Here is a 57,671-nt window from a genome sequence, read left to right as displayed (position 1 = left end):
TTCGGAATCGTAATATCTATTTTAATAGGATCACAGTTGTAGCTATCCTTTACATATACACTTATTTCGCCTCTCGCCAAATCTGTGAATACATTGGAGTCCTGCCAGTTGATATTGTCAATAGAATATTGATAAGGCGCTGTCCCTCCTATGGCATAAACAGTTATCGTATTAGCTGATATATCAACATTGGTAACAACGGGTTGCTCGGAAGGATATACTTTAACCGTTTGAGTAGTGATACATTCTCCGGTTTTTAATTTTACCCAATAAGTTCCTACCCCTACGTTATTAATTACCTGTGTTGTTGCTCCGGTATTCCACTCATAGCTTTTGAATCCTGGTCCCGCATCAAGGCTTGTTTTGCCTTCCATACAGATGATTTTGTCAACCAGAACACTGGATTTTACAGGAGGCATTACCACTAAGGTTATTTGTGCAACTCTGTAACAGCCATTTGCATTAATTACTTTTACATAAGCAACTCCATTAGGAGCTATATAATTAGCCGGGGTTAAAATTTCATGCGTTCCTGCATGGGCATCTGTAAGTGACGGGTAATATTTTTTGGTAACTCCCACAACTGTTGTTACACTGGCGTTGGTAAGATTAAATAATCCTGTAGCAATATTGCTTTCTAAGAAGCAGGTTCTTAATAATGCGTCATTCACTATTGGACTTTCAGATACTGTTAAATTTAAAGTGATTTCTTCACAATCTGTAAAATCAGCATTGTTTCCACAGAATTTGTAAACGAAGGTATCAGGACCAAAGTAATTGAAAGTAGGGGCGTAGCTTATTACACCGGTGGTAGGATCAATGACTGCATTACCATGAGCAGGTGGCGTGATGATGGTTACTGTTCCCGGAACAACAGTCTGGGTAGAACTTGAAAATGTTGGAACAAACTGTTTTACGCCATCACATACCGTATCATTAATAGTCGTTTTTTTAAGGCAGGTGTATACTTTATATACCGGAGTAATTACCGGAGGACATGAGCCTACCGTTATTTTTACCGTATAATTTCCTGATTGTGTCGGGGTGTATGAATTAGAATTCGCGCCTACGATGGGAGTGGTATCTCTATACCATTGATAGGTATCAAAACTATCACCTACTTCAAGTACCAGCCCCGGGATGCATTCTCCGTTTTGTTTGGCAATAACCGGGATAGAAGAGAATCCGGCAAAGTAACCGCCATAACCAACCACACCACTTCCTCCCGAAATACCAGCGGTTACCGCTTTTGTAGAGGTAATGGTAACGTTTCCTGTAATGTCAGGTACCGAATAAGAAACCCAGTTAGCGGTTCCTGTAACGGGGTAGGGGCCTTGTGCTGCCGGTGGGGCTACTCCGTTGATGGTGACAGCAGCTCCGGCTTCCGTCAGAATGTTTAGCTTAACAATGTGACCAGAAAGAGTTCCCTGATAAGGAAGATCTTTGATTTTTCCTATCTCATCAATCTTTCTCGGAAGGTAACAGTTCAATGGCGGGATATAGTTGAATCCCAATGTAGCGTTACTTGCGGCTACTCCAGCCATTAACTGGTATACATAAACATTTTTTGTCGTTCGGATATACATATTATAATGACCATTTCCCTGATTGATATAATTGGTATTATTAACTTTATTAACTCTGTAGCTTTCCCCTTCAGCTAAGGTCGCTACAGGGGTTGTTCCTGCATTCACATATACTTGTGTGCCTCCTTCTGTAGCAACGATCAGGGCATCCTCCATATATCTGGCGATATCACCATTTCCTTTAACCACTACAAATTCATTTCCTAATCGGTCAACAGGTACAGACTGGTCCATAATAATATCAGAACCCTGATAAGATCCACCGGCTGACATAGCAAACTGACCATTAAAGTTTCCGTTGGTAACGGATACCGGTTTGTCAGATTCTATTTTTGCTCCTATAAAGGCTTCCTTATTTAATGTTTTATCTCCCATCCCCTCAATAATGTAAGATTGTCCTTTATTCAAAGTGAATGTAAGAGAGGGATTGGTGGCTCCCGTCCATCCATTGGTAAATATAATGTTGGGAGAGTAGTTGGAAACAGTAACTGTTGTATTGTCTTCTGTTGCTAAAATTCCGGCTGTAAAATTGTACTCATTATTAAGCTCTTCAATGGGAGCCGTGACAGCGTAGAACTTTGTTCCAATTCCTGCTTTTCCTTTGGATGTTAAAATCTCACCATGCTGGCTTACTGAGAATCGGTACGTTACAAAATAAGGTTTGGTACCTTTTGTATATAATCCTTTATTTCCAACAGCGAAAAGCTCTCCATTAGTGCTGGCAACCATTCTGTTGATGGGAATATCAAATGTTTGTGGTGATCCTTTGCTGATGGTAACAGTTCCCAACAAAGTATTGTTGCTATAGATATCTACATCAAATGGTATGACTGAATCTGTTGAAAAATAAAGTGCTTGTTTGGGGGTGACTACCTTCCCCGATCTGGCTGCCATAGGGGCAAACCAGTGTTCTGTGTCTCTTTGGGCAAACAACATGTTGAATGCCACAAAAAACAACAGAATAACTGATAGAATTTTTTTCATAGATAATATATTATAGTTTCTACAAAAATAACAGAATAAATGGTTTGAATTTAAAATATTTTACAATTCCTATTAATAAATTAACAAAATAAGCCGCGAATATTTATTCGCGGCTTATTTTAGTGAAGATGGCTTATTGATTATTCTCTATTTTTTACGAGAATCCATCCTGTGTATTTTATTGGAGTTTTGGCTTTATTAGATTCATTCCAGGTAATGTGATACCAATAAGTTCCGGTAACAATTTTTTTATCAAAATGTTTTCCGTCCCATTTATAATTATTGAATTTATTCCCTGTAAATATTGTGTTTCCATATCGGTCATAGATTGAGAAAGTAAGGTTCTCTTTATAGGCTAACTCACTGTAGTCTATAAAATCATTTACGTTATCTCCGTTAGGGGTAATTGCATTTAATAAATTAGGAATCGTAATTTCTACCGCAACAGGAGTACAATTGTAAGCATCTTTTACATAGAAAGTATGCTGACCTCTGGTTAATCCTGTAAAGATGTTAGAGTCTTGCCAAGTACCTGTTCCGTCAACAGCATATTTATAAGGAGGTTTTCCACCTGCTGCGATTACTGTCGCGTTATTATTATTAATTTCAATTGTTTGAATTACCGGATCATCTGCTTTTTTCACTTTTACAGTTTGTGTCAGGAAGCATCCGTCTTTACCAAGTATTACTGTATACTCACCAACCCCTATATCTCTGATCCCTGAACTTGTAGCTCCTGTACTCCATTGATAAGAGTCATATCCCGGCCCTGCATCAAGATTTGTTCTGGCGTCCATACAAATGTACTGATCTACCAGGACAGGAGATTTTTTAATAGGAAGGGGAACAAGAGTGATTTTAGCAATTCCTGTACAGCCTTCAGCCGTAGTTACTTTTACATATACCACTCCACCTGTAGCTGGAAAATTATCAGGTGTTGTAATCTCATTGATTCCTGCATTAAGGTCCGTAAGAGTACGGTAGTATTTTTTTGTTACTGCTGTATAATCGGTCACTTTAGCCTTGGTAAGATCAAAGTAAGCGTAAGGAGCTACATCATACCAGCATGCTGTAATAGTAACATCTTTTACAACAAAAGGTACTACAGTAAGATTTAAAGTAATCTGTTCACAATCCGTAAATTCTGCATTGTCTCCACAGAATTTGTAAACAATAACATCCGCTCCCAGATACCCCGGGTTTGGCGTGTAGGTTATAGTGCCGTTAGGATTCAGAATAGCGGTCCCCTTTGTTGGAGGGGTAAGAATCTGTACTGTACTTGCAACAGGAGTTTGTGTTGACGATGTAAATGTTGGTGTGATGATTTTTGTAGAACAAGCATTAAGCGCCTGCGTTGTTAGTTTTAAACAGGTTTGTACTTTGTATATAGGTGTTGTAATAGGAGGGCATGTTCCCATTGTTATTTTTACCGTATAATTTCCTGATTGTGTTGGAGTGTAGGTATTTGCGGTTGCGCCTGCAACAGCAGTTCCGTTTCGGAACCATTGATAAGATTCATATCCATCATCTAATTCCAGAATAATTCCCGGAACACATTCTCCGGTTTTTTTAGCAATGAGAGGGATTGAAGAGAAACCTGCGAAATATCCTCCATACCCTGCAGAACTATATCCTCCGTTGATACCTGCAGTTACAGCTTTTGTAGAGGTGATATTTAGGTTTCCTGTAATGCTATTGATAGCATAGGTTACCCAGTTTGTATTTCCTGACAGTGGGTACGGGCCTTCTGCGGGTAATGGCGGGGTTCCATTGACCAGTACGGTAGCTCCTGCTTCTGTCAGGATATTTAATTTTACAATTAAGTCACCTTGAGTGGCACTGGCTCCTAATGGGCCAAGAGGCATTTCATTGATCTTTCCGATTTCATCAATTTTTCTTGGTAGGAAACAGTTCAATGGTGGGATGTAATTGAACCCGTTAGTCGCATCACTTGCTCCCACTCCGATAAACTGGTATAGATATACATTTTTGGTCGTTGAAATAAACATATTGGAGTGAGTACCGGCGGGACCGGTTTGAGTAGCATAGTTCGTTTCGTCAATCCTATAGTATTTTCCAGCATTTAAAGTTGCTGCCGGGGTTGTTGCCCCGTTTATGTATACTTCAGTATTATCTTCTGTGGCTATAATAAGCCCACCCTCCATATTCAAACTAGGAAGTGTGGATCTTGTTTTTACCATAGCAAATGTATTTCCAAGTCTGTCTACCGGCACAGATTGGTCAAGAACAGGGTCACTTCCGGATGCAAAGGCAATAAAAGAGAAATTAGCATTACAACTTCCGTTGGTAAGTGTTACCGGTTTATCAGCAACTACTTTGGCGCCAATAAAACCTTCCCGATTTCCCTCTAAACCGCCCGATCCTGCAAGAATAAAAGATTGTCCTTTTTGTAATGTAAAAGTTTGAGTATTACCGGTAGGTGTACCATTGATGAAAGATACTGGTGGAGTAGGTGAAGTAGGTGGATTCCATGAAACAGTGACATTGGTGTTGTTCTCTGTAGCCAGGATTCCAGCTGTAAAGTTATGGATACTGGTTAAATTTTTATTTGGGCTGGCAGCAACAAAGAATGTCTTTCCTATTCCTGCTCTTCCTTTACTGGTAATAATTTCCCCGTGAATACTCTGAGCAAGTCTTAAACTGCAATAAAAAGGTTTAGATGCATTTAAATAAAGCCCTTTGGTACCCACAACAAATGCCTCGGTCGATGTTCCTGTAGAAATAAGGTCATTAGCAACTTTATACGTTTGCGGATTGCCCTTGCTGATTGTAACTGTTGTGACAACCAGGCTGTTATTATATATGGTTACATCAAAAGGAGTTACTGAATCAGTGGAAAGATAAATCATATTGACATAGCCTCCGTAGCTGTCATAATACGGAGCTATCCAGTGCTCAGTATCCCTTTGTGCAAAAATTGTATTAATAGCCAGGAAAGTAAACACTAAACTGAGTAGAAATCTTTTCATGTGTATGGAATTAGGATTTCTACAAAATTAAAATAAAAAATGAAATACATTTAATAAATTATGAATAAAAGCGGAAAACTATTCTCGATTTTTAATTAAAAGCCATCCAGAATACGAAACTTGTAATTTCGTATCCGGTTCATTCCATTTGATCACATACCAATAAGTTCCGGTAGGAAGATTTCTTCCATTTGACTTTCCGTCCCAGATGTAATTTTTGTCCGTAGATTTATAGACTGAGGTTCCATATCGGTCTGCGACTTCAATAGCCACGTTTTGTTTTATTCTTAATTCAGAATAATTTAAAACATCATTGATGCCATCACCATTGGGAGTAATGGTATTAATGAGGTTAATCACCAAAAACTCTTTGGTAATATGACGACATCCATCGGAACCTAATACGTATACCGTGTGAATACCTCTTGATAATCCGGTAAAAACATTAGAGGTCTGATAATCGAAACCGTTTAATGAATATTTATAAGGAGGGGTTCCCCCAGTTACATAAATAGTTGCAGTAGTTCCTGTAACATCTATTCTGTTGATTACAGGAGATTGCGATGTTGTTACATTTACATACTGTCGGTATACACACCCGTTGAATCCAAGATCTACATAATAATTTCCGGCAGCAGCGGATATATTTTGTGTAGTAGCTCCATTGCTCCATAGATAAGACGAGAATCCCGGACCGGCATCCAATAGTATTTTTTCATCAGAACAGATAACCTGATCATGCAAGGTCGTAGATTTTTTTGGAGATTTTAAAGTAAGGGTTAAACTTCCTGTACTGGGACAAGCTGTACTGTTTTGGAATCTTATATAAAAAACACCTGTTGAGGTAAGAATCTGTGAAGCGGGAATAGGGTTGGTTCCTGTCTGTGCATTAGCAAGTGAAGTATAGAATGATAAAATAACACTTGGGTCTGTGGTAAATAATGCTTTGTAATCATTCAGATTTATTGCTTCAGAGCCATTAAGATCATTGTCGCAGATCTGTGCTTTGGCGGAACTGGTTATCAATACTATTTTATTTCCAATCGTAAAATTAATTTGCCCAAAAGCAGGAGGACATCCGCCGGTTGTAGAAGATACCCTTACATATACCGTTGTGTTGGCTGTAAATGTCCAGTTGTTAGGAAGCGTATTGCTATTTCCAGCATTGGCATCAGCCTGATTTAGGTAATATTGTACAGTGAAATTGGCAGAGTTGTTTACAATCTGTGGCGTTATATTGGCAAAATTTACATTCACAAGACCTTCAAAATGCTCATCACAAATATTGGCATTATAATTACTGGTATTGATATTAGGTGTAGGAAATGTATTTAATGTAATAGTAGCGATCTGCGAACATCCATATGTTGAAGTCACATTGGCATATACAGTTCCTGCAGGACCGGAATAAGATGTTGGCGTTGCTATTGGCCCCGTTAAGTTGGCATTAGTGAAATAAGTAATGGTAGCCGTAGGATCCGGACTAACGCTTGGGGTTGTAAGATTGAATGTTCCGTTCCCATTAGCCGCAGCACAAGAAGACATGGAAGTGTTGGTTGTTTGAAGGACGTGGCTGTTAATTATTATTTTAAAATATTCAAAAGCAGCAGGATTACCATTTCCCTGGATGTAATAAGTAAATGTATCAGTGGTATTTGTCGTAATTCCTGCATTTGGTGTATAAGTGATTTGACCGGTTGTAGGGTTTATAGCAACCGTTCCGTTGGTAGGCTGTACAATAATACTTGTGTTGGAAGGAACCGCGGGCTGAGTGGAGTTGGTAAAGACCGGATTAATGACTTTGGTACTGCATGATCCAATATCATAAGTTGTCGTTGTAATTGGCGGACATGCTGTATAATCATACTCTGCTGTAAGTCTGGATTCACAACTGTTTTTAGTAATATAACATGTATAGATTCCTGTTCCATATAAATCAGGATTGATAGAAGGTGTTGTAGCGCCTGGAATCTGAGTTCCGTTTAAGAACCATTGGTACCCATCGTGACCGGGATCTACTTCCAGAAGAACTCCATTATAACAATCACCGGTTTTAGAAATGACAGGAATAGAGGAGAATCCTGCAAAATATCCTCCATATCCTACTGCACCATTTCCTGCTGCAATTCCAGCTGTAACAGGTTTTGTAGAGGCTACTGTAATATTTCCGGTAACATAAGGTATGGAGTAGGTGACCCAATTGGAGTTTCCGCTTACAGCGCCGGGGTTGGCGATTGTATTTCCGTTAACCGTTACGATTGCTCCGGTTTGAGTGATAATATTAAGTTTAGTATCATAAGATGTAGAGCCAATCATATTAATGTATCCTATTTCATTGATTTCCTTAGGTAAAAAACAACTTAATGGCGGGATAAAATTCATTCCTCCGGTCTGGTATACTGTACTTCCGGAAGCTCCGGCAAGAAGCTGGTAGACATAGACGTTTTTATTTGAGGAAATACTCATGTTGTAGTTTCCGTTACCCTGGTTTATGTAGCTTGTGGCTTCAATCAGACGATAGTCTCCTGCATTAAGGCTGACACCGGCTAAAGGATTTCCGTTAACGGTAAGGGTAGTGCCATTTTCCGTAGCAATGACTAAGGCTTTTTCCATACCTACAGTGATAGGGCCATTTCCTTTTACCATGATAAAATCTTTTCCCAGTCTTTCGGTAGGAACAGCCTGATCCATCAGAATATCTACATTGGTGCTGTTTTGAGTGGTATAGAGTCCGTTGAAATTTCCGTTTGTTACGGTTACCGGTTTATTGGCAACAAGCTTTGCGCCTAGTAAGCCCCTTCTGTTATTCACTCCTCCCATGTCGCTATTGACATCAAGGATATAAGATTTTCCTTTATTGATGGTAAATGTCCGGCTAGCCATTACACTGCCGTCGGCGAAAACAATATTAGGACTATAACCGGATACTGTTACTGTGGTATTATCCTCTGTAGCTGTTACTCCTACCGTAGAATTTACATATTCTTTTGGAGAGGTGGTTGGTGCTGTTCCTATGAAAAAAGTTTTACCAACTCCGGCCATCCCTTTCGAAGTGATTATTTCTGCTTGTTGGGGAACTGAAAACCTGAAATTGGCAAAGAATTTTTTAGCTCCTTTTACATGAAGTCCCATTGTATTTTGGGTAAATAGATTGTTCATGGTAAAGGCAATCATATAATTACTCGGAACCGTAAGTTGTACAGGATTTCCTTTGCTTACCTGTACCGTAGAAAACACCGTGTTGTTATTAGAAACCTGCACGGAAAAGGGAGTAAGTTCGTTGGTAGATAAGTATAAGTAACATTGTGGAGTTCCTTGAAGTGAACTTGCGGACATAGGAGCAAACCAGTGCTCATTATCCAATTGTGCATGGATTAAACAATAAAGAAAAGCACAAATAGCTAGTAGAAATTTTTTCATTCGTTATTATAAGGGCCGCAAATTTAAACATTAATAGTTTGAATTTTATATAAAAAAAACTTTGAAATCGTATTTTTAATGTAATTATTTAATATTTAAAATTTGCGTCATATTAAGTTCATATTCATTAATATACCCCACAAAAAAATCCCGGTGAATTTCACCGGGATTTAATATTTTTTGAAGATGAGCTTATAAGCTTACTCTTACAAATCCTGTTACTTTAAGGTCTGCGTTTACAGATTTTACGTAGTCAGCAACTGAGATACTTCCGTCTTTAATGAAATCCTGGTGTACCAAAGTGTTGTCTTTGTAGAATCTCTGCATTTTACCTTTCAAGATATTGTCGATAATGTTTGCAGGCTTACCTTCTTCAGTAAGTTTGTGTCTTTCGATTTCTAATTCTTTATCGATAGTCTCCTGTGAAACTCTCGTTTCGTCCAAAGCGATTGGGTTCATAGCAGCAACCTGCATAGAAACAGCTTTAGCAGCTTCGTCAGCTCCATCTACTTTAGCAGAAAGAGAAGTGATTGCAGCAATTTTGTTTCCAGCGTGGATGTAAGCTCCTAAGAAATCTCCCTGGATTCTTTCGAAAGAACCGATCTCGATTTTCTCACCGATAACTCCTGTTTGCTCAACTAATTTTTCAGCAACAGTAAGTCCGTGGAAATCAGTTGCTAAAAGCTCTTCTTTAGTAGCAGCGAAGATAGCCATTTCAGCTAATTCGTAAGCTAGCTCGATGAAAGCTTCATTTTTAGCAACAAAGTCAGTTTCACAATTTAAAGAGATCACTACACCTAAAGTGTTGTCTTCGTTTACTCTTGCGATTACTGCACCTTCAGCAGATTCTCTGTCAGCTCTGTTAGCAGCAACTTTTTGTCCTTTTTTTCTAAGGATATCTACCGCTTTTTCGAAGTCTCCTTCAGCTTCAACTAGAGCTTTCTTGCAGTCCATCATACCTGCACCTGTTTGGTTTCTCAATTTTGCTACGTCTGCAGCAGCTGGTGTATAAGACATAATATCTATTATTTTTTTATTTAAGATTAGTTTTAATTTTTAGCTTAAATTTAGAGCAGTGCAAAGATAATGATTTTAATGATAAACTAAAAAATGACTTTTCACGTTATTAATATATTTAATACTATTTTAAAGATTTGATTAATGAAAAAAATCTTCCTTCTCCTTTTTATATGCATTTTTTCTCTTGGTTTTTCTCAAAAAAAGAAAAAATCAAAATCCAAAGCTGTTGTTGAAAAAGAAACGATTATTATTTATACGGAGCAGGAGGCTGAGGTATCAAAAGAGGCAAGGGTAATTGCCGGATTTCTAAAACAGAACCCGGGACACGCAAGAACCGATTTTTTTAAAAGAAGATTGATTGATATTATTATGGCAGATAATTCTCCCGAAGCCAAGCCTACTATCAGGCCAATCAGCAAAGAAAAAATTGAAAATATTGTTAAGAATAATGAACTGAACAGTGGTAAGGTTATTACAACAAATAAAGCAACCACCACTGCTAACAATACCAAGAATACTGATAAAGTAAACGATGCAATTAATGCTTTGAAGGAGGAGAGAAGGCAAAGTTATGCTTCGGTTGGATCATCAAAGACTTCTACAGCTTCCAAATCCGAACCTAGTGAAGCCAATAAAAAGACCGCAGCAATGCTTACTCACCTTTTTAATAATGATATCAATAAGAGTGAGGCCTATGTTAATATTAAAAACAGATCCGGTTGTAATCTGATCGTAAAAATAAGTGGAAAAAAGTACTATAATTTAAGTGTTCCTGCAAAAGGAGAAAACTTTATTCTGGTAGATAAAGGAGAATATGTGCTGACGACCATGGTGTGTGACGCGAAATATTCTTCACTGAAGAAAATTAGTCAGGATATTGAGATTGCTCTCAATGTTGCTGATTAGGAGAGAAGAAAACTAAAGTAAAAAAGGTTAAGAAATTTTCTTAACCTTTTTTGTTTTTTATCCTTTAAACTGACCCATTGCAATGAATTTGTCCTGTCTTTGGGTTTCAAGCTCCTGTCCTGTAAACTTGGAAAAAGCTTTGATATTTTGTAATATAGAACTTTTAAGGTTCAGATAAGTTGTTTCCGCGTCGTATTGAGCACCTCCAAGTGGTTCTTCAATAATTCCATCGATAAACTTTTCTCTTAAGGCATCTTGTGGAGTAAGGTTTAATGCATTTGCAGCATCTTCTTTGTGATCCCAGTTTCTCCATAAGATAGAAGAGCAGCTTTCCGGTGCAATCACGGTATACCATGTGTTTTCCAACATATATACTTTATTTCCTACCCCTATTCCCAGTGCTCCTCCGCTGGCTCCTTCTCCGATAATATAAGTGAAGATAGGCGTCTTAAGCTGAACCATTTCAAAAATATTTCTTGCAATAGCTTCACCTTGTCCTCTTTCTTCAGCTTCTAATCCCGGATAAGCTCCCGGTGTATCTACTAAAGTTACGATAGGAATATTGAATTTTTCAGCAAGCTTCATTAGTCTTAAAGCTTTTCTGTATCCTTCAGGATTTGGCATTCCAAATCTTCTGTACTGTCTTTCTTTAGTTGTTCTTCCTTTTTGAGTCCCTATGATCATCACTTTCTGACCATCAAGGGTAATCAATCCTCCAATCATTGCCGGATCATCAGCGAAATTTCTGTCTCCATGAAGTTCTAAGAAACTGCCTTTGTCTGCCATTCCGTTGATATAATCCAAAGTATAAGGACGATCCGGATGACGGGACAGTTGTACTCTTTGCCAAGGTGTAAGATTTTCGTAGATTTCTTTTTTCTTCTCTAAAATCTTATCCTCAATCTGGCTGCATGCTAATTTTACATCAACACCACTTTCTTCTCCTACTAAAGAACACGTCTGGTATTGATCCATCAATTCTTTGATAGGAAGTTCGAAACTTAAATATTCCATTTCTTGAAGTAAATTAAATCTTTCAAATGTATGAAAAATTATGGTAATTCTATTTAAAATTATTTATAGCATTGCTTATTCTGGAGGTACTTTCCTCTTTTCCAATGATTTCCAGAATGTCCGGAACATCAGGTCCTTTCAATTCTCCTACTAATGCTAAACGTAGGGGCATCATTACTTTACCCATTCCAAGACCTTTATTCTCTGCGAAATCATGCATCGCCTGTTTCAAGGTCTCCGCAGTAAAGTCTGTAGAATCAAGCGTTGTAGCCAATTCTCCTAAAATTGCAGAGGTCTCATCATTCCATGCTTTTTTTGAAGCTTTTTCATCATAAGACGTAGGTGCTTCAAAGAAGAATTTTCCGCTTTCATAGATGTCTTTCGGGAATGTTGCTCTTTCTTTCATCAGATGAATTACTTTTAATAGTTTTTCATCAGAAGCTGCTGAAAGATCAAGATCAGTATCCTTTAGAAGGTGAAGAAGTTCTTCATCAGTTTTCATTTGAATATACTGGTGATTGAACCATTCTGACTTTTCTTTACTGAATCTTGCACCTGCTTTATGTACTTTATGAAGGTCAAATTCCTTGATCATTTCCTCTAAAGGAAGAATTTCTTTGTCATCTGCAGGAGACCAGCCTAATAAAGCGACCATATTAATGAATGCATCAGGAAGATACCCGTTTTCTCTGTATCCTTTGGAGATAACTCCGGTTTCCGGATCTTTGAAATCAAGTGGGAATACCGGGAATCCGAATTTGTCCCCGTCTCTTTTGCTTAATTTCCCTTTTCCTTCAGGTTTTAAAATCAGTGACAGGTGGGCAAACTGTGGAGCCTCCCAACCCATTGCTTCATATAATAAGGTGTGTAGACCCAAAGATGGTAACCATTCCTCACCACGAATCACGTGAGATATTTCCATTTCGTGGTCATCCACGATGTTGGCAAAATGGTAAGTAGGCATTCCGTCATTTTTTACCAGAACTTTATCATCTAGCGTATTGGTATTCACAGAAGATTTTCCACGGATAATATCTTCAAGATTCAATATTCTGTCAACAGGCATTTTGAATCTTACGACGTACGGAGTTTTTTCATCCAATAACTTTTGAACTTCTTCCTCAGAAAGGGCAAGACTGTTTCTTAAACGGTTTCTCGTTTTATTATCATAGGAGAATACATCGCCTTTAGCTTCAAATTCTGCACGTATAGCGTCCAGTTCTTCCGTAGTGTCAAAAGCTAAATAGGCATAGTCGGTTTTTAAGATCTGCTCTGTATATCGATCATAGATATCTCTTCTTTCAGATTGTCGGTAAGGGGCAAATTTTCCTCCTTTTTTGGGACTTTCATCCGGGATAATTCCACACCATTCTAAGGCTTCTTCAATATAGTCTTCAGCTCCTTCTACGTATCTAGCAGTGTCTGTATCCTCAATTCTTAATACAAATTCTCCGCCTTGATTTTTAGCAAAAAGATAATCATATAATGCAGTTCTTACGCCTCCCAAATGTAAAGGTCCCGTAGGACTTGGAGCAAAACGTACTCTTACTTTGTCCATTTCAATTAAAATTTTGGTGCAAATTTACTTAAAATTATGGGGTTAGCTAATGATTTATGATAGGGATTGAGTTTTATGCTTATTAATTGAGTCACATTTTTAACTAATAAAATTGCCTTATCTTTTGATGAGGCAGTTTTTTTATACTTAAAGTTATTCTGTTTTTGCACGCTAAACGATCAGGTAAAAATGATTTATGACCAGAAGTTGGCTTTTTTGAACTTAATTTCTAAATTTGTAGCCATTAAGCCGGACAATAATCTGGAAATTAGTAATAGACACGAAGGGGAATATTTTATTGTCAGATGACTCTATCTACAAATTAAAAAATAATGAATGAATAATAATATTTCGCTTTTAATCGGACTGAAAAATAATCTTGAATATTCAAAAAGTTGTTATTATTCAATAAGAGAAAACTATCCTGAAACGGAAATCGTTTTTGTAAGCTACGGAAGTTCAGACGGAACTCATCTATGGCTCGATTCTTTGCAAGATGAGAATCTTATTTATTTTTATAATGAGGAAGAAAAAACTCTTTCAGATACTTATAATAAAGCAATAGAAATCTCTACCAAGGCTCATGTATGTTTTTTACATAATGATATGGTAATCGGTAGAAATTTTTTGTCTTCACTTGAGGAAGCCTTGTCTACCAATAATCTGGTATATTATAAGGTAATTGAACCCCCTATTTTTGCTTCGGACAAAAGATTATGGAAAGAAATTTGTGATTTTGGAAGTGATTTTGAAACTTTTCAATTTGACTTATTCTTTCAATTTGAAAAGGACCAGACTGCACAAAAGGGAGAATATACCAACGATGTCAGTTTCTTTCTGGCTGCTAAAAAAGAGGTGCTGGTAAAGATTAATGGTCTTGATCCTCTTTTTAAACCTATGTTTTGTGAGGATGATGATTTAATTTTGAGATTGCGCATGTCAGGCGAAAAAACTTTTGTGTGTCCTGATGCCATTGTATATCATTTTGTAAGCAAAACGTCCCGGTTTTCTGAAGAATTCCGGAATAAAACAAAAAAAATTGAAGAAAACTCATTGCGTAATTTTATACGAAAATGGAGTTTTACCAATCAATCTAAAGTGAAAAGAAAACTTCAGTACGGTTTGGTTTTAGATAACCCTACTGATAATGCTGTTAGAGAATTGGAAGTGTTTGTTGATCATATTTATTCCGATTATGATGCATCGAAATATATTGAGGATGAACAAAAGAATACGAGGTTTGATTTAACAGAGAAATTCAGACCCAAAAATGCAGAAGTGACTGATGATGTTGTCATAAAATTCAATGCAAAAAAGCTTTCTGAGAAAAATAGGCGTACTTTTAGAAGTCTTGCAGATTCTATTGAAGACGAAAAGACTTCAGAGAAAAATTTTTTTCAAAAGCTATTTGGAAAGCCTGATCATTTTAAAATTAATAATCTGAGCTTTGAATTACAACAGCATAAGTCTTACGAACAAGAACTAATAACCAGAAAAGATGTTTGATTTTTTTAAACCCATAACAATTACTTACGGAATCACGGTTTGTAATGAGTATACTGAGCTAAAGCTGCTTTTAGAGGTGCTATTGCCATTAATTGATAAAAATGATGAAGTACTTATCTTACGGGATGTGACAAATCCTGATCAGAAAGTAGGAGAGCTGCTGAATGACTATAGATCCAAAGTGAATGTTATTGAAGCTAAATTAAATGGAGATTTTGCAACCTTTAAAAATACTTTGATTAAACATGCAAAATCCAGATATCTCTTTCAGATAGACGCCGATGAATATCCAAAAGAAAAATTAATTACAAACCTGAAAAGTTTCCTATCTAAAAACAGAAAATATGATTGTTTTCTGATTCCAAGGATTAATATTGTAAACGGTATTACAGAGGAATATATAGAAAAATGGAACTGGAAAAAAAATCAGAATAATTATATTAACTTTCCGGATTTTCAAAACAGATTATTTAAACTAGGTAAAAATATTTATTGGCAGAATAAAATTCATGAGGTATTGGTGAATTATACCCGGGTAAAAGAATTGCCAACAGAAAATGACGAATATTGTCTGGTTCACATCAAAGAAATGGAAAGACAAAAGAAGCAAAATGCTTTTTATGACACGCTATAAATATATTTAATGAGGATAAAACTTATTTTTGACATTGAGGTTATTGGAAACGCCTATAAGAATAATCAAACTGGAATATTCAGAGTGGCTTATGAGCTGTTTAAGCGTTTTATATCCCGTGAGGAAATAGAACTTTCATATTCTAATTTTAATTTTAATAATCATAAGGAAACTCAATTCAAAATTGATCGGTTTCTTTCTGATCACCAACTTACGCTTAAGAATGCAAATAACTGTGAAAGAGTCAAATTTATTCCCTTCAGAAAAGAAAAGCCTTTCCGAAAGCTGTATAACAAATTAGGTATATTTGATTACAAAGTGAGTTATAATGAAGGTATTCAGGATGCTCAGATATATCACTCTTTATATTATCCCATTCATAAAAGTTTAGAGGAATTTCCTAATGTTAAAAAAGTCGTTACAATTCATGATTTGATTCCTATTTTATATCCGGAATACAATGATAATACGCAGTTGCTGGATAATACGATTAAAAGTATTGGTCCCAATAATTATGCGATATGTGTTTCTGAAAATACAAGGAAAGATCTGCTTGAATATGCACCGTATATAGACCCAAAGAAAGTTTTTGTGAGCAGGCTTGCTGCTTCTCCGGATATTTTTTATCAAAGTTCGGATGCAAAGGAAAACGCTTTAATAAGAGAGAAATATAATCTTCCGGAAAAATATATATTAAGTTTAAGTACGTTAGAACCACGTAAGAATATAGACCATTTAATCAGGTCCTTTATCAAAATGCTGGATACACATAGTGTTAGTGATCTAAGCTTGGTTTTGGTGGGTTCAAAAGGCTGGCAATACGACAAGATTTTTGAAGAATACGAAAATGCCAAAGATTTAAAAGGAAAAATTATTATTACGGGAAGAATACCTGACGAAGATTTAGCTTCGGTTTACAGCCAGGCCAATTCATTTTATTATATGTCACTGTATGAAGGATTCGGGCTTCCACCATTAGAAGCGATGCAATGCGGTATTCCGACTGTTACTTCAAATACTTCGTCACTGCCGGAGGTGGTAGGAGAAGCTGGCATACAACTTGATCCTACAGATGAAAATGCTTTGTCCGAAGTGATCTGGAAATTATACAACGATGAAGAATATCGTATGGAATATGCTCAAAAAGCGATTGAAAGAGCGAAAGAGTTTTCATGGGAAAAAGCAGTGGAAGAGCATATTAATATTTATAATGCAATATTAGAATAGAAAATTTTGAAAAAGAAACTTTTGTATTTTATGCCTGATAATCCGATGTCCGGAAAAGCAGGAAATACGACGAGACTCAATCAGATGCTTTCTTATTTTAATACCTTTGAAAGTGTTGAAATAACATTTGTGTCATTAAAAGATTGGGGACTTTGGAAAGAGGATGAGAAGATCTTGTTTTCTGAAAAATATCCTAATATTGAATTAATTCTTTTAGATAAAAAATATAAACATCATTTTTTTAAATATTTTTTTCTGTACAAATTGCCCTACCTTTTCAGGAAAAATCCAATTGATATGACAAGCTGGATTTTACGAAAAGAATTTGCGGAAATTGCTAATACCCGTCATTTTGATAACTTCATTATCAGCTATGCAACTTGGGGGGAGATTATCAACAAAGTAAAAACAAAATCTAATTTTATTATTGATACCCACGATTTCATTACAGCACAAAATAGCAACAAGTGCAAAAAAATTGGAAAGTTATTTCAGGGTGAAATTGATATTTTAAAAAAATTTGATGAAATATGGACTTACTCTGTGGAGGAAGAATATATATTCGGACAATTTACCAACAAGAAGGTAAAACATATGCCCGTTCCTTTTCCTCAAAAACAATTGATGCCGTTGCAACACAAGTATAAATACGATGTTGTGTATGTTGCCAGCAATAATCCTCACAATGTAAATAGTATTAACTGGTTCCTTGAAAAGGTATTGCCCCACTTAAAAGATACTATTAAAATTCATATTATTGGAAAAGTAGGGAAAGAGATAAAAAAAGAATATCCTGATGTTGTTATACATGGTATGGTTGATGACTTGAAGGAATTTTATGACAATGCAAGAATTACAATCTGTCCCATGTTGAGTGGAACAGGAGTTAAAATTAAAGTACTGGAATCTTTGAGTAATAATTTACCGGTTGTGACCAATACCCGTGGTGTAGATGGTCTTTCACAAAAAGTTGACAATGGTTGTCTGGTAACAGATGATGCCAAAGAATTTGCCGAATACATGGAAATTCTTTTGAAAAATGATGAGTTATATGATGCTTTAAGACACAAAGCCCATGAATTCATTAAAAATAATCATAGTCTTGAAAAAGAAATAGTTTTCTTTAAAAACAAATTTTCTTAAAAATTTTCCGTTATTATCGTATGGCAAAAATCTTAATTGATCTTGAGCGTCTCAGATACCCCAATTCAGGAATTGCAAATGTTTTTCGAAATCTCGCTAAGGGTCTTGAGGAAAATAATTCTAAGTTTGAAATATCTTATTTTGGAGATAAAGAGCAGCTTGAAAAGTTCGGACCTGCAACAAACCATGTTTCCTGGAGCAAACTTCACCGTTTTTACGAACGATTCAGTGGAGATTTTGATCTGATTCACGTAAGTCACCAGCTTTCTTCCTATTTTCATCGAAATTATAAGAAAACAATTAAAGTCGTAACCCTGCACGATCTGAATTTTTTACATGAAAACCTAAGTGAGTTTAAAAAAATAAAAATGCTGGGGAAGGTCAAAAACAATGTGAAAAATGCAGATTATATCGTCTGTATTTCAGAATATGCAAAGCAGAATTTAATTGAAAATAAGGCCCTTTTTCAGTTTAATAAGCTTAAAGATATAGTGGTGATCCATAATGGGATTCAGCTTCCTGAAAACAGAGAATATCACCTGGGAAAGTATAGCTTTTTAAAAGACAAAAAATATATCCTCAATATAGGGGTACTTTTCAATAAGAAGAATCAGATGACTTTGGTTGAAATGTTACCATATATTGAAGATGATCTGGTTCTTATCGCTTCAGATGAAAAGCAACCGTATGCAGATGAAGTTCGCGCAAGAATCAAAGAATTGAATATTGAAAAAAGAGTTCATTTTCTGAAGAATCTTTCCGAAGAAGAAAAATATGCTGTTATTCAACATGCTGATGCCATGTGTCACCCTTCCATTGCAGAAGGATTTGGTATTCCACCTATTGAAGCAATGGCTTTTGGAAAGCCTGTATTTCTTTCAAAATACACAAGTCTTCCGGAAATCGGAGGAGATAAAGCATTTTATTTTGATAGCTTTGATCCCAAAGAAATGGCTGATGTATTTAACGAAAAGATGGCATTATACAACAGTGAGAAAGAAGAAAGAAGTCAGGAAATAAAAAATTGGACAAAACAGTATAGTTATACCGAAATGTCCAATAATTATCTTAGATTTTATGAAAAAGTTCTTGGAAGAAATTAATTCTTATACTCCACGAACGTTTTCTCAATAATTTTTACACAATCAAGGAGTTGCTCTTCAGTGATAACCAATGGTGGTGCCAGTCTGATGATATTACCATGAGTTGGTTTTGCCAATAATCCGTTTTCTTTTAATTGTAAACAAAGATTCCATGCTGTAGAGCTTTCCGGTGTATCGTTAATGATGATTGCATTTAAAAGCCCTTTTCCTCTTACCTTGGTAATAAGGTCTGTTTTATCCATTAATTTTTCGATCTCAGCTCTGAATAACTGACCAAGTTCTTCAGCTCTTTCAGATAGTTTTTCCTCAGCAACCACATCCAAAGCAGCCACTGCCACAGCACATGCAATCGGGTTTCCTCCGAACGTAGAACCGTGCTGTCCCGGCTTGATGACATTCATAATGCTATCATTCGCCAAAACTGCCGACACAGGATACATTCCGCCTGAAAGTGCTTTTCCAAGGATCAGGATATCCGGTTGTACATCCTCATGATGACAAGCGATCAGTCTGCCTGTTCTTGCAATACCGGTTTGTACTTCATCAGCGATGAAAAGAACGTTGTATTTTTTGCATAGTTCAGAAGCATCTTTAAGGAAGTTTTCATCCGGAACATATACTCCTGCTTCCCCTTGAATAGGTTCAACTAGAAATGCTGCAATATTTTCTGCTTCTCTTCTCAGAACTTCTTCCAATGCTGCAATGTCATTGTATGGAATTTTAATAAATCCGGGAGTAAATGGCCCATAATTTTGATTAGCATCAGGATCATTGGAAAAAGAAACAATCGTTGTTGTTCTTCCATGGAAGTTATTTTCACAAACGATGATTTTAGCTGCGTTTTCTGAAATTCCTTTTACTTCATAACTCCATTTTCTGGCCAGCTTTACGGCTGTTTCCACAGCTTCAGCTCCGGAGTTCATCGGTAATACTTTATCGAATCCGAAAAGAGTCGTGATCTTTTGTTCATACTCTCCCAATTTAGAGTTGTAGAAAGCTCTTGAAGTCAAAGCTAATTTTTTAGCCTGCTCTACCAATGCTTCCACAATTTTAGGATGAGAGTGTCCCTGGTTTACAGCAGAATATGCTGAAAGAAAATCATAATACTTTTTGCCCTCTACATCCCAGACGAAAACACCTTCTCCACGATCCAGTACTACTGGAAGAGGGTGATAATTGTGTGCTCCATGTTTGTCTTCAAGGTCAATAAAATATTGTGAGTTTTTTGTTGTTTCTGCTGTTGACATATGTTTTGCTTTTTCACAAATTTACGCAATATTAATGAGATGCCTGAACCAAAACCTAATGAGGTTAACTGCTGGAATTGAAGTAGATTTTGAGCCGGAATAAAAATATATCAGCAAATATTTTCTTTATCAGCCAATTGTTGTAGGTATTCTATCTTTATAAGAACAGGATTTTTATTGATAGTCTCAAACCGATTTTTTTTGTTAACTTTTATTAATCCGGGATATATTTAACTTTTAGGAAATAAAAAAAACTGCCCCGAGAAGAGGCAGTTTATATCTTTATTTTAAAATAATCTTAGTGATTATCATATTTTCTATCCATTACAAAATCTTCCATGAATTTTGTAGTATAGTTTCCTGCAAGATAATCTTCATTATCCATCAGTTGTCTGTGGAAAGGAATGGTAGTTTTTACTCCTTCAATATAGAATTCCTCAAGGGCACGTCTCATTTTTGCAATTGCTTCCTCACGGGTTTGAGCCGTAGTAATAAGCTTAGCAATCATTGAGTCATAGTTAGAAGGAATTGAATATCCTGAATATACGTGAGTATCTACTCTGATTCCGTGTCCGCCAGGAATGTTTAATCCTGTGATTTTTCCCGGAGATGGTCTGAAATCTGCATAAGGATCTTCAGCATTGATTCTGCACTCGATTGAGTGTAATTTAGGATAATAATTGATTCCTGAAATAGGAGTTCCCGCAGCAAGAAGAATTTGTTCTCTGATCAGGTCATAATCAATTACCTGTTCAGTAATAGGGTGCTCTACCTGGATTCTTGTATTCATTTCCATGAAATAGAAATTTCTGTGTTTGTCTACAAGGAATTCGATAGTTCCCACACCTTCATATCCAATGAATTCTGCAGCTTTTACAGCAGCATCACCCATTTTCTCACGAAGCTCATCGGTCATGAAAGGAGATGGAGTTTCTTCAGTTAATTTCTGATTTCTTCTCTGTACAGAACAGTCTCTTTCAGAAAGGTGACAAGCTTTACCAAATTGATCACCGGCAACCTGAATCTCAATGTGTCTAGGCTCTTCGATCAGTTTTTCCATATACATTCCTCCGTTTCCAAAGGCTGCAACAGCTTCCTGAATCGCAGATTCCCAGTGTTCTTTAAGATCTTCAGCTTTCCAAACAGCTCTCATTCCTTTACCACCACCACCGGCAGTTGCTTTGATCATGACAGGGTATCCTGTTTCTTCAGCAACTTTTACAGCATGCTCATAAGATTCGATCAAACCGTCAGAGCCAGGTACACAAGGTACACCAGCTGCCTTCATGGTAGCTTTAGCATTTGCTTTGTCGCCCATTTTTTCGATCTGTTCAGGGGAAGCACCAATAAATTTGATCCCATTCTTCTGGCAGATTCTTGAGAAGTTAGCATTCTCAGATAAGAAACCGTAACCCGGATGAATAGCATCAGCATTGGTAATTTCCGCAGCAGCAATAATATTAGGGATTTTAAGGTATGAGTCTTTGCTCATCGCAGGACCAATACAAACCGCCTCATCAGCAAATCTTACGTGAAGACTGTCTTTATCTGCAGTAGAGTATACCGCAACAGTTTTGATCCCCATTTCTTTACAAGTACGTAAAATACGCATTGCAATTTCGCCACGATTGGCTATTAATATTTTTTTGAACATCTTAATACTATTTGAAATTTGAAAATTTGAAATTTGAAATTGATTTAATCAATTATCAATCATCATTAATCAATATTATAATTAAGATGGGTCAACTAAGAATAATGGTTGATCATATTCTACAGGTGTAGCATCATCTACTAAGATCTTAACGATTTTTCCGCTGATCTCAGATTCAATCTGGTTGAATAACTTCATTGCTTCAATTACACAAACCACTTTACCTACTGCTACTTCATCACCTACATTTACAAATACATCCTTATCCGGAGATGGTTTTCTATAGAAAGTACCGATCATTGGAGACTTAATCGTTACATATTTGCTGTCATCAGATGCAGCTTCAGCCTTGTCAGCAGGTGCCGCAGCCTGAGCTGCAACAGGTGCCGGAGCAGCTACTGCCTGAGGAGCAGTATGGTATACTGCAGGTTGTGCATAAACAGTATCGCTTCCAGCCAATGGAGTTTTAATAGTGATTTCGAAATCTTTAGTTTTGTACTTCACTTCTGAAACTTCAGCTTTAGATACAAACTTAATAAGATTTTGTATGTCTTTAATGTCCATAAAATTGATATTTGATTTTGGGTCAAAGATACCAAAAAAACATAAAAAACAATAAAAAACCGTCCAAATTTAACAAATTTGGACGGTTTTTGTATTAAAATGAGGTTTTTTTGAATAAAATCCTCTATTAGTTTTCTTCAGTAGTAGCTACTTCTTTTTCCAATACTACTTTACCTCTGTAGTAAAGTTTTCCTTCATGCCAGTGAGCTCTGTGGTAAAGGTGAAGTTCACCAGTTGCTGCATCTTTAGCTAATTGAGGAACTACAGCTTTATAGTGAGTTCTTCTCTTATCTCTTCTTGTGGACGACTGTCTTCTCTTAGGATGTGCCATTTTGTAATAACTTTTTTAATTGATGAGCGATGAGATTTATCATCTCATCATATTTAAATTATTTTATTTAATTATTGTCTTTTAATTTTCTTAAAGCATCCCATCTCGGGTCACTTTCGTGTTCTTTCTCTTCTTCTATCTCAATTTCTTTGGGACTGAACTGTTCAAGAATTTTCAGATCTTCATCACCTATATTCGGTGAAATCTTCTTCATCGGGATAGAAAGCATTACATTTTCGTAAATCAAATGTGCTACATTGAATGCGTGCTCTGTAGAAGGAATCGTAATAACATCTTCATTGCTGTCATCATATTCTTCCCCGAAATTCACAAGGATATTGATCTTATTTTCAATAGGATAGTCGAAATCTTCGTTTGTAATGTCACAAACCAGCTCTACCAATCCGTGTATTTTAATTTCAAATTCCAGAAAAGTAGTATGCTTATCTAGTAATACATCTACTCCTATTCTAGGATTTGTAAATTCCTGCTCAGTGTCAAATAATTGAAAGAACGTTTTATCTATCTCAAACTTGAACTCGTGTTTTCCGTTTTTAAGTCCGGAAAAGCTTACGTCATAGTTTCTTAACTTGTCCATAAAATGAGTGTGCAAAAATATGCATTTTTTTTATAATAACAAATAAAATCTAAAACAAATTAAATTAAAATTTGTTTTAATGATTTATGCTTCAGTTTCCTCTGGTAGATCTTCATCTATTCCATTGTCTACAACCATTTTTCTTGGCTGAAGGCGAGTGCTCATCAGTTCGTTGTATTCAATTCTGTTGTTGAACACTTTGATCGCCGTGAAAATAGCCTCTGTAAAACTCTGTTCGTCAGCAATATTTTTCCCCGCAATATCATAAGCGACTCCGTGATCGGGAGATGTTCTGATAAAAGGAAGTCCTGCTGTATAATTTACTCCCTCCTCATAAGCTAATGTCTTGAACGGGGCTAATCCCTGATCGTGATACATGGCCAAAACCGCATCAAAACTCTTGTATTTGCCTGGCTGGAAAAAGCTGTCAGCCGGAAAAGGGCCGAATGCTAATATTCCGTTATCGGAAAGTTCCTTGATAGCTGGAGAGATAATTTCAATTTCTTCACTACCAATCACTCCGCCGTCTCCGGCATGTGGATTTAATCCTAAAACTGCAATTTTCGGTTTTTGAATGCAGAAGTCTTCAATCAAAGTCTGATTCAGTGCTTTGATCTGTTTTTTGATTTTCTCTTTAGAAATATTTTCTGCAACCTGAGCAATAGGAATATGATGGGTAGAAACCGCAACTTTAAGATCTTCAGTTACCAGGAACATCAATCCTTTTTTGTCGAACTTCTCTTCAAAGTATCCCGTGTGTCCGGCATGCTTGAATCCCATTTTTACCATCTCATCTTTGTTGATAGGTGCGGTTACAAGAACGTCGATATCACCTCTTATTAAAGCTTCAGTAGCGGCTTCCAAAGAATCAATCGCCATTTTTGTTGATTCCTCAGTTGGAACTCCCAGTTCTACATTTACATTTTCCTTGGTAAGATTCACCATATTAAGTTTCCCGACCTGTGCCTGGGAAGCTTCATTAACATAGTTGAAATTAAGATTCAGCTTGAAAATATTTTTCTGATAAGTGAACAACTTTCCCGAACCAAAAATTACAGGAGTGAAAAAATCCGTAATAGTTTTGTCTTTCAGAGACTTCATAATGATCTCCGGACCGATGCCATTGAAATCACCTATTGAAATTCCTACTCGTACTTTATGGTTTTTTGGGCTCATTTTGATTATCTTTGAAGATTATAATTTACAAATTTAGCAAAAAATAATATGTTCACAGGAATTATTGAAGCAGTTGGTGTTATTAACAAGATTGAAGAAAAAGGAAGCAATATAGATTTTACCTTATCATGCCCCTTTACAAACGAACTGAAAATTGATCAGAGCCTGGCTCATAATGGTTGCTGCCTGACTGTTGTGGAGATTAAAGATGACCAATATGTGGTAACGGCAATCAATGAAACATTAGAAAAAACAAACCTTGGAAAATGGGAGCTGGGAACTGTTGTAAATCTTGAACGTTGTATGAAAATGGATGGAAGACTGGATGGGCATATCGTTCAGGGACACGTTGACAAGACCGGTGAAGTGGCAGACATTGAAAATAAAGACGGAAGTTATTTCATTACTATTAAGTACGATGCCGATGGGAATTTTGTGACGGTACCTCAGGGATCAATCACCGTAAACGGAATCAGTCTCACGGTAGCGAAAAGTGAAGATGCTCAGTTTTCGGTAGCCATTATTCCTTACACTTGGGAATTTACAAATATGCAACATTTAAAAATTGGTGATAAAGTGAACCTGGAATTTGACATCATTGGTAAGTATATTGCTAGGTTAATTAAAAAGTAGGATGTCAATTAATAAATATAAAGGATATAGCTTAAGAAACCGGGTCTTTTTTGGTTTCCTGTTGGTATGCTTTTTAAGTGTTGTGGCAACTTCGCTTGTTCCATACTTTGTGTTGAGAAATAATTCGATGCAGCAGAGCAATATCGATATGCAGGAGAAAACCAATGCCGTAATGAGGTATCTGGATTATGCTGTCAGTCGTACACTGGTGAGAACGGCAGATCTTCCGGCAGTTTTAGGCAATAAGATTTTTGAAATTGCAGATATCAACCAGCATGATATTGTTATTTATGATCTGAAAGGAAATTATTTGCTTTCCAATAAAGATGAAAGTCTGATCGATCAGAAAGCAATTCCTGTAGAGATTATCAACAGAATTCTGGCTACAGATGCCAGAGTTGATATGACCCGATTTGATGCTGCTAAAGATGCTAAGCTTACTTCTTCTTATCTTCTCCTGAAAAATAATGAGCTTGAGCCGATAGGAGTCGTTTATATTCCTTTATATCATAATGAATCTGCCTATCTGGAGGTTCTTCATCAATATGTTAAATACATTCTTTTAGTCGATATATTCCTTATTTTATTCAGTATCTGGATCAGCTGGGTAACCTCAAACAGTCTTGCAAAGACCATTACGAAGTTTTCTGATATGATTACACGTATTACATTATTTGAAAATGAAATGCGTCCTATCAGATATTATAAAAACGATGAATTGAATGCTTTGGCAAGAGCCTATAACAGAATGATTCTACAAATTCAGGATCAGAAGGAAAGGCTTAGGTTTAAAGCATCGGAAGAAGCGTGGAGAGAAATGGCTAAGCAGGTGGCTCATGAAGTAAAGAATCCATTGACGCCTATGAAACTCACGATTCAGAACTTCGAAAGGAAATTTGATCCTGAAGATCCGAATATCAAAGAAAGAGTAAAGCTCATGAGCAAAACGATGGTAGATCAGATTGACCTGATTGCCACAGTCGCATCAGCATTCTCTGAATTCGCCAAGCTTCCCGAAAAAAATAACGAAGTAATTAACCTGAATACTGAGGTTGAAGATATTCTTCGTGTCTTCAATGATGATAGTATTTTCATGCATGCCAACAAGACGAATATCATGATCAATATGGACAGGATTTATCTTTCCAGGATCATAACTAATCTTGTTACCAATGCCAAGCAGGCAGAAAGTGATGAAAGAAAACTAATCATCAATGTAGATGTAGAACAACATCAGAGAAGAGTAATTGTTTCCGTTCAGGATAATGGCATCGGGATTCCGGAAAATATGTACGAAAGAATCTTTGAACCGAATTTTACTTCTAAAAACAGCGGGATGGGGCTTGGTTTATCCATGGTGAGAAAGATTATTGAAGATTATAAGGGAGAAATTTCGGTGAAGTCGGAAGTCGGGAAGGGATCAACATTCATTATTACATTACCTACCAACTTATAGTGAAGCCTTTTACGTTTAAACAATTTGAAATTCAGCAGTCCAAAAACGTTTTCCGTGTCGGAACAGACGGTGTTCTTTTGGGTGCTTTGACTTGTATTAAAAATGCTTCCAATGTTTTGGAAGTGGGAACAGGAACAGGGTTAATTTCCCTAATGCTGGCTCAAAGGAATTCCCAGGCAGACTTTTTAGGAATCGATATTAATGATGAAGCTGTACATCTTACGAAACTTAATTTTGAAAACTCACCTTTTGCGGGTAGGTTGAAAAATATTCGTCAGGATTTTAAAGCTTTTAAGACAGATCATAAATTTGATCTGATTGTTTCAAATCCACCTTACTTTGAAGTGTCAGACTCAGATAAGGATAAAATTGCGAGGCAAACCGTTGAGTTAAATTTCAGTCAGTTAATTTCAAAATCATCAGAATTACTTTCCGAAAACGGAATTTTTTCTATAATTATTCCTGTAGAAGTTGAAGGTGATTTTATTGCTATTGCTCAGGAAAATCAATTATACATAATCCGAAAAGTCAACATCAGAGGAATTGAAAACTCAAAAGTAAAAAGAGTGATTCTTGAATTTTCTCTGATTGAAAAAGACGTGAAAGAATCTGATTTTACCATAGAAAAAAGTCCGAGACAATACTCGGACCAATATCTTGAACTCACTAAGGAGTTTCATGTTTTTAATAAAATTTAAATGGCATAGCAGCCGTTTCCAGGCTCTATGATTTCTTATTCAAACAATTCTGCAGTATCCAATACGGAAACTTTTCCATCCTCACATCTGATGGCTTCTCCCGGGAAGTTTTGGATCATGTGATAATCGTGTGTTGCCATTACTACTGCGGCGCCGTTTTCAAGGGCAACCTGTTTTAATAAGGTCATAATTTCGTTAGAGGTTTCCGGGTCAAGGTTTCCTGTAGGTTCATCCGCAAGGATAAGATCCGGGTGGTTAAGAAGGGCTCTGGCTATAGCGATACGTTGCTGCTCACCTCCGGAAAGTTCGTGCGGCATTTTGTGCTTTTTGCTTTTCATATTCACGCTTCCCAGTACCTCGTTGATACGGTCTTCCATTTTAACCTTGTCATTCCATCCTGTGGCTTCAAGAACGAACTTCAGATTTTTCTCCACAGTTCTGTCAGAAAGTAGCTGGAAATCCTGGAATACAATTCCTAATTTTCTTCTAAGGTTGGGGATGTCAGAAGGTTTCAGTTTTGCCAGTTCAAATCCTACAACTGCTCCATGTCCTGCTGCTAAAGGGATGTGGCCGTAAAGCGTTTTCAGAAGGGAGCTTTTTCCGGAACCTGTTTTTCCGATAAGATAGCAGAATCTACCTTTTTTAATGTTAAGATTTACATCAGAAAGAACAGTGAAGTTTTTTTGCGCAATCTTTGCGTTTTGCAAACTTATGATATTGTCACCGGAGATATTTGTATGTGGCATAATTTAATTTTAAAGGCTGTTTCTAATAAAAAATTTTCAACTTTTAAAAATAGAAAAAAGATGTTGATGTAGCCTAAATTTTAGTAAATTTTAACAACAAAAAATGCCTGAAAAGCAACTTCTCAAGCATGATTTGTATATGATAATAAAAAGATTATCTCTTAGCGCGTGCAGCACTTACAGTTAAACTCTTTCTGCCTTTAGCTCTTCTCGCAGCCAAAACTCTTCTTCCATTTGGCGTAGACATTCTTTCTCTGAAACCGTGTTTGTTTCTTTTCTTTCTTTCTGATGGCTGGAATGTTCTTTTACTCATTACTATATGTTTAAATCGTAATTAATCTATTAATTTTCAGGTTGCAAAGATATATAATTTTTTATAAGATACAAACTTTAATTATCTTTTTTTGAAAATATTTATCTGCTTTTCAAATCAAATATTTATAAATCCCCTTTGAGAAACCAAATTCCCGGTGCAAAAATAATATTTAAATGATTTATATAAAAGCTCTATCTTTGAAAACTTAAATTTTAACGAAAATAAACACCAGATGTTTACACCAACAGAACTTTTAGATATCAATACATTACTTACACCAGAAAACAAAATAGTTATCCTTACCCATTACAACCCGGATGGAGACGCTATTGGTTCCAGTTTGGGATTGAAACATTATCTGAAAGCGAAAGGTATTTTTGCAGAAGTTATTGTTCCTAATGATTTTCCGAAATTTCTGAAATGGATGCCTGAATCCAAAAAAGTAATCATTGCTGAATACAAAAGAAAACTGGCTTCTGATATGATTGCCGCTGCAGATGTTATTTTCTGTTTAGATTTTAATTCTCCGTCAAGAATTGGCTTGCTGGGCGACTGGTTGGTGAAAGCTCAGGGGAAGAAAATTCTTATTGACCACCACCAGCAACCTGAAAAGTTTGATTTTGTATATTCTGATACAGTGATTCCTGCTACTTCACAGATGATTTATCATTTTATTGAAGCACTGAATGATGAAAAACTGGTGAATCAGGATATGGCAGAATGTCTTTATACCGGGATTATGACTGATACCGGTGGTTTCCGTTTTCGCTCCACGAGTGCCACTACTCACAGAATAATTGCACATCTTATTGAAAATGGAGCTGATCCGGCTATGATCACTTCTAATACCTGGGATACGAATACGGTTTCCAGACTTCACCTGCTTGCGCTTGTTCTTGGAAGAATAGAAGTAGTGAATGATGGTAAAGTAGCTGTTTTAAGCCTTACAAGAAACGAATTGAAAGAATTTGGTTTCCAGAAAGGAGATACAGAAGGTTTTGTGAATTATGGACTGAGTATTGCCGGTGTAAAAATGTCTGCATTTTTCATGGAGGATCTGTATGAAGACTTTATTAAAATTTCCTTCAGAAGTAAGGATGATGTAGATGTAAATCAGTTTTCCAGAAAATATTTCAGTGGAGGTGGGCATATCAATGCTGCAGGCGGAAAATCTATGGATTCACTAGCCGGTACTATTGAAAACTTTAAGAAAAAAGTAGAAGAAGAGAATCTTTAAATTGCAAAAGAGGAGAGGACTTATTACGTTCAAACAATCAATCTTTGCGATATCCTTTTTCTTCAAGCTCCAGGCAGGTGTACTCATATACCTGCTGAAACATTTCATCCATATATTTTTTGTTGAAAAGACTGAACTTCGTCATCTTTGGCGGGTCCAGAAATATATCGCAGTGTTTTACTTTAGAATACACGGATTTTGCAATCGCTAAGTGGAGAATACGGTCAAATTCTTTCATCAGGCTCATTTTTTTTAATTCATCATAGCTGATGGAATTGACATGAGAGGCAATCAGGAAATCACATTTATCAATAATAGGTTCAATCGGAAGATTGTCTAATACGCCACCGTCAACATATATTTTATCTCCCATCCTCACGGGTGGAAGAATAAACGGAACGCTGGATGAAGCTAATAAAGGGGCAAAAAGTTCTCCTTCAGAAAAGAAATCAACGATACCATGCGTCATTTCCGTCGCAGTAACGTACATGGGAATTTTTAAAATACTGAAATTATCTTCGGGTAAATAATCTTTAAATAGTTTTAAAATAAAATTCGAACTGAAAATTCCGTTTTTAGATAGTTTCAAAGCGGATCTTGAGAAAAATGAAGTTTCCCGTACAATCTCCATCATTTCATCCGGACTTTTTCCGAAAGAATAGAATGCACCAATAATAGAACCGGCACTGGTTCCTGAAATAATCTGTGGTTTCAGATTATATTCTTCCAGCGCTTTGAGAACGGCAATATGTGCAATTCCACGCATTCCTCCGCCTGAAAGTGTAAGCCCAATGATCTGCGGTTCTTTTTTTTTGAACGAGAATAAACCCATCTGTGAAAATTATCCTTTACTAATATACAGGAATTTAAATAAAAAATTATGGCTCATCACAATCAGAATCAACCTTAATGAATAGCGAATCGAACTCTTTGGTCATTTTTTCATCATACGAAGGTCTTTGAATAGTACCGTTCACACAATTACCCCATCCAAAGGTAATCAGGTCAATAATAGCGAAGTCTCTTTTATCTGATGAATTGAGATGCTCATTAAATTGAGTCATGATTCTTTCAGGATCTGCATTTTTTTTACTCATTTGCTCTCTGAGCTTCCTCCATTCAGAAACCATTTGTTCATCGGTTGAATTCAATGCCTTTGCAAAATTCTGGCATTTGTTGGTGGAAAGAAGTATTGAGGGATCGGAATAGGCTGCGATGCGGATCTTTTCCAATTCATATTGCTGGAGAAGAGCTTCGTATTTTAACTTTTTTATATTTTGCCAGTAAGGAGAATTAACGATTTTAAGGTTTTGGAGAAGAGCTTTCTTTTCTGCAAAATCCTTATCGAGTTTAGACAGGATTTTATCTTTGTCACGCCTTACTTCCTGAAGATCATTAAGCCCAAAAACAGATGGGGTATCCAACAGCGTTCCATGTAAGTCATACTTAAGTTTGTAGGCGCCTTCAATCTCTTCCCGGCTGTATTTATTAGAATCAAAATACCCGGTATTATCACATAATTCTGTTACGAATTTAAATATTTCCTCCTTAGGCTGATCAGATTTTAAAGTATTATTTTTGACAGTTGATGGAGTACTGATGCTATCATTCGAAATGTTTTTGAGAGTTGTTGAATTCTCTTTTTTACAGTTTATCAATACAAGTAATAATACTGCGGTTATTATGATTTTCATGAATTTAAAATACTAGTTTTTTCGGAAGGTTGTGCAGCAGTTCGGTATTGATAATTTCAGCACAGATGCCGGGTTTCTCCCAATGACCGTTGTGACCACAGTCTATTATATATGACTTTATATTGGTTCTGTCAGGTAAATTTTTGATTGTACTATCTGTTTTTACAGCATTATCATGCTTTCCGGCCAGCACTAAAATTTTTGCTTCCAGATTTTGCATGATGTGTTTTTTGTCGGCTCTTTCTACCATTCCTTTTACACAGGCCAGTGCTCCAAGATTGTTTGTGGCGAGTGCTACTTCAAGGGCGGTCTCAATTTTACCTTCAAGAATATCCCTTTCGTTAGGATTGAATAAATTCGGAATTCCGGCTCTTACATAATGAGCGAAGGCATCTTTGATTATTCTGTAGCTTTTGATGCGCTGTTGTTTTTTCTCTTCATCATCAGGGAAATACGTGGAGAAAAACAAAGTCAGACTCTTTAAAGTTTCAGGATATTTTTCGGCAAAAGCCAACGAAGTGTAACCTCCCATAGAATGTCCTAATAGATGTACTTTCTTTAAGTTCTCGTGATCTAATACTTTTTTTACTTCCTCTGCCATAAGTTCCATCGTATGAACTTCACCAAGAATTTCAGATTTTCCGTGGCCGGGAAGATCAATTTTTAAAAGCGAAAAATCTTTCGAAAGGTGAGGTTCCATATCGCTCCAGATGGAAAGGTTTTCCATAAAGCCATGAAGCAATACCAATGTTTCCTGTCCGTTTCCTTTTCTTTCAAAATTCAGCATGATTTCAATATTTTTATAGAAGGTTAAAAGAATCCTATAAGTACTAAGTTTGAAGGATTCTCCTTTCAAAGTTAAACAAAAAAGAGGAATACTCCTGCATGGTCAGGTGATACAAAAAAGCCGTCTCAAAACTGAGGCGGCCTTCTACTATTGAACTAACTCTTTATAAATTTTTGTTTCCCAGGGTTTGATATCGGTAACGCCGTAACGTTCCTTTTTAGCAATCGCAATATTGTCCAGCATATCTACAAAATTCTTGTAGTTGGCTTCATCTGTCGGTTTGATGATGATTGTAAAGTTTTCCGGATTAGGAGCGCTTTTATAGGCTTCTGAAATGATTTTAGATACTTTTATACCGCTGAAATCAGTTTCTTTGAGATTGCCGGTATTTAAATCTACAGCATTGCTTTGATGATAAAATACCCGATTGTCTTTTCCGAGGATAAAGGTGACCTGATTTTTTTGATTCATTACTACTGGGCTTGGTGGGTTGCCTTTCGCCGGAAGTCCCAGATCCATTACATTGGGTTTTGTAAAATTTGTGGTGAACATAAAGAATGTGATTAATAAAAATCCCAGATCCACCATCGGAGTCATATCTACTCTTATGAGTTTCTTTTTTTGTCTGCCTCCTTGTTTTTCTTGTGCAATTACTTCTGCCATGGTTGATGTTTTTAAAATGTTAAACGGTATTTGATGAAAATTTAAAAACCCGATCGTAGTTTTGAAGAATTGATACAAAGTTTGTACCTAAAATTGTAAAATGGTAATAATTTATCAATTTTGTTATTATGTTAAACTTAAATAATGTTAAAATCAGTGCATTAAAAAAGCCCTACCAAAGAATTGGTAAGGCTTAATGTATTGTTGAAGTGTTATTTATTTACTTTTCTTATAATAATTGACTCCGCACTCCAGGAATTTTTTGAAATCTTCCTTCGGCATATATCCTGAAACAGGAGTGTTGATCACTTTTCCGTCAGGAGTAATTAAAACATAGTGAGGTTGTGAGTTATTATTGAAGTTAACCTGCTGGAATAAGCTCCATCTGTCACCAATTGTTTTCACCTTCTTGATTTGCCCTTCTCCAAGGTCAATTTTAGTTTTTTGATCTTCAGGAAGTTCCTCTTTATCATCAACATATAGAGAGGCCAATACCACATCATTTTGAAGAATAGGCAAAATATCAGCTTCACTCCACACGAATTCTTCCATTTTTCTACAGTTTTCGCAGCCATAGCCGGTAAAGTCAATCAGAATAGGTTTGTTTTCTTTTTTCGCCAGTTCAATGGCTTTAAAGAAATCATGTTCCGGATGCATTCCTAAGATGCCGTCTTTTTCATCGTGGAAATAGCTAACATTCAATGGAGGCAGAATTCCGCTTAATAACTGAAGTTTCGGACGATCAGAAGGAATTAGCCCCTGAATCAGATAAATTACAAAACCGAAACCTAGTACACCCAGAATCTTTCTTGTTAGAGATATTTTTGGTTTTTTATCATCATGTGGGAATCTGATCAATCCGAACAGATATAATGCCAGTCCCAATGCAACGATGATCCAGATAGCGATGAAAAGTTCTCTCTTTAAGAAGAATGTTTTAGAAACAAGGTCAGCTTTAGATAAGAATTTTAAAGCCAAAGCTAATTCTACGAAACCTAATACTACTTTTACCGTATTCATCCATCCTCCTGATTTCGGAAGACTTTGCAATGCTTGTGGGAATAAAGCCAATAGTCCGAAAATAATAGCCCATGCTAATCCGAAACCGGCGAGTGCAAATGTTAATAACATCGGTACATTGGTTGATCCGGTTACCGCGCTTCCCAATAAACTTCCCAGGATAGGTCCTGTACAAGAGAAAGAAACAATAACCAGGGTAAGAGCCATGAAGAAAATCCCGATGATTCCTCCTGCTTCTTCCGCTTTGGATGATTTATTGGCAATTGAGCTTGGCAGTGTAATATCATAATACCCGAAGAAACTTCCGGCAAAGAAGATGAATATAATAAAGAAGGCAATGTTCAGCCATACACTTGTTGAAATTTCATTGAAAATATTCCCTGCAATCCCGTCAATAATATGGAAAGGAATACTTAACAAAACAAAAATAAGGAGAATGAAAAATCCGTAGATAAGAGCATCTCTTTTTCCTTTAGCTTTATTTTTACTTCCTTTGGTAAAGAATGAAACCGTTAACGGAATCATTGGGAAAACACATGGCGTCAACAAGGCAATCAATCCTCCGATGAATCCTAAGAATAGGTAAGTCCAGTAGTTTTCATCCACTTTTGTGGAAGCTGTTCCACAGTCTGTTAATGGATTTTTGAAATCTATGGTTTTAATTTTCAGTTGCTTTGGATCCAGCTTTGAAGTTTCATAAATGGTCATTTCCTGTTTGGCTGGATTTTCACTGACTGTTTCAATCACTTTTGCAGAATCCTTTACAGGTTCTGTCTTCTCGTCTGTTGCAGCTTCTTCCGTTGCTCCTTTTGGCGTAACTTTTTGGTTAAATTCTAACGTGTTTGGAGCCAGGCAGACTCTGTCGTCGCAGGTCTGATAGGTAATTTCAGAGGTTACATCGGCAGGTTTTGTCGGATCTTTTAATTTGAATTTTTGCTTAAAGCCCGCCGAATTTGAGTAGAACACAATCGTTCCACCAAAAGCTTCTGAAAACTCTTCATGCTTTTTACCTACCTCAGAGAATTTTCCGATCAGTTCAATGTTTTTCCCTGAAACTTTGTACTCGGTAGGAATTCCTGTATCTTCCGGAAGATCTTTAGAGTAAATATGCCATCCGCTTTCCATTGTAGCGTTCAGAACGGCTTCATACTGGTTGTTGCCCAGGTCGTTGATGGTGAATTTAAACTTTACAGGATTTTTTATCTGTGCATTAATTCCTGTTGCTAAAAATAGTAGAATTAATAAAAACCAATTTCTAAATTTCATTTTTCCTTTCATTAAAAATTTTAAGACTCCATTTTGTCTTTTCATCTTTTGCATATCTTCTGTCTTGCCTTAAAGGAATAATTCCAAGTACGAAATTGTTCCTGTCAGTCAGTATCCAAGTTTTTTGCCTCGCTAAAATAGATAATTTTTCGTCCCTAAAAAACTTAGAAACTTTCTTTTTTCCCGAAAACCCCATCGGATAAAATTCATCACCCTCCTGTTGCTTTCTTAAACTGAGTGGGAACTGAAGTTTTTCAGCATCAAAATCCCAATTAAAATCGTTATTGATTTCATCAATGTTTCCAATAATATCTACGAAATTGACAGTGATCTGGTTTTTCGAAAAATCAAATTGATCGATCAGTAGAATTTCATCTTGAACCTCTTGGTTTTTATTTCTGTCAATAAAAATCAAATCGTCACGGTTAACGATTAATTGAAAATCTTTTGAGAAAAAAGAACTGTTGTTTTCGGCCTTAAAAATTTTAGGAATTTCCTCTTCCTGAGTAAATCCGTATTTCTTTAAAATCTCAAATTTAACAAAATCACTTTCCTGATCCAGCTTTTCCTTTGATAAGATTTTATAGTCTTTGTTAAATAGGCTAAGCTTATTTTCTATTTCCAGAACCTGTTTTTGAACAAATTCCCGGGTTTGATTAAGGTATAAAGAACTCTTTTTGAAGTTTTCCAGGAAATGATCATTTGTTTCCAATAGTTGGGGAACAATCTCATTTCTGATTTTATTCCTTAAATAATCATTTTTTTTGTTGGATAAGTCCTCCCTGAACTCAATATTGTTTTGCGCTGCAAACGCATAAATTTCTTTTTTTGAAAAATTTAAAAGAGGACGAAGGATGTGATTCTCATTGGATGGGATTCCACTCAATCCGTTAATGCCGGCTGCTTTGGAAAGGTTAATAATGAACGTTTCCAGCTGGTCATTGAGATGATGAGCGGTGACAAGGTATTCCAGCTGTTCTTTTTTCTGAATTTCTTTAAAAAAGTTATAACGAAGCTCCCTTGCCCAAAGTTGAATAGAATTTTCCGGTTTTTTATCCTTCTCCGAAACTTCATACAAATGGAATTTTATATGATTTTTCTCACAGAATGTCTGTACGACTTTCTGATCGAGATCTGAATCTTCACCACGAAGTTTGTAATTGATATGAGCTACCTGAAATGCATATTCTTCACTTTGCATTTCGTCTCTTAAATCCTTAAATAATGAGGCTAAAACCATGGAGTCAGCCCCTCCGCTTACCGCCAAAAGAAAACTATGTTTTTCCGGCTGATGAACGAGATTTTCCAGTTGATTGATAAAGCTTAATTTTTTCAACATCTATGTTGAGAATTTCTTTTATGCAAAGATAACCCATATAATTCAATTGAATTTTCCTAACTTTGATTGGTCTAAAAATGATTATTTATGAAGATTTTAAAAATTTTAGCAGTTTCTGCAATGGCATTGGGGATGACATCTTGTGTCAGCAAGAAGCAATATGATGCATTGAGTTCAAATTATAAGCAATGTATCGAAAACATTGGCGAGAGACAAAGAGAAATTCAGGATTTGAAATCTCAGAATTCTGCATTGGCAGGTGAGAATAATTTACTTAAAAGCCAGCATGATGCTTTAAAATCATCGCTTGATGCTTGTCTTTCAAATACAGGAAAAAGCTCTGCTAATATTGATAAATTGGTAGGAGAAATCAATTCTTCCAATTCATATATCAAACAGTTGATTTCAAACAATGCTAAAAATGACAGTTTGAACCTTGCTTTATCCAACAAGCTGAAGAGATCTTTGGACAATGTTTCGGATGAAGATGTACAGGTTAAGGTTTTGAAAGGAGTGGTTATGATTTCACTTTCAGACAAAATGTTATATAAAACAGGAGATTACAACATCTTACCAGCTGCTCAGGAAGTGTTAGGTAAAGTAGCGAAAGTTATTAATGATTACGATAAATATTCTGTATTGATCGAAGGTAATACAGATAATGCTCCATTAAATTCTCCAAATTTGCCTAGAGACAACTGGGATCTTTCCGCATTAAGAGGTACCTCGGTGGCTAAAGTTCTGCAGACTCAGTTTGGGGTAGATCCGGCTAGAATGACCGCTGGCGGACGTTCTGAATACAACCCGAAAGCTACAAATATGAGTGTTTCCGGTAGATCTGAAAACAGAAGAACTGAAATTATCATCATGCCTAAGCTGGATGAATTCATGAAACTGATGGATATCGCTCCTAAGAAATAATAGAATTATAATAATTAATTATATCTCAAAAAGATTCTGAAGAAATTCAGGATCTTTTTTTATGAATTAAATTGTTCTCTTTGTTGTAACTTTTAATTTGATAGTTCTACCTATTTGTTATAAATAAAAATATTGATAATCAGCTGGCTATGTTGTTATTTTTGATGTAAGGCTAATAGTTAGGTTATCATGTATTTACCACTAAAAATCTAATACATATGAAAAAAATTATGCTTTCAATAGGTGTACTTGTTTTTTCTTTATCTGCAAATGTTTTTGCTCAGACAGAAACATCCGGAAGAGAAAAGATATATAGAGCCACCCCAACAAAATGGACAGAGCTTAAGCACACAAAGCTAAAAGTTAATTTTGACTATCAGAAAGAGCAAATGAACGGGGAAGAATGGCTCACAGCATCTCCATATTTCTATCCGTCGGATTCATTGGTACTGGATGCTAAAGGAATGCTGATCCATGAAGTAGCAATAGATAAAGAAGGAATCAAGACTCCCTTAAAGTATAATTATAAAGGTAATATTCTTACCATTAACCTGGATAAAACATATAACAGGAATCAGGATTATACGGTGTACATAAAATATACTTCCCGACCGGATGTTGCCGAAAAACAGGGAAGTTTAGCAAAGGGATTGTATTTTATCAACTCAAAAGATAATGATAAAGACCATCCTTTTCAGATCTGGACAGATGGCGAAACGGAATATTCTTCCATATGGTTTCCCACCATAGATAAGCCTAATCAAAAAACTACCCAGGAAATTTATATGACTGTTCCTGACAAGTACATTACTCTTTCAAATGGAGTTTTAAAAGAATCCAGCAAGGAATCCGGTAATATGCGGACTGATCATTGGGTTATGAATAAAAGACATTCAACCTATCTTTTCTTTATGGGAGTGGGAGATTATTCGGTTGTAAAAGATAAATGGAGAAATATTCCGGTAGAGTATTATGTAGAGAAAGAATATGAGCCTTATGCTAAACAAATCTATGGAAATACCCCTGAGATGATGGAGTTTTTCTCTAAAAAACTTGGCTACGACTATCCTTGGGCAAAGTATGCACAAATTTCCGGAAGAGATTATAGAAGTGTTGCGATGGAAAATACGACTGCTACTCTTCATAGTTCAGAAGTATTGCAGAAGCCCGGACAATTGATAGATGAAAATAAGTGGGAAGAATATATTGCTCATGAATTATTCCACCATTGGTTTGGAGATCTGGTGACAACGGAAAGTTGGAGTAATCTCACTGTGAATGAATCTTTTGCTAACTATTCTGAATATCTGTGGAACGAATATAAATACGGAAAAGATCAGGCGGATTATCATTTAATGACAAATGTAGGCAGGTATATTTCCAGTCATTCAGACTTTAACAAAAATCTGGTGAGATTTGATTATGATTCTCCGGAAGATGTTTTTGATGTAGTGTCCTATCAAAAGGGAGGTGGAATTCTTCATATGCTGAGAAATTATTTGGGAGATGATGCTTTTTTTTCAGGAATGACCGATTATTTGAAAACCTATGAATATCAGAATGCAGAAGCTCAGCAAGTAAGATTGTCCTTTGAGAAGACATCAGGAAAAGATTTGAACTGGTTTTTCAACCAATGGTATTATGGAAGCGGAAATCCGAAATTAGAGTATTCATATACTTTTGAACCCGTAAAAAAGCAGGTAGAACTTGTCATCAATCAGTCTCAGGAAAAGCCATTTGAATTTCCTTTAGCTATTGATGTTTTTGATAACGGCAAGCCGAAACGTTACAATGTGTGGGTAGATGCCAGGAAAACAAACACTTTCACTTTTAATGTGTCTAAAAATCCAGATTTAATAAATATAAATGCTGATGGAGTACTGATTTCCGAGAATGTAGATAAAAAGACACCGGGACAGAATTTAATGCAGTTCACGAATTCCAAAGAATTTGCTAATCGTTATAAAGCGCTGGTTGGTATAAAAGACAATCTGGGTGATCCTGCGGCTGTGAAATTAATATCTGCCGCCTTAAAAGATCCTTTCTTTAGAATTCGAATCAAAGCATTGGAAATACTCAATCTTTCAAATGCAGATCAGGAAAAAGCTTTGGCTTCTGATGTTGAAAAAATGGCTATCAATGATCCTAAAACATTGGTGCAGGCGGCTGCAATTTCAGCGTTGGCAAAGACAAAAAACAAAAAATATCTTCCATTATTTGAGAAGGGCTCAGATGCTATATCAAATGCTGTAAAAAGCAATTCTTTGATGGCTATAATGGAAATAAAGCCTTCAATGGCAGAGTCTTTAGTGAATAAAATAGATCTTTCAGAAGCATCCAAAAATATGCTTATCAAAATGTTTCCTATTATAGTTAGAAATAAAGTGACTTCTCAACTGCAATATATTACTTCTATTGTGGCATTCTATCCGCTGATAAAGCTTCAGGATCCAGAATTGGGGAAATCTGCTGAAGAAGGGTTTAATTTAATCATGAGTTCTGATAATACACTTGCCACCGAAGGAATTACTAAAATTTTAAGCCAGGCAAAAACTGAAATGCTGAAGGACAAAGATGCTAAAAAAATGATCACTCAAATGTTGCAGGAAGGGTTGGAGAAAAAAAAGGATTTTTTAAAACAAAATCCACAAAAAGCAGAAAGTCTGAATAAACAAATTGCAGCTCTGAACAAAATAATAGAAGAGTATAAATAATCTTATTCATTTGGTTAATAATTAAAAAAAATCCCGAGTAAACCCGGGATTTTTTTAATCAAATTAATTCTTCCTTTTTCAAGAGAGAAATAATTCGATGCAAAAATGAATTGGATATTTCTGTCTTGGGCTTTATTGCAGGAGGATCTATGCTGCCTTGCGGCGACATTCTTTTTTGATTCTCACGGTTAGTTTGTTTTTCTCCTGCAATCATTTGTTTTCGCTTAGTGTTTTTACCCCTGTTTCTTTCGCAAAATTATTGCTAATACCACAAAAAAACTATCCGTATTTTCACGGTATTTTATATGGGGCTTTCCCTGAGTAATAATTTTTCGGTTGTTGATAAAATAATTAATTATATCTAATGGGTTGGTTAATAAAAGAATGCGTATATTTAAATCTCTATTAAAGGAAATAATATAGACAGAGGTATCCGAAAATCTTCAAGAGTAGGAAATTAATACTAAACAAAATAATTATGAAAAATTTACAAAAACTTTCCAGAGGAGAAATGAAAAATGTACAAGGTGCAATTGCCATATGCAATCCCATGATCATTTGTCAAAAAACGGCTGACTGCTGCCCGGGATGGGTATGCGCTTCAAAAGGAAGATATTGTGTAGCTGTATAGAGCTTTTCTCTGCATCAGAGTTAATATATCTAAGAAAGAGAGATTCATTTCTCTCTTTTTTTATGCCTGTATTACCCGAAACAGGTTTAAAAACAAAGTTTAAAATCCGTAAATTTGTTTAAATTATAATACTATGAGTTTTTTTGAGGAAAAGAATCCTGAAATGGATCGATATTTGGAATCACATGCTTCTTCGGAATCCGAAATTCTGAAAAAATTAAGAAGAGAAACTTACCAGAAAACAACACAACCTCACATGATCTCAGGATATCAGCAAGGAAGGTTGTTGACGATTATATCCCAGATGCTGCAGCCTAAAAATATTCTTGAAATAGGAACATTCACAGGGTATGCCACTTTATGTCTTGCTTCAGGTTTGGCAAAGGACGGAAAAATTACTACATTGGATGTGAATGAAGATCTTGCCTATCTGCCAAAGAAATATTTTGAATCCAGTGAATATGCCAATCAGATTGATTTTAAACTTCAGGACGCCAAAGAATTCTTAAAGGAAACAAATGAAACCTTTGATCTGATTTTTGTAGACGCTGATAAAGAGAATTATGCAGACTATTTCAGATTAATTAAGCCTAAGACAAAGTCCGGATCTGTGATTCTGTTTGATAATGTTTTGTGGTATGGAAAAGTACTGGAAGAAAACCCAAAATTGAAATCTACCCAGTCTATTCAGGAATTAAATGATTTGGCAGCAAAAGATGAAGATTTTGAAAATCTTATTTTACCTTTGCGTGATGGGGTAAACTTTCTTCGAAGAAAGTAATTAAAAATTAAGAAATGGAGAGGTGAAGAAGTAATAAAATTTCTGAATCTCCGGATTTCCTAATCTCTAAATGAATAAAATGAATAAAGGAATTTGTGTAGTTACAGTAGCACCAGTCCGTGCAGAGAATTCTGACAGGGCAGAAATTGTTACGGAAATACTGTTTGGGGAAAGTGCAGATATTTTAGAAGTAGATAAAAACTGGACTAAAATAAAAATGCATTATGATGGTTATGAAGGATGGATGGATACCAAGCAGCTTAAGCCTGTAACAGATGAAGCTCTTGCCAACAGAAAAGTCACTGTTGTTACCGAAGATTTTTCTTCTGTGCTGATGAATGACGGTAAGACTTTACTTTCTATGGGTTCTGAAGTAGAATTTCCTGTGGTAGCTTCAAAAAGAAGTCATGATCTCCGTGAAAGTATAATTCTTACGGCAAAAGAATTCCTTAATGTGCCCTATTTATGGGGTGGTAAAAGTTTTTTTGCGGTTGATTGTTCGGGATTTACCCAATTGGTGTACAAAGTTCATGATATCAAGATTCCAAGAGATGCTTCCCAGCAGGCTGAAGTAGGAGAGGCTCTTACTTTTGTTGAAGAAGCTCAGCCAGGAGATTTGGCTTTTTTTGAAAATGCGGAAGGGAAAATCATTCACGTAGGTATTATGCTGGAGAACCAAAGAATTATCCATGCATCAGGAAAAGTAAGAATTGACACCCTGGATTCTACCGGGATTTTCAATAAAGAAATGAATAAACATACTCATAAACTGAGAGTGCTTAAAAGTATTATTTAGAATATGAAACTTACCGGCATATTATTAACTGTAAACACTCTTTTGCTTATTGCAATATGGATTTTTACGGGAATAAAATATGCTGATTTACCTGATATCATTCCTACTCATTTTGACTTTCAGGGCAAGATAGACGGACAATCCGGGAAAGCAATGATTTGGGCTTTACCATGCATTGCTACCTTTATTTCTGTTCTTTTTGTCGGAATATCCAGAGATCCTGATTCCCCGTTGCTGAATGTCCCTAAAAGTTTTCGTAATAAAGATACTTTAGAACTGTATATGTTCTCTATGCAATTTTCACTGATGATTTTATTCCTAGATATTATTATTGAAAGTGTAAGGATTGCAGAAGGAAAGCAGCTTGAACTTAGCAATGCCGTATTCTTTATTTTAGGATTGCTTTTTATGATTATTGGGATAGGGCTTGTAAAATCAATTCAAGAAAGAATCGCAAAAAAATCTAATGATTAAATCAAATCAAAATTGAAATTTCTTTACAATATATTTGTCAATCTGCTGATCTTCGGAATGAAGATTTTTTCATTATTTAATAATAAGACTAAAAAAGGCGTTGAAGGAAGAAAAGAATCTTTACAAAAGGTTAAAGCCGGATTCTCTAAAACTGATAAGGTCATTTGGATGCACGCTGCAAGTCTCGGCGAATATGAACAGGGGTTGCCTGTATTAGAAAAGCTAAAAGAAAAATTGCCGGGTCATAAAATTCTCGTGACTTTCTTCTCTCCTTCAGGATATGAAAACGTTGTCAAAAAGAAACACATCGCGGATGTAATCTGTTATTTGCCTTTTGATAGAAAAAGAACCGTAAAAGATTTTATATCAGAGTTTAATGTTGAACTATTTTTTACGGTGAAGTATGACTATTGGTATAATCTATTGGCAGAACTTAAAAATAGAAATGCGAAAATTTATGTGATTTCTGCTTTGTTTTATGAAAGACAATCTTTCTTTACTTCTTATGGGAAATGGTTTGTAAAGCAGCTTCAAAAAGATGTAGACTGGTTTTTTCATCAGACTCAGTTTTCCCTTGCTTTGGCTAAAAGCGTCGGTCTATTACAATCTTCTGTAACGGGAGATACGAGATTTGACAGGGTGAAACAACTTAGAGAAAGGGATAATCATGTGAATTACATTACCGATTTTATTGGAGATAATACAGCTATTGTCTTTGGAAGTTCATGGCAGTCGGAAGAGAAGATTGCTGAAATGATCTCCCTGAAAAATAATACCGTGAAAATAATCATGGCACCTCATGATTTAAAAAGAGTAGTGTATTTGAAAAATATATTTCCAGATGCGGTATTGTATAGTGAAATACAACACGATCCACCTCTAAATTTCAACTTTCAGGTATTAATTATAGATAGTATCGGCTTATTGTCAAAACTGTATTCCTATGCAGATGTAGCAGTTGTGGGAGGCGGGTTTCATGATGCCGGTTTACATAACATTCTGGAGGCTGCGACCTTTGGTATTCCGGTTGTTTTCGGAAATCATTACCGAAAGAATCCTGAAGCAGATGAGCTTATTTCTGCGGAAGGAGGGAAATCTTTTGAAGAGGAATATGAAGCTGCGGAATTCGTTCTGTTCCTTACCAACAAGGACAACAAAGAAGAGCTGGATGCAATGTCTCAGAATGCCGCAAAATTTGTTGATGAGAAGCCCAATTCTACAGAACTTATAATCCGGAAGATTTTACCTTAGAAACCCCTGAGATTTAATATCTTTCATAATCAACTCAATGTCTGCTGGTATTTTTTCACTTTCAAGCCAGTTGAAATCAAGCCCATTGTTAATGCAGAGCTTTTGCAGATAATGGTTTTCTAATATCTTTTCCTGAGTTTCCCTTAAAAGGTCATCAAACTCCATCCAGTAGTCTTCATCCAGTTTTTTAATCAAGACTAAAGACCTGAATACTTTATTGATGATATAGATATAAAGTTTGTACACATTGTCAAATCTCTGTTTGCTCAGGTCATTATTATAATCCAGAATTTTGTTAACCAATAACAAGTTCAGGGAAGCCTCTCCGAATTTATCTGTGGTTATTTTGATATGTTCTGTAATTTCTGCACTGAGCTTTCTGATGATTGTCAGAAAATATTTAGCATTTCCGATATACTTTGATGCCAGAATTACTTTTTCTTCCACCAGAGTTTCCATGGCGTTTCTTTTATCGTCCGTAGTTTCAGGATCGATCAGTTCAAAATAGAGTTTCTTAGATAATAGTTTATCCTTTTTCAGAAGTCTGAAAATAAGTTTATCCTTTTCTGTATTTGAAAAAGCACTCAATGCTGCTTTAAATTCTTTTGAATACTCCATTAGTTGAAAATTTTTGAATATTTCATAAATCCGTTTAGTGCCCAGTTCGCGGTATAATACAAAGATTTTACAGTAGAAAATCCCATGAAATCCTTATACACAAGATACTGATCTTTAATAATGTTTTTCTTCTTTCTGGAAACACTGTTTTCACGCATTCTGTATTTGGCCATGGTCTTATTAATAGGCATTCCTTCAGGAATTACTTTTAAAAGATTCAGCCACATAACATGGTCTTCCCGTTTGCTTTTTACCGGGAACAAAAATTTTCCAACTCTTCTGGTGTCATACATAGTAGAAACCGGGGCAAGCCTGCAGGTCTTTAGCAAATTTGAAAAAGTTACTATGGTATCTGCCATGAAATCTTTGAGGATGGGTTGTAGATTCTCATCACATCTGGAATAATTGCAATAGACAAGTTCAGCATTGTGTTCCTGCATATAATCCGTCATGGTTTCAAGATATTCCGGGTACCAGAAATCATCAGAATCAAGAAAAGCAATATATCTTCCCTGTGCCCGCTCCAGACTATTGTTTCTCGCATTTCCCGCACCGCCGTTCTTTTCCAAAACCTGTAGTTTTATTCTGGGATCATTATATTTCCTGATCATTTCTACCGTATTATCTTTAGAAAGATCATCCGTAATCAGCCATTCCCAATTGGAATAGGTTTGATTAAGAACCGACTGTATCGTTTCCTCGATAAATTCTGCAGAGTTATAACAGGGCGTGATGATGGAGACAAGGTCTTTCATTTGTGTTGTAAATAGGATGTAAAATTATAAAAATCTTTTTTCATAAAGATGCCACGAACTAATCCCGACACCAATAACGACCAGCATACAAACAACACTCATTACATAAGGATTGTAATCTTCAAAGAGTCCTAATGTCTGGAATACCCTGATAATAGGGAAGTGGAAGATATAAATTCCGTAAGTGAAATCTCCGTATTTTCCGAAATTATTCAAAAATTTTAAAGAGTAAGCGATATACAGAACTATTATGCTGATCATGATGGGGGAGAATAGTTTTATCTTAAAAATAAGATCAATCCACACCGTCAGAATAGCAATGATGAAGAGTGTATTTTTATGCTGAATAAATTTATCAAAATTAAAGTAGACAAGCATTCCTCCGATAAAATAACATAATGAGCCGGGAAGTTGCCTTGAGATAGCTGCTCTTCCGGTCATTTCAAAATAATTGAGAAATATAAGCGAAAGAAAATAGAGGATGATCAGACTACGATTTCTGTATCTGTTGTTTTTTCCGAAGAATAAAAAAATAAGCGGAACTGCAATATAAAAACACATTTCAATTTTAAGAGTCCATAACGCTCCGTTTACCGCCTGATTGCCGAATACTCCGGGAAGCCATGGCGCTTTAAAGTTCATGAAAAGCGAATTCCAGAATAAATATTTATAGACCTCCGTATTACTGAAGTATTCCGTGAATGGTAAGGTGCTGACCAGACTTAAAAGTATTCCACACAGAAATACAACCAATAGATAAGCAGGAACAATCCTGTTAAATCTTTTTTTTGCATAACTTTTTAAACTTGAAGATCTTTCGTAGCTCCTTGCAATCAGAAAACCACTTACAATGAAAAACGAAAAAACGGCAACTTCTACAGGGCTGTACGTTAAGATATGAAGCTGGTCTACCTGGCTTAAAGCTCCCAAATGTCCTACAAAGACAATGAAGGCAAGGAGAACACGTATAAAGTCAAAATTGTTTTTCGTTATATCCTGCATTTGCACTTTTTCTTACAAAAATAACTTTTTTAATAGAATAGAAAGATTTTACAAGGTTCAATATTTGTTAAATAAAGGAGTTTTTATCCTTTCTCACTTTAAAATATATATAAATAATGGTTGATGAAATAATTTTTCACAAAAAATTGTTATTTAAATCAAAAAAATTATAATTTTAGCCCTTGAAAAAATTAATCTATGAAGAAATTACTACTACTATTTGCAGGCATCTCATTATTGGTGGCTACCGGATGTAATAATGATAACGATACTGTTAGAGAAGCCCCGCTTATTGGGCTCTGGCAACCGATAAAAGAGGTGGTGACTACTGTAGAAGTAGGAGAGCAGCCGATTTCTGACCAGATTACCTATACAGATTGCCAGAAACAGTCGAGATGGTGGTTCAGTACTGAAGTAACCGGAAAAAAAATAGATGTAACGGAACCTACTACAGCAGGAGGATTGTGTAATATTCTACCAGATAAAAACTTCACATATACCTATGATAAAGGTGGGAAAACTGTTGTGATGAAATTCCAGGGGATTGTAGAGCCTGTGACTGCAAAAGTGGTGACTTTAGATGATGTAACACTCAATCTGGCGGTAAGAGAAGAAACTCAGGATCCGACAATGTTTAAAACAAGAACCTATACTTTAAAGAGAGTAAATCCTCAAAAATAATAAGTATACTTCAAGATATAAAAACAGATCTCATCCACGGATGAGATTTTTTTGTTGAGTAAAGAATGACAATTCATTATAATTTAAATTTCTATTTCTTTTAAAATCATTATTTTTGTGAATCTTGTTAAAAGAAAAAGAACAATCCAATATTTAAAGTCTAACATATAACTTATATAAAAGTGTTTTACGATCATCAGCAGATAGAAAAAAAGTGGCAGAAATACTGGGAGGAAAATCAAACCTATAAAACCTCCAATAACACAGATAAACCTAAATTTTATGTACTCGATATGTTTCCGTACCCATCCGGAGCTGGACTTCACGTAGGTCACCCGCTTGGATATATTGCGTCAGATATTTATGCGAGATATAAAAGACATCAGGGGTTTAATGTGCTCCACCCGGTAGGATATGACAGTTTCGGGCTTCCTGCTGAGCAATATGCGATCCAGACAGGTCAGCATCCTGCAGTTACTACAGAGCAAAACATCAACAGATACGAAGAACAATTAAGAAAAATCGGATTTTCATTCGATTGGAGCAGAGAAGTAAGAACTTCAGACGCCTCTTATTATAAATGGACACAATGGATTTTTATCCAGTTGTACCACTCCTGGTATAATAAAGATACAGATAAGGCAGAAGCCATCGATACCTTAATCAGACATTTTGAAGAAAAAGGAACAGAAGGATTAAATGCCAATCAAAACGATGAATTAAACTTCACTGCTGAAGAATGGAAAAATGCTTCCGATCTTGACAAAGAAGATATCTTATTAAATTACCGTCTTTCTTACAGAGCCGAAACTACCGTAAACTGGTGTCCGGCTTTAGGAACCGTATTGGCGAACGATGAGGTAAAAGATGGGAAATCTGAAAGAGGAGGATTCCCTGTATTCCAGAAAAAGATGATGCAGTGGAGCATGAGAATTTCTGCCTATTCAGAAAGACTATTACAGGGGCTTGCTACATTAGACTGGCCACAACCTTTGAAAGACTCTCAGGAATACTGGATTGGGAAATCTCAGGGTGCACAGGTTCAGTTCAAGGTAGAAAGACACGATGAGGTAGTTGAAGTATTTACAACAAGACCTGATACAATCTTTGGGGCTACATTTATGGTATTGGCTCCGGAAAATCCGTTAGTAGAGACAATTACTACCGCTGCTCAAAAGGTAGAAGTAGATACTTATATTGAAGAAACTTCCAAAAAAACAGAAAGAGACAGAATGGCTGACGTGAAAAACGTGAGCGGAGCTTTCACAGGAAGTTATGCAATCAATCCGTTCAGTGGACAAAAGATGCCGATCTATATCTCAGATTATGTATTGATGGGATATGGAACGGGAGCCGTAATGGCAGTTCCTGCACACGACGAGCGTGACCACAGATTTGCCAAGAAATTTAATCTTGAAATTAAAAAAGTTGTAGAAACAGAAGAAGACGTTCAGGAAAAATCTTTTGATTCTAAAGATTCCGTATGTGTTAATTCTGATTTCTTAAACGGATTGAATTATAATGACGCGAAGTCAAAAATAATTTCTGAAATTGAAAATAAGGAAATCGGCCACGGAACAACCAACTACAGACAACGTGATGCTATTTTCTCAAGACAAAGATATTGGGGTGAACCTGTTCCTATATATTATAAGGATGGAATGCCTTACACATTGCCAACCTCTGCATTACCTTTAGAACTTCCTGAAGTTGAAAAATATCTACCGACAGAAGACGGAGATCCACCACTGGGAAATGCGAAAACATTTGCCTGGGATGAGGTCAATCAGAAAGTGGTTTCTACCGATTTAATTGATGATAAAACAATTTTCCCGTTAGAATTATCTACGATGCCGGGTTGGGCAGGAAGCTCATGGTATTTCCTTAGATATATGGATCCGAATGATCAGGAAGCTTTTGTTAAAAAAGAACTGGCAGATTACTGGGGACAGGTAGATTTATATATCGGTGGTAGTGAACATGCAACCGGTCACTTATTGTATTCACGTTTCTGGAATATGTTCTTAAAAGACAGAGGGTATATCAGCCACGATGAACCTTTCCAGAAATTGATCAACCAGGGGATGATCTTGGGGATGAGTGCGTTTGTTTACCGAATTGATGGTACTAATCAATATGTGTCAAAAAATTTAGCAAAGGAATATCAGACTCAGCAAATTCACGTGGATGTATCTTTATTAAAAGGAACTTCCGATGAATTAGATACGGAAGCTTTCAAAACATGGAGACCCGACTATGCTGATGCTGAATTTATTCTGGAAGATGGAAAATACATCACAGACCGTGAAGTAGAAAAAATGTCCAAGTCTAAATATAATGTAGTGAATCCTGATGATATCTGTGATGAATACGGAGCAGACGGATTAAGGTTATATGAAATGTTCTTAGGTCCGTTGGAGCAGTCCAAGCCTTGGAATACTCAGGGATTAAGCGGAGTATATGGTTTCCTTAAAAAATTCTGGAACTTGTATTTCAATGGAGATACATTTGAAGTTTCTGATGAAGAACCTACAAAAGCAGAATACAAAGTTTTACATACCTTAATTAAAAAGGTGGTATACGATATTGAAAACTTCTCTTTCAATACCTCTGTATCGTCCTTTATGATTGCTGTGAATGAGCTTCAGAAAATAAAATGCAACAAGCGCAATATTTTAGAACCATTAGCCGTTATCATTTCTCCGTATGCCCCTCACATTTGTGAAGAGCTTTGGAGCTTATTAGGTCATGAAACATCGATCGAATTTGAACAATTCCCGGTATTAAATGAGGATTATCTGGTAGAAGATGAAATTGAATATCCTGTAAGCGTAAATGGTAAAATGAAGTTCAAAATTTCGCTTTCAGCTCAGTTTTCTGCCAAGGAGGTGGAAGATTTGGTGATTTCAAGTGAGAAAATGCAACAGATTTTGGAAGGAAAAACCCCTAAAAAAATCATTGTTGTCCCTCACCGTATTGTGAATATCGTAATTTAAAAAAAAATTAACATTGGGAAATTAAAAAAAATGGGGGTCTAATTTTTTTGATTTTTTAACCCAAATGTTAAATTTGGAAAAAATAAATAAAATATTTAAGAATAATTATTATTTCGAAATCGATTTAAAATTTCTTTATCAAAAAAAAGCAAAATGTTTAATTAAGACTCTTGCATTTTAATTAATTTTGCCTTTAATTTACACCCTGTAAAATTTTAAAACAATATAATTTAGTTAAATATGGAAATGAATGTTTCAAAAAATGATGAGCAAGTAGTTGCTAGAAAAGCAGGAGGTTTAAATCCAGCTGTTATTATTCCTATTCTATTTATTATAGGAGTATGTATTTATTTATTCGTTCTTGGGAGCCCAGGAAACTTCAAAGACGCAGATAAGCTAGGAAGCGGATCTGTAGCTTTTTCAAGTATTGAAGGAAAAGACATTCACCCAGAATCGTTCTTAGGTATTATCTACAAAGGAGGAGTTATCGTACCAATCTTGATTACTTTCATGATTACTGTAATCGTTTTCTCTTTTGAAAGATATTTCGTTCTTGGTAAGGCTGCTGGAAAAGGAAACTTAGACAACTTCGTTGTACAAGTAAGAAGCTTACTAAACCAAAACAAAATTGACGAAGCTATCGAAGAGTGCGACAGACAACAAGGTTCTGTAGGTAACGTAGTAAAAGAAGGTCTTACTACTTACAAAGCACTTTCTCACGATACTACATTAAATAAAGAGCAGAAAATGGTAGCTCTTAACAAAGCTATCGAAGAAGCTACAACTCTTGAGATGCCAATGCTTGAGAAAAACATGATGATCCTTTCTACTCTAGGTACAGTTGCAACGTTAGTAGCACTACTTGGAACAGTAATCGGGATGATCAAGGCGTTCTTTGCATTAGGTTCAGGAGGTGGTACTCCGGATGCTGCTGCTCTATCTACAGGTATCTCTGAAGCCTTGATCAACACGGCATTAGGTATTGGTACTTCAGCTATCGCTATTATTCTTTATAACTTCTTTACATCTAAAATTGATGGATTAACTTATAAGATCGATGAGATCTCTATGAGCATCCAGCAGTCTTTCGCTGAATTCAACTAAGAATTTTAGCAAGATATTTGCATTAGCAATTAAAAAGAAGTTTAATTAAAAATATTTTATAATAATGGCGAGAGTCAAACCAAAAAGACATGGAGTAATTACGGACATGACTGCAATGTGTGACGTTGCATTCCTACTCCTTACGTTCTTTATCTTGACCACTCAGTTTAAAAAGCCTGACGTGGAGCAGATCAAACCGCCATCTTCAATTTCGGAAAAATTGCTTCCTGATGCTAGTTTAATGACTATCAACGCTACTCCGGATGGAAAATTCTATTTCCAGCCAGTAGAAAACGCATCAGAAAGAGTTGCTCTTTTGGATAAAATGGGGAAAAAGTATGGTATTACTTTTGACAACAACCAAAAAGCAGCTTTCCAGAAAGTTCAGGCAATTGGAGTTCCAATGAACCAACTTAAAGGTTATTTGGATATGTCTGGAGATGAGCAAAAAAATTATAAGAGTCCTACAGGAATTCCTATGGACAGTACAAATAAGCAATTAATTGATTGGGTAAAAGAAAGTTTGAGCGTTAACCCTGACTACAAGTTAGCGATTAAAGGTGACGTTACAACTCAATACCCTAAAGTTAAAAGCCTATTTGAAGGTTTAAGAGATATTGATTTTCTTAAATTTTGGTTGATTACATCACAAGAAGGTAAACCTAACGAATAATATCGATAGAAATGGCAGAAGTACAAGTACAGGAAAAAGGCGGAAAGGGCGGCAAAGTACGTTCCAAGAAGCAGAGTACCAGAGTCGATATGACTCCGATGGTGGACTTGGGTTTTCTATTGATTACCTTCTTTATGTTCACAACTACATTTAGTAAACCGAATGTTATGGACTTAGGACTTCCGGCAAAACCAAAGCCAGATGCACCTAAACCTCCACCAACAGAAATTAAACTATCTAACTCAATTTCTATCTTATTAGGAAAAAACAATAGAGTGTTTTGGCACCAACAGGATGCTACATCTTTGAATGACCAAACTCTTATGGAAACTACTCTTGATAGAGAAGGAATTAGAAAAGTAATTCAGCAGGCAAAATCTAGAGCTGCAGATCAAAGTAAATTTACCGTGATCATTAAGCCAACTGACGATGCAGTATATAAGAACTTTGTTGATATTCTTGATGAAATGGCAATTACCAAAAGCGAGCAATACGGGGTTACCGATGTGAAGGCTTGGGAGAAAGCTGTTTATGAAAAGAAAATAGGTGGTGCAGCTGCACCGGCTGCTACAAAGTAATTTAACCATAAAATTGTTATATCTACTATGGCAGATGAAAATGTATACGGTCAGAATCTTACCTTAGACGAGATCGTATTTGAAAATAGAAACAAGGAATATGGTGCCTATGATCTTAGACATCAGTATCCGAGACTTTTAACGAAGTCATTTATTATCGGAACAGCCCTATTCCTTTTGGCAGCTTTATCTCCGTTCATTTATCTTACGATTAAAAATCTTACAGCTCCGCCTAAGCAAGAAGTAAAGGCAGATCTTGTAGATATCCTGGAAGAAGAACCGATTATCGAGCAGCCTAAAGAAGAAGAACCACCTCCACCACCGCCACCTCCAAAAGAGGAACCGAAAATTGAGGTTATTCAGAACGTTGTTCCTGAGCCTGTAAAAGCTCCGAAAATTGAAACTCCACCACCACCGATTTCTAAGCAGTTGGAAACAACAACTGGTTTGAATAATCAGGAGGGGGTAAAAGCTCCGGCTTATACACCACCACCGCCACCACCATCTACAGGTACTAAAGCTAGTACGGTAGAAGTGAAAGCGAATAATCCTAACGAAATCTACAAAGACGTAGACCAGTCTGCAGAATATCCTGGAGGTATGGGAGCTTTGAGAAAATTCTTAGGAGATAACTTCGATACTTCCCTAATGGAAGGAGGTGAAGGTACCCTTAAAGCTAAGCTTAAGTTCGTTGTAGAAAAAGATGGAACTGTTTCCGGAGTTACCATTGAAGAGAAATCTCCAAATGGCGACTTCAACAGTGAAGCGATTCGTGTAGTTAAGAAACTTAAAAAGTGGACTCCTGCTAAGAGAAATGGAGAAAGCGTTAGATCTTACTATAGCGTACCATTTACTATGAACTTTGAATAATTAGACTTATTTATTCAGAATATAAATAAAAAGAGAAGCATATGCTTCTCTTTTTATTTTTTTTGGTATTTTTGTTACATGATGTTCAATTGGTTATCCCTGGTTACGGGATTGTTTTATATCGTTTTAGGAATTGTAGTGATTGTCTACAAATTCTTCTTCACCATTTTGGAGCCGGCCATTGCTTATGCATTAGGAGTGGTATTGGTTATTTATGGTGTTTTCAGAATTTACAGGGCGATTTCAAGAATCAAAAAATCGAGAAATGAAGAATAGTTTTAAACTTGCAGTCGTATGTATTCTGGGCTTACTGCTCGTTGGCTGCAAAAAGGAAGAGAAATCTCCATCCTATAATAAAGGTGATCTTACAATTTATACAGACGAATCCTTTCAAAGTGTTACTGAAGCATTAGCCGAAGGCTATATGATCAATTATCCGGAAACGCGTATTAAAGTGGCTACTCAAAAAGAAGATTTAGGCTTTTTAGATCTGTTAAACGGCAAAGCAAAAGTCGTGGTAATGTCCAGAAATCTTACTCAAGAAGAGGTAAAGACATTTGAAAACAGAACCGATTTAAAATTTCTTCCTTCAAAATTTGCTGCTGATGCAGTAGTTTTTGTGGTTCCTAAAGATTCTCCAAGAGAAAGTATTTCAATGGATGAAATAAAGAATGGTCTTTTATCTGATAAAAAAGAATTTATTTTCGATGGAACCAATTCAAGTAACTTAAATTTTGTTGCTGAAAAGTTGAAACAACAACCTAAAGATCTTAAATTTTCTATTATTCCCGGGAATCAAAAAATTATTGAGGAACTGGGTAAATATCCGGATAAAATCGGCGTGGTCGGACTCAATACCTTCAGTCGTCCTTATGATAAAACTTCTGAAAAGTTAAGAGACATGGTTAAGGTGCTTCCGGTTGTTGATAAAGGAAAACAATACACCGCAGATTTTGAAGGACTTCGCAGCATGGAGTATCCTTTTACAAGAGTCCTGTATTTTCTGGTTAATGAAGGAAATTTTAACATTGCCAACGGATTTATAAGATTTTCATGTACTCACCTGGGACAGAAAATTGTCCAGAAAGAAGGATTGCAACCGTATAATCTCTATAAAAGAGAAGTACAAATGCGTTAAAAAATATTAAAGTCACAATTTACCCTTAAAAAAATGATCATTTTGGTCTGAAAATTGTGTAGAATATAACTCGATTATTTAGAAATATAAAATGAAAGATATAATGATTATGAATGTAAAGAAGATTGCTTTTGGAGCAGCCGTGGTATTTTTTACCGGTTTTGCCACTGCACAAACATTGCAGGATGGTATTAACAGTATAGACAGTGATAAATTTGCACAGGCAAAAACCAATTTCACTGATATGATCGCTAAAGAGCCTACAGCTGAAAACTACTTCTATCTGGGAAATACTTTCTTAAGACAAGGAGAGCCTGATTATGCTAAGGCAATTGAAAGCTTCAACAAAGGATTAGCTGCTGACAGCAAAAGCTATCTTAACAAAATCGGTTTAGCTGCCGTAAAACTAGGAAAAGGTGATAAAGCTGCAATCGCAGAAATTCAAAAAGTAGTTACCGATTCCAGAGAAAAAGATGCTGAAGTATTATTCAGAGCAGCTGAAGCCTTAACTTTATTTGAAAAGAACAGTTCTCCTGATCTTGCTATCCAATTCTTAACCAAAGCAATTGAGAAAGCTGAGAAAAAAGGAGTTCCTGCACATTATTACTATACATTAGGAGATGCTTACAGATTAAAAAGAATGCAAGGTGAAGCTATGTCTGCCTATGATAAAGCATTACCTCTAGCTAAAAATAAAGCTTCCGTTTACACAAGAATGGCAACTTTATGGATGGCTGCACAAGTGTGGAAAAATGCAAAAGAAAGTATTGATAAAGCAATTGCTGTAGATCCTACTTATGCTCCTGCATATAAAGCTTTGGCTGGTTATGATATCAGATATCAGCAAAATGCAAAAGCAACTCAGGACCTTATCAACTATACAAAATATGCTGACGAAGATCCATATACTCAATTGGAAATTGCAAAATTATACTTCACAAACGAAGATTATGCAAACTCCAAAATGGTATTAGACAAGATTTTTGATAAAATTGATGATCCTATTAAGTTCAAATTAAGAGCTTATAATGCATATGCAGATAAAAACTATGTAGATGCTAAACAAAATATGGATACTTTCGTTTCTCAGGCTGAGAAAACAAGAGTACAGCCAGCTGACCAAGGTTTACAAGGACTTATCGCTGCAGGTTTAGCAAAAGATGAAAAAGATGCTGCTAAGAAAACTGCATTGATGACAGAATCTCAACAAAAAGTTGCTATTGCAAAAGCTGCAAAAGATGAAACCATGAAGTGGGATTTAGAATTAGCTAACATCGCTGGCGGTGGAGGTGCTTCTCAGGCAGATGTTGATAAAGGACCTACTAACCCTACCATCGAAGCATTGAAAAAACAAGTAGCTGCAAACGCTCAGGATTCTGACGCTCTATTCAAATTAGCAACAGCTTATCAGGATGTTAAAAACTGGAACGGGGCGATCCTTACATGGCAGAAAATGTCGGCACTTCTTCCTGACTGGGCTCCGGCTTATTACAGCCAGGGATATTCTTATCAGCAGGCAGGAAATAACGATGCTGCAAAAATTGCTTATGAGAAATTCATCAGTACAGTAAAACCGGCTGACCAGGAAGCTAACAAGCAGACTCTTGCCTATGCTTACTTTGCAGTTGCTTATATGAATAAAGATTCTGACGTGGCGAAAGCTAAAGAATATGTTGCAAAATCATTACAACTTGATCCTACGTATGAGGATGCAGTAAAATTGAACGCAGCCATCAACAAGTAATTTAAAATTTAAATTATAGATATTAAAACTTCCCATTCGTAATGTATGGGAAGTTTTTATTTTAAACCCTATCTTTGACTGCATGAAATCGCATTAACGAAATCTCCGACAAATAAACACTGGTGAAGATTGCGATTGCATATGACCGTATAAAAAAATAAATATCTACATATGAAAATTGATATACTTGCTTTTGGCGCCCATCCTGATGATGTGGAACTGGGATGTGGCGGAACTATTGCTAAAATGGTTTCTGAAGGTAAAAAATGTGTAGTTGTAGATCTTACCAGAGGAGAACTCGGAACCAGAGGTACAGATGAAACAAGAAAAGCAGAAGCCGCAGACGCTGCCAGAATCTTAGGACTTTCAGGGAGAGAGAACCTGGGAATGAAAGACGGCTTTCTTGTGAATTCTGAAGAATATCAAATGAGGATCGTAAAAATGATTCGCAAATACCGCCCGGAAATCGTCTTGGCGAATGCTATTGATGATAGACATCCCGATCATGCAAAAGGAGCGAAATTAGTGTCGGATGCGTGCTTTTTGTCCGGACTGAGAAAAATTGAAACTGTACATGAGGGAGAAATTCAGGAGGTGTGGAGACCCAAGCATGTTTTTCATTACATTCAATGGAAAGATATCAAACCGGAATTCGTGATAGACATTTCAGAATTTCTGGATAAAAAAATAGAATCGTGCATGGCGTATAAAACTCAATTTTATGACCCAACTTCCAAGGAACCCGAAACCCCGATTACAACAAAAGACTTTTATGAGAGCTTAACCTACCGTGCCCAGGATTTAGGGCGATTATCGGGAGTTGCTTATGCTGAGGGATTTACCTCTGAGAAGCTAATTTCTTTGAAAAATTTTGACGGAATTGTTTGGTAGTTGAGGAAAATGTCCTATATTTGCACTCAGAAAAACGGTGATTGTAGCTCAGTTGGTTAGAGCGTCGGATTGTGGTTCCGAAGGTCGGGGGTTCGAGACCCCTCATTCACCCAAAGAAAGTACACTTTTTAAAAGTGTACTTTTTTATTTTACCCTATTTTCAACCCGAAAATATCATTCTTTTTTTATTTTTTTCTTAGAAGCTTTTTCCTGCTATCCACTCATACTCCTCGCGCCAACATCCAAAAAGGGCATCGCATGCTGCGGGGTACCCGTTGCTATCAGGGCTAGGATATCAGTAATCAGTAATGAGTAATAAGTAATGAGTAATAAGTAATGATGGAAGCGGAATCAGATGTCTGTGGATCTGTTCGATTTTGCTTAATTGTAGATAAGGCTTATATATCATTTTACATGCATTGTCATTCCGACGCAGGAGGAATCTCATCTATAAATTACCATAATAATAAAAATCAGTCATCATAAGTAAATTGCTGTTCAATAGAAATAGGCTTTACATCCGTTTTATTTATACCA

At 36.0% G+C, this 57,671-nt stretch carries 50 protein-coding genes and 1 tRNA gene (1 of these 51 cut by a window edge); 28 read left to right on the top strand and 23 right to left on the bottom strand.

The features are described from left to right. From EG342_RS02980 to tsf, 4 genes are all read right to left on the bottom strand, one after another. Positions 1-2,570: the 5' portion of a T9SS type B sorting domain-containing protein gene (locus EG342_RS02980; RefSeq protein WP_103291774.1), read on the bottom strand. Its footprint begins 283 nt before the window's first position; only the first 2,570 of its 2,853 coding nucleotides appear in the window; it begins with the start codon at positions 2,568-2,570; the stop codon falls past the left edge of the window. Between the two features lie 140 nt (positions 2,571-2,710). Further along, positions 2,711-5,560: a T9SS type B sorting domain-containing protein gene (locus EG342_RS02975; RefSeq protein ID WP_103291775.1), complete on the bottom strand. Its 2,850-nt coding sequence runs from the start codon at positions 5,558-5,560 to the stop codon at positions 2,711-2,713. 78 nt (positions 5,561-5,638) lie between these two features. After that, positions 5,639-8,980: a T9SS type B sorting domain-containing protein gene (locus EG342_RS02970; protein WP_103291776.1), complete on the bottom strand. Its 3,342-nt coding sequence runs from the start codon at positions 8,978-8,980 to the stop codon at positions 5,639-5,641. A gap of 192 nt (positions 8,981-9,172) precedes the next feature. After that, positions 9,173-9,997, bottom strand: a complete 825-nt coding sequence (tsf, locus tag EG342_RS02965) for a translation elongation factor Ts (RefSeq protein WP_103291777.1) — start codon at positions 9,995-9,997, stop codon at positions 9,173-9,175. A 144-nt stretch (positions 9,998-10,141) separates the two neighbouring features. Here tsf and EG342_RS02960 point away from each other — a divergent pair, with 144 nt between their 5' ends. Then, on the top strand, positions 10,142-10,906 hold the full coding sequence (locus tag EG342_RS02960) for a DUF6759 domain-containing protein (RefSeq protein ID WP_103291778.1): 765 nt from the start codon (positions 10,142-10,144) through the stop codon (positions 10,904-10,906). A 57-nt stretch (positions 10,907-10,963) separates the two neighbouring features. Here the strand turns inward: EG342_RS02960 and EG342_RS02955 are convergent, their stop codons facing one another. Together EG342_RS02955 and gltX are read right to left on the bottom strand one after the other, a co-directional pair. Further along, positions 10,964-11,920: an acetyl-CoA carboxylase carboxyltransferase subunit alpha gene (locus EG342_RS02955; protein ID WP_103291779.1), complete on the bottom strand. Its 957-nt coding sequence runs from the start codon at positions 11,918-11,920 to the stop codon at positions 10,964-10,966. Between the two features lie 49 nt (positions 11,921-11,969). Further along, the gene (gene gltX / locus EG342_RS02950) at positions 11,970-13,478 is read right to left on the bottom strand and encodes a glutamate--tRNA ligase (protein ID WP_103291780.1); all 1,509 of its coding nucleotides are present in this window, start codon (positions 13,476-13,478) and stop codon (positions 11,970-11,972) included. Positions 13,479-13,814: 336 nt separating this feature from the next. Here gltX and EG342_RS02945 point away from each other — a divergent pair, with 336 nt between their 5' ends. Genes EG342_RS02945 through EG342_RS02925 form a run of 5 tightly spaced genes read left to right on the top strand, consistent with a single transcriptional unit; the run spans position 13,815 to position 19,091 of the window. Then, complete coding sequence (locus EG342_RS02945) at positions 13,815-14,984, top strand: glycosyltransferase family 2 protein (RefSeq protein WP_103291781.1); 1,170 nt, start codon at positions 13,815-13,817, stop codon at positions 14,982-14,984. Then, on the top strand, positions 14,977-15,618 hold the full coding sequence (locus EG342_RS02940; protein ID WP_103291782.1) for a glycosyltransferase: 642 nt from the start codon (positions 14,977-14,979) through the stop codon (positions 15,616-15,618). The genes EG342_RS02945 and EG342_RS02940 overlap by 8 nt, the downstream gene beginning before the upstream one ends. Before the next feature lie 9 nt (positions 15,619-15,627). Beyond that, positions 15,628-16,845: a glycosyltransferase family 4 protein gene (locus EG342_RS02935; RefSeq protein WP_103291783.1), complete on the top strand. Its 1,218-nt coding sequence runs from the start codon at positions 15,628-15,630 to the stop codon at positions 16,843-16,845. 6 nt (positions 16,846-16,851) lie between these two features. Continuing rightward, positions 16,852-17,988: a glycosyltransferase gene (locus EG342_RS02930; protein WP_103291784.1), complete on the top strand. Its 1,137-nt coding sequence runs from the start codon at positions 16,852-16,854 to the stop codon at positions 17,986-17,988. 20 nt (positions 17,989-18,008) lie between these two features. Then, the gene (locus EG342_RS02925) at positions 18,009-19,091 is read left to right on the top strand and encodes a glycosyltransferase family 4 protein (RefSeq protein WP_103291785.1); all 1,083 of its coding nucleotides are present in this window, start codon (positions 18,009-18,011) and stop codon (positions 19,089-19,091) included. Here EG342_RS02925 and rocD read toward each other — a convergent pair. The 6 genes from rocD to pdxA form a co-directional block, all read right to left on the bottom strand. After that, complete coding sequence (gene rocD / locus EG342_RS02920) at positions 19,088-20,338, bottom strand: ornithine--oxo-acid transaminase (RefSeq protein WP_103291786.1); 1,251 nt, start codon at positions 20,336-20,338, stop codon at positions 19,088-19,090. The two genes, EG342_RS02925 and rocD, sit on opposite strands and share 4 nt — an antisense overlap. 298 nt (positions 20,339-20,636) lie before the next feature. Then, complete coding sequence (gene accC / locus EG342_RS02915) at positions 20,637-21,992, bottom strand: acetyl-CoA carboxylase biotin carboxylase subunit (RefSeq protein WP_103291787.1); 1,356 nt, start codon at positions 21,990-21,992, stop codon at positions 20,637-20,639. An 81-nt stretch (positions 21,993-22,073) separates the two neighbouring features. Further along, positions 22,074-22,556: an acetyl-CoA carboxylase biotin carboxyl carrier protein gene (gene accB / locus EG342_RS02910; RefSeq protein ID WP_103291788.1), complete on the bottom strand. Its 483-nt coding sequence runs from the start codon at positions 22,554-22,556 to the stop codon at positions 22,074-22,076. A 127-nt stretch (positions 22,557-22,683) separates the two neighbouring features. Beyond that, positions 22,684-22,887: a 50S ribosomal protein L32 gene (gene rpmF, locus EG342_RS02905; protein ID WP_039365059.1), complete on the bottom strand. Its 204-nt coding sequence runs from the start codon at positions 22,885-22,887 to the stop codon at positions 22,684-22,686. Positions 22,888-22,954: 67 nt separating this feature from the next. Then, on the bottom strand, positions 22,955-23,485 hold the full coding sequence (locus EG342_RS02900; protein ID WP_103291789.1) for a YceD family protein: 531 nt from the start codon (positions 23,483-23,485) through the stop codon (positions 22,955-22,957). A gap of 84 nt (positions 23,486-23,569) precedes the next feature. Next, complete coding sequence (gene pdxA, locus EG342_RS02895; protein WP_103291790.1) at positions 23,570-24,661, bottom strand: 4-hydroxythreonine-4-phosphate dehydrogenase PdxA; 1,092 nt, start codon at positions 24,659-24,661, stop codon at positions 23,570-23,572. Positions 24,662-24,709: 48 nt separating this feature from the next. On the opposite strand from pdxA, the gene EG342_RS02890 reads away from it, so the two are divergent. The 3 genes from EG342_RS02890 to EG342_RS02880 are packed head-to-tail and all read left to right on the top strand — an operon-like array spanning position 24,710 to position 27,448. Continuing rightward, positions 24,710-25,294 (top strand): riboflavin synthase, encoded by a 585-nt coding sequence (locus tag EG342_RS02890; RefSeq protein WP_103291791.1) that lies wholly within the window; start codon positions 24,710-24,712, stop codon positions 25,292-25,294. A gap of 1 nt (position 25,295) precedes the next feature. Next, on the top strand, positions 25,296-26,750 hold the full coding sequence (locus EG342_RS02885; protein WP_103291792.1) for a sensor histidine kinase: 1,455 nt from the start codon (positions 25,296-25,298) through the stop codon (positions 26,748-26,750). Further along, positions 26,750-27,448: a tRNA1(Val) (adenine(37)-N6)-methyltransferase gene (locus EG342_RS02880; RefSeq protein WP_103291793.1), complete on the top strand. Its 699-nt coding sequence runs from the start codon at positions 26,750-26,752 to the stop codon at positions 27,446-27,448. The genes EG342_RS02885 and EG342_RS02880 overlap by 1 nt, the downstream gene beginning before the upstream one ends. Positions 27,449-27,483: 35 nt before the next feature. Here the strand turns inward: EG342_RS02880 and EG342_RS02875 are convergent, their stop codons facing one another. Both EG342_RS02875 and rpmH read right to left on the bottom strand, forming a co-directional pair. After that, complete coding sequence (locus EG342_RS02875) at positions 27,484-28,194, bottom strand: cell division ATP-binding protein FtsE (RefSeq protein WP_103291794.1); 711 nt, start codon at positions 28,192-28,194, stop codon at positions 27,484-27,486. Positions 28,195-28,348: 154 nt separating this feature from the next. After that, positions 28,349-28,507 carry a 50S ribosomal protein L34 gene (gene rpmH, locus EG342_RS02870; RefSeq protein WP_034701860.1) on the bottom strand — a complete coding sequence of 53 codons (159 nt, stop codon included), beginning with the start codon at positions 28,505-28,507 and terminating at the stop codon, positions 28,349-28,351. A gap of 235 nt (positions 28,508-28,742) precedes the next feature. Here rpmH and EG342_RS02865 point away from each other — a divergent pair, with 235 nt between their 5' ends. Next, positions 28,743-29,747, top strand: a complete 1,005-nt coding sequence (locus tag EG342_RS02865) for a DHH family phosphoesterase (RefSeq protein ID WP_103291795.1) — start codon at positions 28,743-28,745, stop codon at positions 29,745-29,747. A 37-nt stretch (positions 29,748-29,784) separates the two neighbouring features. On the opposite strand, the gene EG342_RS02860 is transcribed toward EG342_RS02865, so the two are convergent. The 6 genes from EG342_RS02860 to tilS form a co-directional block, all read right to left on the bottom strand. Next, positions 29,785-30,579: a patatin-like phospholipase family protein gene (locus EG342_RS02860; RefSeq protein ID WP_103291796.1), complete on the bottom strand. Its 795-nt coding sequence runs from the start codon at positions 30,577-30,579 to the stop codon at positions 29,785-29,787. Positions 30,580-30,625: 46 nt separating this feature from the next. Continuing rightward, entirely contained in the window at positions 30,626-31,441 is an 816-nt protein-coding gene (locus tag EG342_RS02855) for a hypothetical protein (protein WP_103291797.1), read from the bottom strand. A 4-nt stretch (positions 31,442-31,445) separates the two neighbouring features. Next, positions 31,446-32,228 (bottom strand): alpha/beta fold hydrolase, encoded by a 783-nt coding sequence (locus EG342_RS02850; protein ID WP_103292153.1) that lies wholly within the window; start codon positions 32,226-32,228, stop codon positions 31,446-31,448. A 147-nt stretch (positions 32,229-32,375) separates the two neighbouring features. Then, positions 32,376-32,891, bottom strand: coding sequence for an ExbD/TolR family protein (locus tag EG342_RS02845; protein WP_103291798.1), 516 nt, complete (start codon positions 32,889-32,891; stop codon positions 32,376-32,378). A gap of 216 nt (positions 32,892-33,107) precedes the next feature. Then, entirely contained in the window at positions 33,108-35,177 is a 2,070-nt protein-coding gene (locus tag EG342_RS02840) for a protein-disulfide reductase DsbD family protein (RefSeq protein WP_103292154.1), read from the bottom strand. Then, positions 35,167-36,516: a tRNA lysidine(34) synthetase TilS gene (gene tilS, locus EG342_RS02835; RefSeq protein WP_103291799.1), complete on the bottom strand. Its 1,350-nt coding sequence runs from the start codon at positions 36,514-36,516 to the stop codon at positions 35,167-35,169. The genes EG342_RS02840 and tilS overlap by 11 nt, the downstream gene beginning before the upstream one ends. Positions 36,517-36,603: 87 nt before the next feature. Here tilS and EG342_RS02830 point away from each other — a divergent pair, with 87 nt between their 5' ends. From EG342_RS02830 to EG342_RS02800, 7 genes are all read left to right on the top strand, one after another. Further along, positions 36,604-37,437 carry an OmpA family protein gene (locus EG342_RS02830; protein ID WP_103291800.1) on the top strand — a complete coding sequence of 278 codons (834 nt, stop codon included), beginning with the start codon at positions 36,604-36,606 and terminating at the stop codon, positions 37,435-37,437. Positions 37,438-37,655: 218 nt separating this feature from the next. Beyond that, on the top strand, positions 37,656-40,151 hold the full coding sequence (locus EG342_RS02825) for a M1 family metallopeptidase (protein WP_103291801.1): 2,496 nt from the start codon (positions 37,656-37,658) through the stop codon (positions 40,149-40,151). A 478-nt stretch (positions 40,152-40,629) separates the two neighbouring features. Beyond that, positions 40,630-40,782 (top strand): CCPGW family putative bacteriocin, encoded by a 153-nt coding sequence (locus tag EG342_RS02820; RefSeq protein ID WP_103291802.1) that lies wholly within the window; start codon positions 40,630-40,632, stop codon positions 40,780-40,782. Positions 40,783-40,915: 133 nt separating this feature from the next. Then, positions 40,916-41,563, top strand: coding sequence for an O-methyltransferase (locus EG342_RS02815; protein ID WP_103291803.1), 648 nt, complete (start codon positions 40,916-40,918; stop codon positions 41,561-41,563). Between the two features lie 79 nt (positions 41,564-41,642). Further along, positions 41,643-42,359 carry a C40 family peptidase gene (locus EG342_RS02810; RefSeq protein ID WP_103292155.1) on the top strand — a complete coding sequence of 239 codons (717 nt, stop codon included), beginning with the start codon at positions 41,643-41,645 and terminating at the stop codon, positions 42,357-42,359. 3 nt (positions 42,360-42,362) lie between these two features. Then, positions 42,363-42,833, top strand: a complete 471-nt coding sequence (locus tag EG342_RS02805; protein ID WP_103291804.1) for a DUF1648 domain-containing protein — start codon at positions 42,363-42,365, stop codon at positions 42,831-42,833. Between the two features lie 12 nt (positions 42,834-42,845). Then, entirely contained in the window at positions 42,846-44,084 is a 1,239-nt protein-coding gene (locus tag EG342_RS02800) for a 3-deoxy-D-manno-octulosonic acid transferase (RefSeq protein ID WP_103291805.1), read from the top strand. Here EG342_RS02800 and EG342_RS02795 read toward each other — a convergent pair. From EG342_RS02795 to EG342_RS02785, 3 genes are read right to left on the bottom strand one after another with little or no spacing between them, the layout of a single operon-like run. Then, positions 44,076-44,702, bottom strand: a complete 627-nt coding sequence (locus EG342_RS02795; RefSeq protein ID WP_103291806.1) for a deoxyuridine 5'-triphosphate nucleotidohydrolase — start codon at positions 44,700-44,702, stop codon at positions 44,076-44,078. The two genes, EG342_RS02800 and EG342_RS02795, sit on opposite strands and share 9 nt — an antisense overlap. Next, positions 44,702-45,457 carry a glycosyltransferase family 2 protein gene (locus EG342_RS02790; RefSeq protein ID WP_103291807.1) on the bottom strand — a complete coding sequence of 252 codons (756 nt, stop codon included), beginning with the start codon at positions 45,455-45,457 and terminating at the stop codon, positions 44,702-44,704. The genes EG342_RS02795 and EG342_RS02790 overlap by 1 nt, the downstream gene beginning before the upstream one ends. A 24-nt stretch (positions 45,458-45,481) precedes the next feature. Then, the gene (locus EG342_RS02785; protein WP_103291808.1) at positions 45,482-46,459 is read right to left on the bottom strand and encodes an acyltransferase family protein; all 978 of its coding nucleotides are present in this window, start codon (positions 46,457-46,459) and stop codon (positions 45,482-45,484) included. A 198-nt stretch (positions 46,460-46,657) separates the two neighbouring features. Here EG342_RS02785 and EG342_RS02780 point away from each other — a divergent pair, with 198 nt between their 5' ends. From EG342_RS02780 to EG342_RS02730, 11 genes are all read left to right on the top strand, one after another. After that, entirely contained in the window at positions 46,658-47,140 is a 483-nt protein-coding gene (locus EG342_RS02780) for a lipocalin family protein (RefSeq protein WP_103291809.1), read from the top strand. Between the two features lie 182 nt (positions 47,141-47,322). Next, positions 47,323-50,136: a leucine--tRNA ligase gene (gene leuS / locus EG342_RS02775; RefSeq protein WP_103291810.1), complete on the top strand. Its 2,814-nt coding sequence runs from the start codon at positions 47,323-47,325 to the stop codon at positions 50,134-50,136. A 240-nt stretch (positions 50,137-50,376) separates the two neighbouring features. Beyond that, the gene (locus EG342_RS02770; RefSeq protein WP_103291811.1) at positions 50,377-51,240 is read left to right on the top strand and encodes a MotA/TolQ/ExbB proton channel family protein; all 864 of its coding nucleotides are present in this window, start codon (positions 50,377-50,379) and stop codon (positions 51,238-51,240) included. Between the two features lie 64 nt (positions 51,241-51,304). After that, positions 51,305-51,913, top strand: coding sequence for an ExbD/TolR family protein (locus EG342_RS02765; protein WP_103291812.1), 609 nt, complete (start codon positions 51,305-51,307; stop codon positions 51,911-51,913). An 11-nt stretch (positions 51,914-51,924) separates the two neighbouring features. Continuing rightward, complete coding sequence (locus EG342_RS02760) at positions 51,925-52,491, top strand: ExbD/TolR family protein (RefSeq protein WP_103291813.1); 567 nt, start codon at positions 51,925-51,927, stop codon at positions 52,489-52,491. A gap of 27 nt (positions 52,492-52,518) precedes the next feature. Continuing rightward, positions 52,519-53,361 (top strand): energy transducer TonB, encoded by an 843-nt coding sequence (locus EG342_RS02755; RefSeq protein ID WP_103291814.1) that lies wholly within the window; start codon positions 52,519-52,521, stop codon positions 53,359-53,361. Positions 53,362-53,439: 78 nt separating this feature from the next. Further along, entirely contained in the window at positions 53,440-53,637 is a 198-nt protein-coding gene (locus EG342_RS02750) for a DUF308 domain-containing protein (protein WP_185126898.1), read from the top strand. Beyond that, positions 53,627-54,499 (top strand): PstS family phosphate ABC transporter substrate-binding protein, encoded by an 873-nt coding sequence (locus tag EG342_RS02745; protein ID WP_103291816.1) that lies wholly within the window; start codon positions 53,627-53,629, stop codon positions 54,497-54,499. The genes EG342_RS02750 and EG342_RS02745 overlap by 11 nt, the downstream gene beginning before the upstream one ends. 91 nt (positions 54,500-54,590) lie before the next feature. Then, positions 54,591-56,243 (top strand): tetratricopeptide repeat protein, encoded by a 1,653-nt coding sequence (locus EG342_RS02740; RefSeq protein WP_103291817.1) that lies wholly within the window; start codon positions 54,591-54,593, stop codon positions 56,241-56,243. A 171-nt stretch (positions 56,244-56,414) separates the two neighbouring features. Next, on the top strand, positions 56,415-57,134 hold the full coding sequence (gene bshB1, locus EG342_RS02735; protein WP_103291818.1) for a bacillithiol biosynthesis deacetylase BshB1: 720 nt from the start codon (positions 56,415-56,417) through the stop codon (positions 57,132-57,134). A gap of 36 nt (positions 57,135-57,170) precedes the next feature. Further along, positions 57,171-57,246: transfer RNA gene (locus EG342_RS02730), tRNA-His, on the top strand. The last annotated feature ends 425 nt before the right edge of the window (positions 57,247-57,671 follow it).

This window comes from Chryseobacterium lactis (assembly GCF_003815875.1).
Lineage (GTDB): Bacteria > Bacteroidota > Bacteroidia > Flavobacteriales > Weeksellaceae > Chryseobacterium > Chryseobacterium lactis.
Note: the sequence above shows the minus strand (reverse complement) of the source record. Positions and strands in the feature narration are given on the sequence as shown.

Coding starts and splice junctions, on each gene's coding strand:
- EG342_RS02975 (WP_103291775.1), bottom strand. CDS start 5,560: ATGAAAAGATTTCTACTCAGTTTAGTGTTTACTTTCCTGGCTATTAAT.
- EG342_RS02865 (WP_103291795.1), top strand. CDS start 28,743: ATGTTTACACCAACAGAACTTTTAGATATCAATACATTACTTACACCA.
- EG342_RS02940 (WP_103291782.1), top strand. CDS start 14,977: ATGTTTGATTTTTTTAAACCCATAACAATTACTTACGGAATCACGGTT.
- EG342_RS02795 (WP_103291806.1), bottom strand. CDS start 44,702: ATGGAGTATTCAAAAGAATTTAAAGCAGCATTGAGTGCTTTTTCAAAT.
- EG342_RS02935 (WP_103291783.1), top strand. CDS start 15,628: ATGAGGATAAAACTTATTTTTGACATTGAGGTTATTGGAAACGCCTAT.
- EG342_RS02960 (WP_103291778.1), top strand. CDS start 10,142: ATGAAAAAAATCTTCCTTCTCCTTTTTATATGCATTTTTTCTCTTGGT.
- accC (WP_103291787.1), bottom strand. CDS start 21,992: ATGTTCAAAAAAATATTAATAGCCAATCGTGGCGAAATTGCAATGCGT.
- EG342_RS02825 (WP_103291801.1), top strand. CDS start 37,656: ATGAAAAAAATTATGCTTTCAATAGGTGTACTTGTTTTTTCTTTATCT.
- EG342_RS02845 (WP_103291798.1), bottom strand. CDS start 32,891: ATGGCAGAAGTAATTGCACAAGAAAAACAAGGAGGCAGACAAAAAAAG.
- EG342_RS02860 (WP_103291796.1), bottom strand. CDS start 30,579: ATGGGTTTATTCTCGTTCAAAAAAAAAGAACCGCAGATCATTGGGCTT.
- EG342_RS02770 (WP_103291811.1), top strand. CDS start 50,377: ATGGAAATGAATGTTTCAAAAAATGATGAGCAAGTAGTTGCTAGAAAA.
- tsf (WP_103291777.1), bottom strand. CDS start 9,997: ATGTCTTATACACCAGCTGCTGCAGACGTAGCAAAATTGAGAAACCAA.
- tilS (WP_103291799.1), bottom strand. CDS start 36,516: ATGTTGAAAAAATTAAGCTTTATCAATCAACTGGAAAATCTCGTTCAT.
- EG342_RS02945 (WP_103291781.1), top strand. CDS start 13,815: ATGAATAATAATATTTCGCTTTTAATCGGACTGAAAAATAATCTTGAA.
- EG342_RS02785 (WP_103291808.1), bottom strand. CDS start 46,459: ATGCAGGATATAACGAAAAACAATTTTGACTTTATACGTGTTCTCCTT.
- EG342_RS02830 (WP_103291800.1), top strand. CDS start 36,604: ATGAAGATTTTAAAAATTTTAGCAGTTTCTGCAATGGCATTGGGGATG.
- rpmF (WP_039365059.1), bottom strand. CDS start 22,887: ATGGCACATCCTAAGAGAAGACAGTCGTCCACAAGAAGAGATAAGAGA.
- EG342_RS02790 (WP_103291807.1), bottom strand. CDS start 45,457: ATGAAAGACCTTGTCTCCATCATCACGCCCTGTTATAACTCTGCAGAA.
- EG342_RS02890 (WP_103291791.1), top strand. CDS start 24,710: ATGTTCACAGGAATTATTGAAGCAGTTGGTGTTATTAACAAGATTGAA.
- EG342_RS02755 (WP_103291814.1), top strand. CDS start 52,519: ATGGCAGATGAAAATGTATACGGTCAGAATCTTACCTTAGACGAGATC.
- bshB1 (WP_103291818.1), top strand. CDS start 56,415: ATGAAAATTGATATACTTGCTTTTGGCGCCCATCCTGATGATGTGGAA.
- EG342_RS02815 (WP_103291803.1), top strand. CDS start 40,916: ATGAGTTTTTTTGAGGAAAAGAATCCTGAAATGGATCGATATTTGGAA.
- EG342_RS02760 (WP_103291813.1), top strand. CDS start 51,925: ATGGCAGAAGTACAAGTACAGGAAAAAGGCGGAAAGGGCGGCAAAGTA.
- EG342_RS02875 (WP_103291794.1), bottom strand. CDS start 28,194: ATGCCACATACAAATATCTCCGGTGACAATATCATAAGTTTGCAAAAC.
- gltX (WP_103291780.1), bottom strand. CDS start 13,478: ATGGACAAAGTAAGAGTACGTTTTGCTCCAAGTCCTACGGGACCTTTA.
- EG342_RS02855 (WP_103291797.1), bottom strand. CDS start 31,441: ATGAAAATCATAATAACCGCAGTATTATTACTTGTATTGATAAACTGT.
- EG342_RS02900 (WP_103291789.1), bottom strand. CDS start 23,485: ATGGACAAGTTAAGAAACTATGACGTAAGCTTTTCCGGACTTAAAAAC.
- pdxA (WP_103291790.1), bottom strand. CDS start 24,661: ATGAGCCCAAAAAACCATAAAGTACGAGTAGGAATTTCAATAGGTGAT.
- rocD (WP_103291786.1), bottom strand. CDS start 20,338: ATGTCAACAGCAGAAACAACAAAAAACTCACAATATTTTATTGACCTT.
- EG342_RS02955 (WP_103291779.1), bottom strand. CDS start 11,920: ATGGAATATTTAAGTTTCGAACTTCCTATCAAAGAATTGATGGATCAA.
- EG342_RS02840 (WP_103292154.1), bottom strand. CDS start 35,177: ATGAAATTTAGAAATTGGTTTTTATTAATTCTACTATTTTTAGCAACA.
- EG342_RS02810 (WP_103292155.1), top strand. CDS start 41,643: ATGAATAAAGGAATTTGTGTAGTTACAGTAGCACCAGTCCGTGCAGAG.
- EG342_RS02885 (WP_103291792.1), top strand. CDS start 25,296: ATGTCAATTAATAAATATAAAGGATATAGCTTAAGAAACCGGGTCTTT.
- EG342_RS02850 (WP_103292153.1), bottom strand. CDS start 32,228: ATGCTGAATTTTGAAAGAAAAGGAAACGGACAGGAAACATTGGTATTG.
- rpmH (WP_034701860.1), bottom strand. CDS start 28,507: ATGAGTAAAAGAACATTCCAGCCATCAGAAAGAAAGAAAAGAAACAAA.
- EG342_RS02765 (WP_103291812.1), top strand. CDS start 51,305: ATGGCGAGAGTCAAACCAAAAAGACATGGAGTAATTACGGACATGACT.
- EG342_RS02970 (WP_103291776.1), bottom strand. CDS start 8,980: ATGAAAAAATTTCTACTAGCTATTTGTGCTTTTCTTTATTGTTTAATC.
- EG342_RS02820 (WP_103291802.1), top strand. CDS start 40,630: ATGAAAAATTTACAAAAACTTTCCAGAGGAGAAATGAAAAATGTACAA.
- EG342_RS02745 (WP_103291816.1), top strand. CDS start 53,627: ATGAAGAATAGTTTTAAACTTGCAGTCGTATGTATTCTGGGCTTACTG.
- EG342_RS02925 (WP_103291785.1), top strand. CDS start 18,009: ATGGCAAAAATCTTAATTGATCTTGAGCGTCTCAGATACCCCAATTCA.
- EG342_RS02805 (WP_103291804.1), top strand. CDS start 42,363: ATGAAACTTACCGGCATATTATTAACTGTAAACACTCTTTTGCTTATT.
- EG342_RS02750 (WP_185126898.1), top strand. CDS start 53,440: ATGATGTTCAATTGGTTATCCCTGGTTACGGGATTGTTTTATATCGTT.
- EG342_RS02780 (WP_103291809.1), top strand. CDS start 46,658: ATGAAGAAATTACTACTACTATTTGCAGGCATCTCATTATTGGTGGCT.
- EG342_RS02740 (WP_103291817.1), top strand. CDS start 54,591: ATGAAAGATATAATGATTATGAATGTAAAGAAGATTGCTTTTGGAGCA.
- accB (WP_103291788.1), bottom strand. CDS start 22,556: ATGGACATTAAAGACATACAAAATCTTATTAAGTTTGTATCTAAAGCT.